The organism is Modestobacter sp. SYSU DS0657, from assembly GCF_054050925.1.
In genome coordinates this window covers 56,065-112,074 of record NZ_JBJHAG010000010.1, presented here as the reverse complement: position 1 = coordinate 112,074, position 56,010 = coordinate 56,065, and the positions used below count along the sequence as shown (strand labels likewise).

The following is a 56,010-nucleotide window of genomic DNA, read 5'->3' as shown; positions in this document are numbered from 1 at the left end:
CAGCGCCGCCTCCGCGAGCGCCGAGGTGATGCCTGCGTAGTGGCCGGCGGCGAGGAACCCGGCCCGGTCGGCCACCATCTCCGCCGAGTCGCCGGAGTGGGGCGACCCGCCGGCGGGCAGCAGGGTGACGTGCCCCTGCCGGGCCCGGTCGAACGCGTGGCCCCGCCCGCAGCGCAACCCGGCCGGCTCCTCCCGCAACGGGTCGCCGCAGACCGGGCAGGCCAGCAGCGCCACCGCCGCAGGCGGGAGCGGCGGCGGCGTCACGCCGGGGTCCGCGGCGGGGTCCGCGGCGGGATCCGCGGCGGGATCCGGTGGAGCACCACGTCGGTGAGCCGCCCGGCCTCGGCGACCCCGGTCAGGTAGGTGGCGTGCGGCTGCCGGCGGCGGTCGGTGGGGGAACCGGGGTTCAGCAGCCGCAGCCCGGTGTCGGCGGTGGTGTCCCAGGGGATGTGGCTGTGCCCGAAGACGAGCACGTCGGCGTCCGGGAAGCGCTTGGCGCAGCGGCGCTCCCGCCCCTTCGCGTCGCCGGTCTCGTGGACGACGGCGAACCGGACGCCGTCGAGCTCGATCCACGCCTCCTCCGGCAGCCGCTCGCGCAGCACGCCGTGGTCGTTGTTGCCGACCACCCCGACCAGCAGCCGCGAGCGCTGCTCCAGCTCGTCGAGCAGGGCGACGTCCACCCAGTCGCCGGCGTGGAACACCACGTCGGCCGCCTCGATCGCCGTCCAGAGGGAATGCGGCAGGTCACGCGCACGCTTCGGGACGTGCGTGTCAGAGATGAACACCACGGAAACCGCCACGACTGCATCGTCGCAGCCCGCTACCTTCCCTCCGGCCGACGCATCGGCCGACCGGCACGAACGATTGAGGACGACGACGTGAGCGACCCCTCCCCCACCTCCGCGGACGTGGGGATCACCCCGCACTCCGAGCCCTACCCGAAGCGGTGGCTCGCCCTCGCGGTCGTCGCGGTGACCGTGCTGATGGTCATCCTCGACGCGACGATCGTGAACATCGCGCTGCCCGCGGTCTCCACCGACCTGGACATCAGCCCGGCGTCGCAGCAGTGGATCGTCACCGCCTACACGCTGACCTTCGGCGGCTTCCTGCTGCTGGGCGGCCGGATCGCCGACTTCTGGGGCCGCAAGCGCACCTACCTGGTCGGCGCCGCCGGTTTCGCCGTCGCCTCCGCCCTGGGCGGCTTCGCGCCCAACGAGGAGCTGCTGTTCGCCGCCCGCGCCCTGCAGGGTGCCTTCGGCGCCCTGCTCGCACCGGCCTCGCTGGCGCTGATCACGGTGCTGTTCACCGACGCCAAGGAGCGCGCCAAGGCCTTCGCCGTCTACGGCGCGATCGCCGGTGGAGGCTCGGCCGTCGGGCTGCTGCTCGGCGGGGTGCTCACCGAGTACGCCGACTGGCGCTGGTGCTTCTGGGTGAACGTGCCGGTGGCGATCATCGCCATCGTCGCGGCGATCCCGGTGGTCCCGGAGAGCAAGGCCCCCGGTGAGACCAGCTACGACATCCCGGGCGCCGTGCTGATCACCCTGGGCCTGGCCTCCTTCGTGTACGGCTTCACCCGGGTGGCCGAGGCCGCGCAGACCAACGCCGACGCCGGCAGCACCGAGAGCGGCTGGACCAACGGGCCGGCGCTGACCTTCATCGCCGTCGGCGTGGTGCTCGTCGCGGCGTTCGTCGTCCTGGAGCTGCGGGTGCGCAACCCGCTGCTGCCCATGCGGCTGGTGCTGGACCGGAACCGGGGCGGCGCCTTCCTCACCTCCACCCTGGTCGGCGCCGGGCTCATCGGTGCCTTCTTCTTCCTGAGCCTGTACTTCCAGCAGGTGCTGGACTACACGCCGGTCGCGGCGGGCTTCGCCTCGCTGCCGACGACGCTGGGCGTGCTGATCTCCGCGGGCGCCGCCAGCGGGCTGGTGCCGAAGGTGGGTCCCAAGCCCCTCATGGTCGCCGGCGGGCTGCTGGCCGCGGCCGGGCTGTTCACCATGTCCTTCCTGGACGTGGACACCTCGTTCTGGGCGCTGGCCTTCCCCGGCCAGCTGCTGCTGGGCCTGGGCCTGGGCTTCACCTTCGTGCCGCTGTCCAACCTGGCGCTGATCGGCGCCGGGGAGCACGACGCCGGGGCGGCCAGCGCGTTGCTGAACGCCACGCAGCAGGTGGGCGCCTCGATCGGCACGGCGCTGCTGGCGACGCTGTCGGTGGGTGCGATCACCGCGGCGGTCACCGACGCGGTCACCGCCGGGCAGGACCCGACCGACCCGGCCGTCGGCCTGGCCGCGCAGGTGGAGGGCTACACCACGGCCTTCACCTGGGCCTCGGTGCTGCTGGTCATCGGTGCGCTGGTCTCCGCGGTGCTGATCAAGGCCACCAAGGAGGACCTGCCCACCGGGCCGGAAGCGATCGTCCACGCCGGCTGACCCCAACGGACCGAATGCGGCGCCCGCCTCCCACCGGGAGGCGGGCGCCGCCGTCATTCGTGGACGGGCGCCTCGTGGTCGGCGTGCCCGGCCGCCTCCAGCTGGAAGGTGCAGTGCTCGAGGTCGAAGTGGTCGCCGAGGCAGGCGCACAGGGCGTCGAGCACCCGCCCGCCGTGCCCCTCGGCCAGCACGTCGTCGGTGACGACGACGTGGGCGGAGAGCACCGGGAGGCCGGAGGTGATCGTCCAGGCGTGCAGGTCATGGACATCCAGCACGCCGGGCACGCCCAGCACGTGGGTGCGGACCTCGTCGAGGTCGACCCCCCGCGGGGCCGCCTCGAGCAGCACGTCCAGCGCCTCCCGCAGCAGCGACCAGGCACGCGGCAGCACGAGCGCGCCGACGGCGAAGGAGGCGACGACGTCCGCGCCGGTCCAGCCGGTGGTCCAGATGACGACGCCGGCGACGATGACCGCGACCGACCCGAGGGCGTCGCCCAGCACCTCCAGGTAGGCGCCGCGGGTGTTCAGCGACTCCCCCTGACCGCGGCGCAGCAGGGCGAGCGAGCCGAGGTTGGCCGCCAGCCCGACCAGCGCGACGCCGAGCATCCAGCCCGAGTGGATCTCCGGGGGGTTGCCGATCCGACGCACCGCCTCGACGACGACGTAGCCACCGACGAGCAGCAGCAGCAGGCCGTTGCCGACCGCGGCCAGCACCTCGAGCCGCTGCAGCCCGAAGGTGCGCCGGCCACGGGCCGGCCGCTGCGCCAGGGTGACGGCCGCGAGCGCCATGCCGATGCCGAGCGCGTCGGTGGCCATGTGGGCGGCGTCAGCCAGCAGGGCCAGCGAGCCGGAGATCAGGGCACCGACGACCTCGACGACGAAGACGCTGCCGGTGAGCGCCAGCACCAGCACCAGCCGGCCGCGGTGCGCCGCCGACACGGTGCCCGACGTGTGCCCGTGGGCGTGCCCATGGCTGTGCCCGTGCCCCATCAACGCCCTCCCGGCCGATCGAACTGCTCACATGCACCATCCCGCATGTAAGGCATTCGCGCCAGCACCGGAGGACCCTGCCGAGTGGCCAGAGAGCGAGGAGCCGCTGCTCAGATGTCGACGCCGTGGCCCCGCAGCCAGGGCAGCGGGTCGATCTTCTCCCCGTCCAGCCCCCCGCGGTGCACCTCGAAGTGCAGGTGCGGCCCGGTCGACTGGCCGGTGTTGCCGAGCAGAGCGATGGTGTCGCCGGCCCGGACGGTCTGCCCCTCGGCGACCAGGATCTCCTGCATGTGCCCGTAGACGGTGACGTCGCCGTCGGGGTGCTGGATGTAGACCGCCATGCCGTAGCCGCTGGCCGGCCCGGCCTGCAGCACCACGCCGTCCATGACGGCGTACTCGGGGGTGCCGAGCGGCGCGGCGAAGTCGACCCCGGCGTGCAGGGTGCCCCACCGGTAGCCGAAGCCACTGGTCAGCCGCGCACCCTGCACGGGCAGCACGGTCTTGGGGCGGGCCGCCTCGGCTGCGGCGGCTGCGGCGGCTGCGGCGGCCTCCGCGGCGACCCGGTCCGCCTCGGCCTGCGCCCGGGCGGCGGCGACCTGGGCGTCCTCGCGCTCGGCGCGGGTGGCGACCATGTCCCGCAGCCGGGAGGTGGCGGCCTCGCCGCTCAGCGTGGGGCGGTCGGAGGCCTCCAGCCCGAGCTCCTCCGCCACGCTCACCGGCTCGGCGACCGCGGCGGCCTGGGCGGCCGGGCCGGCCGCCGCGGTGAGGCCGAGACCGGCGGCGCCGACCAGCGCTGCGGCCAGGTACGGCGAGGGGCGGCGGGCCAGCTCCGGCAGGCGTCGGGGCCGCCGACCGGCGGCGACGGCGGCAGGCACGACCGAGGCGACCTCGTGCGCCGCCGGCTGCGATCCGGGCCGACCGGCCACCGCGTCGGCGAACTGCTCCGCGGCCCGGTCGTCGACGATCCCCGCGGTCACCGGCAGCGGCCAGGCGCCGGACCCGGCCGCACCGGCCTCCACCGGCGACGGCCGGCGGACGGACGACACCGGGAGCGGCCAGCCGGCGGCCAGCGAGGCCGCGGAGATCTCCAGCCCGGAGCCCAGGGCCACCAGCTCGAGGGAGGCCGGGACGGGAGTTGCGGCATCGGTGCGGACGAGCCGGAGGACGGGCGCCTCCGGGAGCGCCTCGGGGCTCGCGGTCGTCGGGCCGGCGGCGGAGCTGCCGGCGGTGCCGATGCGGCTGCGGCGCATCGTCCCGTCGTCGTCGAGCCGGGCGAGGTCGTGCGGGTCCAAAGCACCAGTCTTCCGTCGGGGGCAGGGCAGCGCCCCGCCCGACGGGAGAACCGACTGGCGAGGCGCGGCGCCCATGTAAACACGTCGTGACCGGTTCGTGATGTGCGCAGCGGGGTAGGCACACGCGGTCAAGTGGTCAGCGTCACAACAAAGCCTGCCAAATGTGCACCCTCTGTGACGTCAGGACTGCTGGCGGGTCATGAGTCGAACGCGCCGTCACGGGTAGGTGCGAGGGACATCACGGCCCTCGACCGGGTCCCGACGCGTTCGCGGCCGGTCCAGCGGCCCCCCGAGCCCGAGGAGTGCACGCATGCGCGCAGTGACCTGGCACGGCCGGGACGACGTCCGGGTGGACACCGTCCCCGACCCGACCATCACCGAGCCCACCGACGTCATCGTGGAGATCACCTCCAGCGGGATCTGCGGTTCGGACCTCCACCTGATCGAGGTCATGGCCCCGTTCATGACCGTCGGCGACGTCCTGGGCCATGAGCCGATGGGGGTCGTGCGCGAGGTCGGTCCCGGGGTCACCGAGCTGAAGGCCGGTGACCGGGTCGTCGTCCCGTTCAACATCTCCTGCGGCACCTGCTGGATGTGCTCCCAGGGCCTGCAGAGCCAGTGCGAGACCACGCAGAACCGCGAGAAGGGCTTCGGCGCCTCGCTGTTCGGCTACACCAAGCTCTACGGCCAGGTACCCGGCGGGCAGGCCGAGTACCTGCGGGTGCCCTTCGGCAACACGCTGCCGATCAAGGTTCCCGAGGGCCCGGCCGACGACCGGTTCGTCTACCTCTCCGACGTGCTGCCCACCGCCTGGCAGGCAGTGCAGTACGCCGGCGTGGCGCCCGGTGGGTCGGTGCTGGTCCTCGGACTCGGCCCGATCGGCGACATGGCGACCCGGATCGCCAAGCACCTGGGCGCCGCCGCGGTCTACGCCGTCGACTCGGTGCCCGAGCGGCTGGCCCGGGCCCGGGCCAACGGCATCGACGTGCTGGACTCCACCGCCCAGGCCGACGTCGTCGCCTGGGTGCGGGACAAGACCGACGGCCGCGGCCCGGATGCCGTCATCGACGCCGTCGGCATGGAGGCGCACGGCTCGCCGGGCGCGAAGCTCGCGCAGAAGGCCAGCGCCCTGGTGCCCGACGCGATCATGGAGAAGGTCATGCAGGTGGCCGGCGCGGACCGGCTGGCTGCGCTGAACACCGCGATCGAGGCGGTCCGCCGCGGCGGCACCATCTCCATCTCCGGCGTCTACGGCGGGGCCACCGACCCGCTGCCGCTGATGCGCATCTTCGACAAGCAGCTCCAGCTGCGCATGGGGCAGGCCAACGTGTGGCGCTGGGTGCCTGACATCCTGCCGCTGCTGACCGACGCGGACCCGCTGGGCGTGGACACCTTCGCCACCCACCACGTGCCGCTGGAGCAGGCGCCGCAGGCCTACGAGACCTTCCGCCAGAAGCAGGACGGCGCGGTCAAGGTGCTGCTCACCCCCTGATCCCTGAGCGCACACCCGGGGCCGGTGCCCGGCGGCTGCCGCGCACCGGCCCCGGCCGCGTCAGGTGACGTGACGAGGTTCACGGACACCGCGGGTCGGGATCGGGCGGCCGATGCCGTTGGGTCGAGGAGGACGACGTCGTCCCTCCCCTCCCCCGCACCGCCCCCGAGGAGTTCGCCCGTGCCCCGCGCCCTGCTCGCGCTCGCCATCGGCGCCTTCGGCATCGGCACCACCGAGTTCGTGCTGATGGGGATGCTCCCCCAGGTCGCCGCGGGGCTCGACGTCTCGGTCTCCGCCGTCGGGCTGCTGATCTCCGCCTACGCCATCGGCGTGGTGATCGGCGCCCCCACGCTCACCGCGCTGGGAGTGCGTTTCACCCCGCGGCAGACCCTGCTGGGCCTGATGGTCCTGTTCACCGTGGGGAACGCGCTCTCCGCGCTCGCGCCCGACTACCCGACCCTCGTGGCGGCCCGCGTCTTCACCGCACTGGCGCACGGCTCGTTCTTCGGGGTCGGCGCGGTGGCCGCGCGACGGCTGGTGCCCGCGCACCGCGCTTCCCAGGCCATCTCGCTGATGATCGTCGGCCTCACCCTGGCCAACGTCGTCGGGGTCCCGCTCGGGACCCTCCTCGCCCAGCAGCTGAGCTGGCGGCTGGTCTTCGGGGTGGTCGCCGGGCTCGGCGTCATCACCATCGCCGGGCTGCTCGCCTGGATGCCGCCCGTCTCCGGGGAGCGCGCAGACCTGCGCAGCGAGCTGGTCGCGTTCCGCCGCCCGGCGGTCTGGCTGGTGCTCGGGGTGACCACGATCGGCTGCGCCGCCATGTTCGCCGTCTACAGCTACATCAGCCCGATCCTCACCGAGCTCGCCGGCCTGCCCGAGAGCTGGGTGACCCCCGTGCTCGCCGTCTTCGGGGTCGGCGCCACCGTCGGCACCCTGATCGGCGGCCGGCTCGGCGACCGTTGGGGCATGGCGTTCGTCACCGGGGTGCTCGCCACGGCAGCCGCGCTCCTGGTGGCCTTCGCGTTCCTGGCCCGCGTCCCGGTGGCCGCGATCGTGCTGGTGGTGCTGTTCGGCACCGCCACGTTCTCCCTGGGCCCGGTGCTGCAGAACCGGGTGATCGAGGTGGCCCGGGTGCCCGGGGGCGGCAGCCTCGTCTCGGCGGCCAACCAGGCGGCGTTCAACGCGGCCAACGCGCTGGGCGCCGCCTTCGGGGCGGCCGTGCTCTCGGCCGGACTGGGCTACACGGCGCCGATGTGGGTGGGCGTCGGGCTCGCGCTGGCCGGCGCGGTCATGGCCCTCGTCGCGGTCGTCGTAGACGGCGCCCGGCCCGGCTCGGGCGGCGCTGCCGAGGAGCCGACCGAGGGGGCGAGGGAACCGGCCCTGGGAGGCTGACGTTCACGGCCGCGGTCACCGGGTAGGCGGCGGACATGACCATCCCCACGGCGGAGAAGTCCGGCCAGTTCCCCCTCGGCGACCGCACGGTGCACCGCATCGGCTACGGCGCCATGCAGCTCTCCGGCCCGCACGTCATGGGCCCGCCGGCCGACCGGGAGGGCGCCGTCGCCGTCCTCCGCCGCGCCGTCGAGCTCGGCGTCGACCACATCGACACCAGCGACTACTACGGCCCGCACGTCACGAACGAGATCATTCGCGAGGCGCTGCACCCCTACCCGGAGCACCTCACCATCGTCACCAAGGTGGGCGCCCGCCGGACGCCGGAGGGCGAGTGGCCCGAGGCGCTGTCCCGCGACGAACTGCGCCAGGCCGTGCACGACAACCTCGACCACCTCGGTGTCGAGGCGATGGACGTGGTGAACCTGCGGATGCCCGGGTTCGCCGAGCCGGTGCAGCGCTCCCTCGCCGAGCCCATGGAGGCTCTCGCCGAGCTGCAGCAGGAGGGCCTGGTCAAGCACATCGGGGTGAGCAACGTGACCCCGCAGATGTTCGCCGAGGCCCAGGGCATCGCCCCGGTCGTCTGCGTGCAGAACCACTACAACCTGGTGCACCGCGCCGACGACCCGATGATCGACGCGCTGGCCCGCGAGGGCATCGCCTACGTGCCCTTCTTCCCGCTGGGTGGCTTCAGCCCCATCCAGTCCGCGGCGCTGGAGACGGTGGCCCGGCGGCTCGAGGCCACCCCGATGGAGGTCGCGCTCGCCTGGCTGCTGGCCCGCTCCCCCAACCTGCTGCTCATCCCGGGCACCAAGTCGGTGGCCCACCTGGAGGAGAACCTGCGGTCGGGGATGCGGGTGCTCGGGCCGGTCGAGCTGCAGGAGCTGGACCGCATCGGCGGCTCCGGCGAGCCCGACGTCGACCTCTGACCACTGCCGCACCTCGACCGCCCGGAACCGGGTGGTCGAGGAACGGGGTCGTGCGCCCCACTCCCTTGACCACCCCCGGCACGCCCGGGAGGCTCCGGCACCATGACGACGCCCGTCGCCCCGGCCGCGCCGGCGGCCCCGCGCGCGAACACGGCGCGCGGGCGGCTGGACCACGCGACCGGGCACCTGGAGCCGCCGCTGGCCGTGGTCGACCTCGACGCCCTGGACGCCAACGCCGCCGACCTCGTGCGCCGGGCGGGCGACCGGCCGATCCGGGTGGCCAGCAAGTCGGTGCGCTGCCGGGCCCTGCTGCGCCGGGTGCTCGACCGGCCCGGGTTCGCCGGGGTGATGGCCTACACGCTGGCCGAGGCGCTGTGGCTGGCCGGCGGCAACGACCCGGTGAGCACCGACGTGCTGGTCGGCTACCCCACGGTCGACCGGGCTGCGCTGCGCCGGCTGGGCGCCGACGAGCAGCTGGCCGACCGGGTCACGCTGATGGTCGACTCGGTGGCGCACCTGGACCTGCTGGACGCCGCCGTGCCCCCGGCGAGCCGTCCGGTCGTGCGGGTCTGCCTGGACCTGGACGCCTCGTGGCGGGTCGGGCCGGCGCACGTCGGGGTGCGCCGCTCACCCGTGCACGCCCCCGCCGAGGCCGCGGCGCTGGCCCGCGCCGTCGTCGCCCGCCCCGGGGTGCGGCTGGTCGGGGTGATGGCCTACGAGGCCCAGATCGCCGGGCTCGGCGACGCCCCGGTCGGGCACCCGGTGCGCGGGCTGGCGGTCCGCGGCATGCAGCGGGCCTCGGTGCGCGAGCTCGCCCTGCGGCGGGCCGCGGCGGTCGCCGCGGTGCGGGAGGTCGCCGACCTGCAGTTCGTCAACGGCGGGGGCACCGGCAGCCTGGAGCGCACCGCCGCCGAGGAGTCGGTCACCGAGCTGGCCGCCGGATCGGGGCTGTACTCCCCCGCCCTGTTCGACGGCTACCGGTCCTTCCGCGGCCGTCCGGCGGCGCTGTTCGCGCTGCCGGTCACCCGCCGGCCGGCAGCCGACGTGGTCACCGTGGCCGGCGGTGGGTGGATCGCCTCCGGCCCACCCGGGCGCGACCGGTCACCGACGCCGGTCCACCCGGCCGGGCTGCGCCTGCTGGCGGCCGAGGGGGCCGGCGAGGTGCAGACCCCGCTGCGCGGCCCGGGGACGGCGGAGCTGGAGATCGGTGACCGCGTGTGGTTCCGGCACGCGAAGGCCGGTGAGCTGTGCGAGCGGGTCGACGAGCTGCACCTGCTGAGCGGCGACTCGGTGACCGCCGTCGTCCCGACCTACCGCGGCCAGGGCCGCGCCTTCGGCTGAGCGACCCCGGGTCAGCGGGCGCGCTGGACCCGGGCCTCGTCGAACACCGGCTCACCGGCCTCGTACACCCGCCCGTCGGCACCGAAGACGACGAACCGGTCGAAGGTGCGGGCGAACCAGCGGTCGTGGGTGACCGCCAGCACCGTGCCGTCGAACGCGGCCAGCGCCGCCTCCAGCGACTCGGCGGAGAGCACGTCGAGGTTGTCGGTGGGCTCGTCGAGCAGCAGCAGCGTGGCGCCGGACAGCTCCAGCAGCAGCACCTGGAACCGGGCCTGCTGCCCACCGGACAGCGACCGGAACAGCTGGTCGCCCTGCCCGGCCAGCCCGTAGCGGCGCAGCGTCGCCATCGCGCGGCCGCGGTCGACCCCCGGGCGGCCGGGCTCGCCGTGCCACAGCAGGTCGACCAGCGTGCGGTCCAGCCACTCGGGATGGGCGTGGGTCTGGGCGAAGAAGCCGGGCACGACGCGCGCCCCGAGCCGCCAGTGCCCGGTGTGCGCGACGTCCTGGCCGGCGAGCAGCCGCAGGAAGTGCGACTTGCCCGCCCCGTTGGACCCCAGCACCGCGACCCGGTCGCCGTAGTCGACCTCCAGGTCGAAGGGGCGCATCAGCCCGCTCAGCTCCAGCTGTTCGGCGACCAGCACCCGCACGCCGGTGCGGCCCCCGCGCAGCCGCATCGTCACCGACTGGTCCGGCGGGCGCTCCGGCGGCGGGCCGGCGGCCTCGTACTTGGCCAGCCGGGTCTGCATGGCGTGGTACCGGGCGGCCATGTCCGGGGAGTTCTTCGCCTGCTGCTGCAGGGTGCGCACCAGCTCGACCAGCCGCTCGTGCTCCTCGTCCCAGCGCTTGCGCAGCTCCGCCATCCGGTCGTGCCGGGCGCTGCGGGCGGCGGGGTAGCCGGCCCAGTCGCCGCCGTGCACCCACGCCGTCCCGCCCTCGACGGTGACCACCCGGTCGGCGACCCGGGAGAGCAGCTCGCGGTCGTGGCTGACGAACAGCACCGTCTTGCGCGTCTCGCGCAGCCGCTCCTCGAGCCAGCGCTTGCCGGGCACGTCCAGGTAGTTGTCCGGCTCGTCGAGCAGCAGCACCTGGTCCGGTCCGCGGAGCAGGCACTCCAGCGCCAACCGCTTCTGCTCACCGCCGGAGAGGCTGGTGAGCTCGCGGTACTTGCACCCCTCGTACGGAACGCCGAGCGCCGCCACGGTCACGGTGTCCCAGGTGACCTCGACGTCGTAGCCGCCGACGTCGCCCCACTGCGCCAGCGCGTTCGCGTACGCCATCTGGGTGGGCTCGTCGTCGCGCTCCATCATCGCCAGCTCGGTGGCCTCGACCGCGTCCCACGCCTGCCGGACGGCGGGCGGCGCGAGGTCGACGAGGAACCGCTGCACGGTCGTGTCGTCGCGGACCGAGCCGATGAACTGGCGCATGATGCCGAGCCCGCCCACCAGCGCGACCGAGCCGGCCTCCGGGGTCAGGTCGCCGCTGATGATCCGCAGCAACGTGGTCTTGCCGGCGCCGTTCTCCCCGACCAGCGCCGCGCAGGCACCCTCGCCGACCCGGAAGGAGACGTCGTCGAGCAGCACCCGCCCGTCGGGGAGGGTGTGCCGGATCCCGGTGACGTCGACGTAGCCCACGCCGGCCATCGTGCCCGGCCGGGCAAGCCGGTTCAGCCGGTGGCCTGCAGCCGCTGCCGGGCCAGCCGTTCGACCAGCTCGGGCAGCGCGCCGACCGGCGCGCCGCTGAGCTCCGTGCGGGCGCCGCGCACGATGGCCGTCACCGTCGCCGGCGGGCGGCCGGCGAACTCACGGACCAGCCGGTCGACGGCCTGGCCGACGGCGTCGTCAGCGGGCGGGGTGGTGGGCGGGGTGGGAGCGGACACCGGCGGTCCTCCGCGGGTGGTCGGTTGCGCCGCCGCGGGGCGGGCGACGCGCGTACCGCTCCACAGTGGACCGGTCGACCGCCGACACGCCAGGGCCCAACGTCCCGCGCGCGGAGGGGTGGGCAGCGGCGCCGCCGCGGAGGACGATCGCGGTGTCGGGTTCCCCGCCTGCGGAGGTGGACCATGCCCTTCCGGGACCGCACCGAGGCCGGCCGCCGGCTGGCTCCCCAGCTCACCCACCTGGCCGCCGAGGACGTCGTCGTCCTGGGCCTGCCGCGCGGCGGGCTGGTCGTGGCCGCCGAGGTCGCTGCCGCGCTGCGCGCCCCGCTGGACGTCGTCGTCGTCCGCCGCATCCCGGTGCCGGGCGCCGCCGAGGTCGCGATGGGCGCGGTCGCCGAGGGCGGCGCGGTGGTCCGGGACGAGCGGGTCGTCGAGCGGGCCGGGGTGTCCGCCGAGCAGTTCCGCGCCGCGCTGGACCGCGCACAGGCGGAGCTGACCCGGCGGGTGCAGCGCGTCCGGGGGCTGCGCCCCCGGCTGCCCCTCGCGGGGCGCACCGCGGTGGTGGTCGACGACGGGATCGCCACCGGCGCGACCGCCCGGGCGGCGTGCGCGGCCGTGCGGGGGTGCGGCGCGGCCCGGGTGGTGCTGGCCGTCCCGGTCTGCGCGCCGGGAGCGGCCGACCGGCTGCGGACGGCGGTCGACGAGCTGGTCAGCGTGGAGACGCCGGACGCGTTCCGGGCGGTGGGCGGCGCCTACCAGCGCTTCGGGCAGGTGACCGACGACGAGGTGGTCGACCTGCTCCGCCGCGCGGTGGCCGACCGGGTCGGTGCCGCGTCCCGGGGGCGCGGCTGAGCCCGGAGGGCTGAGGGCTCGGCTCCGCTCGTCAGAAGACGCCGCTGAACAGCACCGCACCGGCAGCCAGCAGCATCGCCGCCACGATGATCCCGGCGATCAGCCGCTGCCGACGGCGCCCGTCGGGGTCGAGGTTGCCCATCCCCATCATGAGGGCACGGTACGTCGTCAGCCGACGGGGACGGAGCCTCTCCGGTCGCGGAGGAACTCCCCCGCGGTCACGGGTGGGTAGCGGGTGGGCCCCGCCGCCGCGGTCGGCAGCCGCTCGACCACGGCGAGCGGATCGGCGTCCTGGCGCAGCGCGAGGGAGAGCAGCTCCTCGGCCGGGGCCTCGACCGGGGGCGGCAGCACCCGGTGCGGCGCCGAACGCCATCGGTCCCCGGTCCAGCGGGCCAGCAGGTCACCGGCGTTGACGGTGAGCGCCCCCGGCACGGAGGGGGCGTCGATCCACTCGCCCTCCGTGGTGCGGACCTGCAGGCCACCCAGCCCGGCCTGGTGGTCGGTCAGGGCCAGGACGCCGTCGTCGGTGTGCGCACCCACCCGCAGCTGCCCCGGCGCCACCGACCCGACCGCTTCCCGGGCCGGGTGCCAGGTGAGGTCGGCGGACCAGGCGTCCGCCGGGCAGCGGGCCACGAAGAAGTCCTCGCCCAGGTCCAGTGCCAGGGCCAGCACCCGCAGCAGCTCCGCGGCGACCGCGGCGCAACGGTCGGCGAAGGCGGTCGCCGCCGGGCGCAGGCTCGGGGTGTCCGTCGGCCAGGCACCGGGCTGGGCCCGCGGCGGGGGCTCCGGCCCGAAGCAGAACTGCTCCTTGAGGTCCGGCGGCGGCGCAGCGGGACCGGCGGGCGGGCCGGGCGGCACCCAGCCCCGCCCGCCCGGGAAGCAGGCGAGCGCGGCCTTGGCGGCCGGCGGCTGGGCGAAGAACGACCGCCCCTCCTCGCGCAGGCAGTGGGTGAGGGCGGAGCTGACCGGGTGGCCGGTGAGCAGCACGAAGCCGACCTCGCACAGCGCCCGGTCGACGTCGGTGGCCACCTGCCGGCGGGCGGCGGCGTCCCCGCGGTACCAGGGGGCCAGGTCGACCAGCGGCACGACCGTCATCGCACGTCCTCTCCAGCTCGGGTCGACGGCGACGCTAGGGCCGGTCCGTTGCCTCCGGATGACGTCGGCGTGACGGTGCGTCAGGGTGGGTGGGTGCCCGTCGCACCCGCGATCCGCCTGGTCCCCCTCGAGCCCGAGCTGCTGGCCGCGGTGCTGCCGTGGTTCGACCACCCCGAGGTGCAGCGCCGGCTGGGCGGCCGCACCTGGCCGGAGCGGGAGTTCGCCCTGCGCACCGCGGCGCGGGACGAGGAGTTCCGCGGACGGCGGGTGCTCCGGGCGCACAGCTGCGTGGCGGTGGACGAGGACGGGAGCCCGGTCGCCCAGGTCGGCGGCGACGTCTACGACCGGTGGACGACGTGGGACCCCGAGGCCGAGCGGGTGACCGAGGAGCACCCGGGACGGGCGGCGAGCGCGGCGTACGTCGTCGACCCCGGCCGCTGGGGGCGCGGATACGGCCGGGCGGTGCTGCGGGCCTACACCGCCGCGGCGGACCTGGCCGACGTCGAGCAGTTCGTGCTGGGCATCGAGCCGGACCACACCGCCAGCCTCGCGGTGGCCCGGGCCGCCGGCTTCGCGCCGCTCAGCGACGAGCCGGACGCCGAGGACATGCTCTACCTGCACCTGCGGCGCTGACCCCCGTCAGTCAGGGCCTTCTGCCATGGTGCGCCCGTGACCACCGAGCTCGCGCTGCTGCGGCTGGCCGCCCAGCGGCTGATCGGCCCGCCCGCGCAGACCCCGACGGACGCCGTCCGGGAGCTGACCTGCGTGCAGGGCCAGGACCTGCCCGGTGCCCTGCGGTCGGTGGCGCTGCGCTCGGCTCCCGGCACGCAGGCCGCGGTCACCGCCGCACTCGACGCCGGGAGCGTCGTCCGTTCGTGGCCGATGCGCGGCACCCTGCACCTCACCGCGGCCGAGGACCTCCCCTGGCTGCTCGACCTGCTCGGCCCCCGGGTGCTCGCCGGCGCGGCCTCCCGCCGCGCCGCCCTGGGCATCACCGACGCCGAGACCGAGCGAGCGCGCGACCTCGCCGTCGCCGCGCTCGGCGGGGGGCGCAGGTCCTCCCGGGCCGATCTGCTCGCCGCGATCGCGGCCGGCGGCGTCCCCACGACCGGACAGCGCGGGTACCACCTGCTCTGGTACCTGTCCCAGACCGGAACGCTCGTGCTCGGCCCGACCGCCGACGGCGACCAGCAGTTCGTGCTGCTCGACGAGTGGGTGCCTGCACCACGGCGGCTGGATCGCGATGCGGCGCTGGGCGAGCTGGCGCTGCGGTACTTCCGCGGCCACGGGCCGGCCACCGTCAAGGACCTGGTGCGCTGGGCCGGCTGCACGGTGGCCGACGTCAAGGCCGGCCTGGCGACCGCGCGGCCGCAGCTGGCGTCACTGACCGTCGACGGCGTCGAGCACCTGATGGACCCGCACACGCCCGAGCGGCTCGCGGCGGCCCGGGCCGAGGCCGACGGGGTGCTGCTGCTGCCGGGCTTCGACGAGCTGGTGCTGGGCTACGCCGACCGCAGCTGCACCGTGCCGGCCGAGCACGCGCAGCGCATCGTGCCGGGCAGCAACGGGGTGTTCCGGCCCACCGTCGTGCACGGCGGGCAGGTGGTCGCCGTGTGGCGCACCGGCCGGACGAAGGACCGGCCGCTGGAGCTGGAGCCGTTCGGCGAGCTGCCCGCGGAGGTGGTCGCCGCGGTCGAGGCGCGCCACGCCGCGCTGCCCTGAGCGCTCGGCGCGCGGACCGGGCGGTCCGGGGGTTGGCTCGGGGCCATGGAGCACACGCGTCTGGGCACCACCGGCCTGCAGGTCTCCCGGATCTGCCTGGGGATGATGAGCTTCGGCGACCCCGCCCGCGGCGGTCATCCGTGGAGCCTGCCCGAGGAGCAGAGCCGGGAGCTCATCAAGCAGGCGGTCGAGGCCGGCATCACCTTCTTCGACACCGCCAACGTCTACTCGGCCGGCTCCAGCGAGGAGATCACCGGCCGGGCGATCCGCGACTTCGCCGACCGGGACGACGTCGTCCTGGCCACCAAGGTGCACGGCCGGATGCGGCCGGGCCCCAACGGCGCCGGGCTGTCCCGCACGGCGATCCTCCGCGAGCTCGATGCCTCGCTGCGCCGGCTGGGCACCGACCACATCGACCTGTACCAGATCCACCGCTGGGACCCCGCGACGCCGATCGAGGAGACCCTCGAGGCGCTGGACGCGTGTGTCCGCTCGGGCAAGGTGCGCTACCTGGGCGCCTCCAGCATGTGGGCCTGGCAGTTCAGCAAGGCGCTGCACCGGGCCGGCGAGCACGGCTGGCACCGGTTCGTCTCCATGCAGGACCACTACAACCTGCTCAACCGCGAGGAGGAGCGGGAGATGCTCCCGCTGTGCGCCGACGAGGGCATCGGGGTCATCCCGTGGAGCCCGCTGGCCCGCGGCCGGCTCACCCGCGACTGGGACGAGCAGACCACCCGGTCGGAGACCGACGAGTTCGGCAGCAAGCTCTACAACGACACCGACCGGGTGATCGTCGAGCGGGTCGCGGAGGTCGCCGAGGCCCGCGGCGTCCCCCGGGCGCAGGTCGCGCTGGCCTGGGTGCTGAGCAAGCCGGTGGTCACCGCGCCGATCGTCGGGGTCACCAAGGAGCACCACCTCCGCGACGCCGTCGCCGCGGTCGAGCTGCGGCTGACCGAGGAGGAGGTCGCCCGGCTGGAGGAGCCCTACACCCCGCACTCGGTGGTCGGTTTCGCCTGAGCCGGCGGGGGTGGGCCCGGGGGCCGGGCCCACCCCGTTCAGGCCTGCTGCTGGGCGACCTCGGTCAGGTCGTCGAGCACCAGGCCGGCGCCCAGCGGGCCGATGGCCAGGAACCAGCGGTCGTCGTCGACCGGCACCGCGTCGCCCCGCTGGACCGCGCCGAGCGACTGCCACAGCCCACCGGAGGTGAGCTCGGTCAGCTCCCCCGCCCCGCCCTCGCCGTACGCGGAGTAGAAGAGCAGGTCGCCGTCCGCCTGGCTGATCTCCTCCGGGCCCACCTCCACGAACGTCTCGTCGGTGCGCTGGATCCACGGGCGGGCGAAGCCGGCGTCGGCCAGCACGGTCCCGATGAACGAGCCCTCGCCGTACAGCCGGGCCGAGCCGGTCCCGACGAACCGCACGATGCTCACCTCGAGCGCCGCCGGGTCGCCGAAGAGCGCGCCCACCTCGGTCGCCCGGTCCCGGTACTCGGCGAGCAGCTGCTCGCCCTCCTCCTGCCGGCCGAGCGCCTCGGCGTAGACGGGGAGGTTCTGCTTCCACGTCTCCCCGACGCCCTCCCCCATGACCGTGGGGGCGATCGCCTGCAGCTGCTCGTACAGCTCGGTGTGCCGCGCGGTGTTGGACAGGATCAGGTCCGGGTCCAGCGCGGCGATCGCCTCCAGGTTCGGCTCGGCGATCGTGCCCACCTCCGCGATCTCGTCGGGATCTGCGCCGGCCTCGGCCAGGTAGCCGGGCAGCTCGGTGCTCGCGTCGGTGCGGACGGCCCCGACCGGCGTGACGCCCAGGGACAGCGCGGTGTCCAGCTCCCCGGTGTCCAGCACCACGACCCGCTCGGGCACGCCGCTGATCTCCGCCTCGCCGAGGGCGTGGCCGACCGTGCGCACCTCCTCCGCCGCGCCGGAGGGGGCGTCCTCCGCCCCGCTCCCGGTGTTCCCGCAGCCGCTGATCGCCAGCGCGGTCACCAGCCCCACCAGCCCGGCTCCTGCTCGGCCCGCTCGCCGTCCGCGCACCCGTCCCGTCCTCTCGTCGTCGCCGCCTCGGTGGCGGCGAGTTAGGTTAGCCTGACCGAACTCGGGCGTCCCCCGGGGGACGCCCCGTCCGACGGCGGCGCGGACGGCGGGAGACGATGGCGACCGTGTCCGGCTCCTCCTCCCCGATCCGCCGGCTCGCCCCGCACCTGCTCGGCCCGCCGCTGCCGGCGGTCACCTCGCTGTGGGCCACCCACCGGCGCCGGGCACTGTCGGCCGCCTTCTGCGTGACCGCGCCCCTGGTCCTCTTCGTGCTGCTGGACCGGCCGGACCTCGGCTCCGCGGCCGCGCTCGGCGGCTTCACCGCCGTCTACGGCCACGCGCTGCCCTACCGGCGGCGGGCAGCGGTCTCCGCGGGGGTCGGCGTCGCGCTCACCGCCACCGTGGGCGCCAGCAGCCTGGCCGGTCCGCGCCCGCTGCTGCTCGCGGTCGTGCTGGGCGTCCTGGTGGCCGCCGCCACCGCCGCGACCGCGGTCTGGCGGATCGGCCCACCCGGCCCGTTGATGATCGCGCTCGCCGGCGGCAGCGCCAGCACGCTCGGCGACTCACCGACGGCGGTGGCCGAGCACGTCGCCGCGGCCGCCGGGGGCGCCGCGCTGGCGTGGGTCGTCGTGATGCTGCCCTGGCTGTGGGACCCGGCCGGACCCGAGCGCCAGTCGCTGCGCGCTGCCGACACCGCGGTGAGCGCCGTCGAGCGGGAGGGGCTGGGGACGACCCGGCCGGGCTCGGTCGCCCGCGCGGTGCGGGTCGCCGTCGCCGCGGTGGCCGGCGGCAGCCGACGGCGACCGTCGCTGCGCCGGGAGCTGGAGCAGGTCGAGGAACGGTTCTTCCGGGTCCTGCCGCCGAGCGTCCCACCGCCGGACGACGGACCTCCGCCCGCCGGCCCGACGACCCCGCCGCCGCGCCGTACCGCGCCGGCCTGGGCCCCCACCGCCGCCCGGATCGGGCTGGGGGCCACCACCGCCGGGGCGATCGCCGCGCTGGCCGGGCTGCCCAGCGCCTACTGGGCGGTGAGCACCGCCGTCGCCGTGCTGCTCGGCACCGACGCCCGGCACACCCGCGCCCGCGCGCTGCACCGGGTGACCGGGACGCTGGCCGGCGTCGGGCTGGCCGCGCTGCTGTTCTGGCTGGAGCTCCCCGTCGCGACCACCGTGGTCGTGGTGGGGCTGCTCATGCTGGCCGTCGAACTGCTGATCGCCAGCCAGTACGTGCTCTCGGTCGCCTGCATCACGCCGCTGGCCCTGCTGCTGGTGCACCTGGGCAACCCGGCCAGCAGCGGCACCGAGCTGATCACCGTGCGGCTGGCCGAGACGCTGGTCGGGATCACCGTCGCCCTCGCCGCCGGCCTGCTCCTGTTCCCGCACACCGGCAGCCGCCGGCTGCCGGGCGCGGTGACGGCGAGCCAGCAGCACGCCGTCGCGGCCGCGGCCGCACCGCCGGGCACCTGCGCGGACCACGCCCTGCAGGAGGCGCTGCTGGCCCAGGAGGAGGTGACGACGGCGGCGCGCGCCGAGCTGTTCGCCGCGCCCGGCGCCGACGTGTGGCGCCGCCGGGCCCGCCAGGTCGGCGACCTGGGCTGGGCGCTGCTCGGCGCCCGGGCGCGCGGCGAGCACGAGCTGGCCGATCAGGTCGCCGCACGGATCCGCACGGAGCTCGGCGGCGACCCGGAGACCGGGTCGGCCGGCTGAGCTCAGCCGGCCGGGCTCGACCGGCCGACCCGCCGGGCGGACAGCTCCCACCCGACGACCACCCGCCACCCGGCGCGGTGCAGCCGGCGGGCCGCCGCGGCCCCGATCCCGTCGCTGGCCCCGGTGACGACGGCGACCGGTCGCTGGTCCGCTGGCGGGGCGCTCAGTGCGCCCGCTCGACCACGAAGACCGGGATCTCCCGGTCGGTCCGGGTCTGGTACTCCGCGTAGTCGGGGAAGGCGGCGACCGCGCGCTCCCACCACACCGCCCGCTCCTCGCCGGTCAGCTCGCGGGCGACGCCGTCCCACACCTGGTCGCCGTCCTGCACCGTCACCTGGTCGGGGTGGGCCTTGAGGTTGAAGTACCAGGTGGGGTGCTCCGGGGCCCCGCCCTTGGAGGCGACCATGGCGTAGGCACCGTCGTGCTCCACGCGCATCAGCGGGTTCTTCCGGACCTTGCCGCTCTTCGCCCCGCGGGTGGTGAAGACCACCACCGGCTCGGTGCGGCCGGGCAGGGTGTTGCCCTCCCGCCCGCCGGTGCGCTCGTAGAGCTCCACCTGGTCGCGCACCCACTTCTCCGGGCTGGGCTCGTACTCACCTTCCAACGGCATGCCCCGACCCTAGGGCGGCAGCCGCACCCTCGCTCGGGACGTGCGGCGGGGCAGGTGCCAGCACGCTCCCCGGGGCCGACGGCAGCGATCCCAGCAGCAGAGGACGAGGAGACCGGACGGCGATGCGGCACCGGGAGAGCGGCGGTCTGGCACCTCGGCGGTGCAGCGCCGGCGCTGGTCCACCGCCGGGTTCGCGACCGGCGACCCGGCGCGTTGCGACACCTTCGCCGTCGACGACCTCGGCTGAGGGAAGCGGCGCCCGGGCCGCGAGGTTGCTGCGGCCATGACGAACCTCGGACTCATCGGCGCCGGGAACATCGGCACCGCCCTCGCCCAGGCCGCGCTCGACGCCGGCTACGACGTCGTGCTCAGCAACTCCCGCGGTCCGGAGACCCTGACCCACCTGGTGGCCGCGCTGGAACAGCGGCCGGGCCGGCGCGGCAGCGTCCGGGCCGGCACCGCGGCCGAAGCGGCGGCCGCAGCCGACCTCGCGGTGGTCACCATCCCGCTGAAGAACGTCGGCCAGGTGCCCGTCGAGCCGTTGGCCGGGAAGGTGGTGATCGACACCAACAACTACTACCCGCAGCGCGACGGGCAGATCGCCGAGCTGGACGACGAGTCGACGACGACGGCGGAGCTGCTCCAGGCCCACCTGCCGACCTCACGCGTGGTCAAGGCGTTCAACCACATCGGCGCCCGGGACATCGTCGAGCAGGGGCAGGCCGCCGGCACCCCGCACCGGCGGGCGCTGGCCGTGGCCGGGGACGACGCCGGCGCCAAGGAGAAGGTCGCGCAGCTCATCGCCGACCTCGGCTTCGACGTCGTCGACCTCGGCCCGCTCGCCGAGGGGTGGCGGATCCAGCGCGACACCCCGGGGTACGGGCCGCGGTTGGACGCCGAGCAGCTGCGCGCCGCCACGGCAGCGGCGAAGCGCTACCGCGACATGTGAGCCGCCCCCTCCGGGGTGGCGCCCACCCCGGAGGGGCACCGGTCAGCCGGCGACCTGCTCCTCGGCCTCGATCTGGGCGTTCCAGTCGCGCTTCTCGGCCTGCCAGCGGTCCTCCGTGCGGCCCACGCGCCAGTAGCCGGAGATCGAGGTGAACTCCGGGTCCAGCCCGCGCTCGGCGCGCAGGTGCCGGCGCAGCTCCCGCACCAGGCCCGCCTCGCCGTGCACGAACACGTGTCCCCGGCCGGCCGGCAGCTGCACGGCGCGGACGGCGTCGACCAGCGCCCGCCCGGGCTCGGCGGAGCCGCGGTGCACCCAGACCAGCTCCACGCCGGCCGGCGTCGGCACGTCGTCCTGCTCCTCCTCGGGGCCGGCGACCTCCAGGAACACCAGCGCCGGGGCGCCGGCGGTGACCCGGGGCAGGGAGGCGGCGATCGCCGGGAGGGCGCTCTCGTCACCCACGAGCAGGTGCCAGTCGGCGTCCGGCCGGGGCGTGTACGCCCCGCCGGGGCCGAGCAGCTGGATCCGGTCGCCGGGCCGGGCCGATGCCGCCCACGGGCCGGCCAGGCCCTCGTCGCCGTGGTGCACGAAGTCGATGGTGAGCTCGCCGGACGCGGGGTCCCAGGCACGCACCGTGTACGTGCGGGTGACCGGCCACTGGTCGCGGGGCAGCTCCGCGCGGATCTGCTCGGGGTCGAAGGGCACGGCGTAGGGCGCACCGGGCGGCGGGAACAGCAGCTTCACGTAGTGGTCGCTGAACTCCCCGACGGGGAAGCCGGCCAGCCCGTCACCGCCGAGCACGACGCGGATCATGTGCGGCGTCAGCCGCGAGGTGCGGACCACCTCCGCGACCCGGGGCACCCGCGGCCGCCGCGGCCGGGGCTCCACCGTCTGCTGTGCCGCTCCGGTCATCCCATCTCCTCCGATCAGGCAAGGGCAGGCTCCCCTTACCGACGGGAGGCTACGCCGAGCGCCCCCACGCCCCGATGGGCGGTGCGCGGAAAGTCGATCTCACCGGTTTACGCCGTAGACGATCTCGGGTACCCGCGAGTCCAACGGAACGGCGTCCACCGAGACCACGGTGGGCCCACCCGCGCGACACCGACCTGGGCGCCCCCGGGCGCCCCTGCGCCGTTCCGCGACCAGGCACGAGCAGCCCGGCCGACGTCGGCCGTCGGTGGCGCGTGCCCGGTTGCGGACCCGGCCGAACGACCAGCTCCACCCACCACGAGCCCCACGCACGACGAGGAGGAACGATGACGCACTCCATCGACACCCCGACACAGTCGCCTTCGAGCGGGGCGACCAACCGCACGGGCACCCCGTCGACCAAGGACGCCACCAAGGACGAGGCCAAGAACGTCGGCCACAGCGCTGCCGAGGCCGGTAGCCAGGTCGCCTCCACCGCGGCCGACCAGGCCAAGGAGGTCACCCAGGAGGCCGGCCGTCAGGCGCAGGACCTCGTGGCCCAGGGCCGCCAGCAGCTCACCGAGCAGGCCCGCAGCGGGCAGCAGAAGGCCGGTCAGGGCCTCGGCGAGATCGCGACGCAGCTGCGCAACATGGCCGAGGGCAGCGGCGAGACCCCCACCGGCCCGGCCGCCGACCTGGTCCGCCAGGCCGGCGACAAGGTCGAGCAGCTGGCGAGCTGGGTGCAGGACCGGGAGCCCGGTGACCTGCTGCAGGACGTCCGGTCCTTCGCCCGCCGCAAGCCGGGCGCCTTCCTGCTCGGTGCGGCCCTCGCCGGCGTCGTCGCCGGGCGGCTGACCACGGGCGCGGTGGCCGCGCACAAGGACCAGAACGGCTCCGGCCAGCCCAGCGGCGGCTCCGACCGTCCCGCCACGGGTGGCAACTACGTCGCCGGCACCCCGGCGACCGGCTACGCCACCACCGAGACCGCGGGGTACGCGACCACCGGCACCACCGGATCGGTTCCGCCCCCGCCGTACGGCACCCTGCCGCCGGAGGGCACCACCGCCGCCCCCACCGCCGGCGCCGGCTGGGACGACCCGTCCCGCACCCCCGGTGAGGGCCGGCTGTGACCGCCCCCGGCACCCAGGGCTACGGGCAGGCAGGAACCGGCTACGCGACCGGTGGGGCCACCGGCTACACCGCGACCGAGCACTCGGGCAACACCGCCCAGCCGATGACCGACGCGGGGCACCCGGACGTCGAGCAGACGTCGGTCGGTCAGCTGCTGAGCGAGGTCAGCCGGGATCTGTCCACGCTGATGCGCCAGGAGCTCGAGCTGGCCAAGGCGGAGCTGCGCCAGGAGGCGAACGAGGCCACCGGCGTGGTGAAGGGGCAGGCGACCCGCGCCACCGACGCCGCCAAGGGTGAGGCGACGAAGGCCGCCAAGGGCGCCGGGATGCTCGGCGGCGCCGGCTTCGCCGGGTACATGGTGGCGCTGTTCCTCAGCCTCGCGCTGATGTGGGCGCTGGCCAGCGTCATCCCCACCGGCTGGGCCGCGCTGATCGTGGCGGTCGTGTGGGGGATCGTCGCCGCCGTCCTCGCTGCCATGGGCCGCAAGAAGCTGAAGGCCGTCGACCCGAAGCAGGTCTCGCAGCAGATCGACTTCTCGCAGCTCAAGAAGGTCGACCCGAAGCCCGAGCAGACCGTGGACACGCTCAAGCAGGTGCCCGACGCGCTCAAGCCCCACTGACCTCTTCCCGGCTAGTTAGACAGGAGACCCCCTCATGACCAGCAGTGACCCGGACGTGATCCGGCGCCAGATCGAGGACACCCGCGCCAACCTGAGCTACGACGTCGACGCGCTGAACGAGAAGGTCAGCCCGACCCGGGTGATGGACCGGCGCGTCGGCCGGGCGAAGAGCACGATGTCCGGCCTGAAGGACAAGGTGTTCGGCACCGCTCACGACGCCCGCGACCAGGTGAGCAACCGCGCCTCGCACGCCCAGGGCAGCGCCCAGGGCGCCGCGCACAACGCCGCGGGCAGCGCGCAGGACGCCGCGCACAGCGCCATGGAGACGGTGCAGCACGCGCCGGAGACCATCCAGCGCCAGGCCCAGGGCAACCCCTTCGCCGCCGGGCTGATCGCCTTCGGCGTCGGCTGGCTCGCCTCCTCCCTGCTGCCCACCAGCGAGAAGGAGAAGCAGCTCGCCTCCCAGGCCGAGTCGGCGATCAAGGAGCACTCCGAGCCGCTCAAGGAGCAGGCCAAGGAGCAGGCTCGGAACGTGGCCCAGGAGATCGGCGACAACCTGAAGCCGGCCGCCATGAGCGCTGCCGGGTCGGTCCTGTCGACCGCCGCGGAGGGCGCCAAGAACGTCAAGGACGAGGGCCAGCACGCCGCCCAGGACGTCAAGGGCCAGGCCCAGGAGTCCCGCGAGAAGGTCCAGGAGAAGTCCTCCTCCTGATCGACCGCAACACCCCGTCGGGCCCCGGTGCAGCCGCACCGGGGCCCGACGTGCGTCCGCAGCCGGCCTGTCCACCTCATCTCCACGGGTGAGGGACCGGGTGGCGCCCCTCCAGCAGTGCCGCCGATCTGACGTTCCCGAGGCGACGGACTCCGTCCCGGCCGGGGACGGGCCCTGCCCGCAGAGGAGCGCTGGCCGTGGACCGCGACACCGTGGATGCAGCCGCACGCGTGCTGGTGGCCGACGACGAGGCGGACATCCGCCTGCTCGTCTCCCTCGCGGTGCGCAAGGCCGGCTGCACCCTGCTCGGCTCCCTCGCCGACGGCGCCCAGGCGCTGGCCGCCACCCGGGCCGAGCGACCGGATCTCGTCGTGCTCGACGTGTCGATGCCCGAGCTCACCGGACTGGAGGTCTGCGCCGAGCTGCGCGCCGACCCGGCCACCGCGGGCACGAAGGTGCTGCTGCTGTCCGCCGGCGCGTCGCCCGACGACGTCGCCCGCGGGCTCGCTGCCGGCGCCGACGCCTACCTACCCAAGCCGTTCACCGTCGCCGGCCTGGTCGCCGAGGTCCGCCGGCTCTGCTCGCCGGGGACCCCCGCGTGACCACCCTGACAAGGCCGGCCGCGGCCGGCACCACGCCCGGTGCCGCTCCCCCGGCCGCCCGGCTCGCCCCCGCGGCCCTGGCCGCCACCGCCGTCGTGGCCGTGGCCGTGCTCCTCACCCGGCCGGGCGCACCGGTGCTGCTCAGCGCCGCCGGGCTGACGGCCGTCCTCGCCGTGGGCGAGCTCGCCCGGCGTCTGCGCGGGCAGCTCGCCGCGTCCGCGGCGCTGGAGGGGCAGCGGCGGGAACTGGTGACCCTGGGGCAGTCGACCGCTGAGGAGCTCGAGGTCGCCACCCGGATGATGCGGGCCCGGGCACAGACCATGACCAGCGTCATCGACGCCGTCACGGAGCAGTCGATCATCGGCACCGACCCCGACGGCGTCATCCGGGTGTGGAACCCGGGGGCCGAGCGGCTGCTCGGCCTCCCGCGCGCAGACGTGGTCCGGCAGCGCAGCATCACCGAGTTCCACGACCCGGAGGAGCTCCAACCCAGTGCCGACGCCGACCCGGCGGCGCGTTTCGCCGCGCTCGTCCAGGTGGCGCGGGAGCAGGGCAGCGACGTCCGGGACTGGACCTACCTGACCGCCGACGGCCGGCGGCTCACCGTCGCCGTCGCGATCACCCCACGCACCGACGACGACGGCGAGCAGGCCGGCTGGAACTTCGTCGCCACGGACATGACCGAGGCGCGGGCCAGCGAACGGCTCAAGGACCAGTTCGTCAGCCTGATCTCCCACGAGCTGCGCACCCCGCTGAGCTCCATCCTCGGCTACCTGGAGCTGGTCCTCGACGACCCCGACCAGCCGCTGACCGACGAGCAGCGCCAGTACCTGGGCACCGTCGAGCGCAACGCCCAGCGCCTGCTGCGGCTCGTCGGTGACCTGCTGTTCACCGCCCAGGTGGACGCCGGGAAGTTCACCCTGCAACCCGAGGACGTCGACCTCGCCGCCGTGGTGCGCGCCGCCGAGGAGACCGCACGGGTCACCGCGGCCGCACGCGGCATCGCCCTGGCCGTGGACGTGCCCGCCGACGGCCTGGTCGTGCGCGGGGATGCGCTCCGGCTGGGCCAGGCCTGCGACAACCTGGTCTCCAACGCGGTGAAGTTCACGCCCGCCGGCGGCTCGGTCACCCTGCGCCTGCGCTCGGCCTGGCAGGACGACACCGGCGCGGAGACCGACCCGGGTGCGGCCGGCGCCCGTCCCGTCGCCCTGCTGTCGGTGAGCGACACCGGCGTCGGCATCCCGACCGGTGAGCAGGGGCGGTTGTTCACCAGCTTCTTCCGCGCCTCGACCGCTCGGCGCAACGCCGTCCCCGGGGTCGGTCTCGGGCTCACCATCACCAAGGCGATCACCACCGCGCACGGCGGCACGCTCGACGTGACCAGCGCCGAGGGGCGCGGCACCACCTTCACCCTCACCCTGCCGCTGAGCTGCTGAAGGACCCCGTCCCCCTCCCCCTCGCAAGCTCGGGACGAGCCTCCTGACGGATCCACGGGGAACCTGCGGTTCCTTGCGCTTTTCTTGCGGATCGCTCGCGGGACCCCTGCGGAAGGGCCTCCAGAGTCGTGTCTGTCGCCGGGAGCCCCCGCCGACACCGGCACCAGACAGGGAGACCCGCCATGAGCGCCACCGCCACCGCCTCCGCCTCCGCCACCCGCGGCCGCACCGCCCGCAAGATCCTCGGCTCGCTCGGCGTCGTGGGCGCCGCCGCGGCCGTCGCCGGCCTCGGCACCTTCGGCACCTTCACCGACAGCACCACTCCGCTGAACGCGTCGGTCAGCACGGGCACGCTCTCCATCGACCTGAACCGCGCCGGCACCACCACCCTGCCGATGAGCGCGGCCGGCTTCGTGCCCGGCGACTCGCTCAGCCGCGCGGTCGACCTGAGCAACACCGGCGACCTGGCCTTCTCGGGCCTGGTGCTGCAGTCGACCGCAACGACCAGCAGCATCCTGGACAGCGACCCGACCAACGGGCTGCAGATGACTGTCAGCTCCTGCCCGGTCGCGTGGACCGAGTCGATCTCCGGCAGCACCGCGACCTACTCCTGCGCCAGCCCGCGGTCGCTCTACTCCGGCCGGGCCGTGGCGGGCGCACCCATCGCGATCAACAACCTGAAGAGCCTCGCCGTCGGCGGCACCGACCACCTCGTGGTCACCCTGTCGCTCCCCGGCGCCGCCGGCAACGAGTTCCAGGGCAAGACCTCCACCCTGGCGCTGAGCTTCACCGGCACGCAGGCCAACGGCACCGCGCGCTGACCCGGCGCTCCCCCACCCCCTGACACCTTCCCGGAGGAACCGCCATGACCACCGCCCTGCTCGCACCCCCCGCACCCACCGCGGACGCACACCCGCGTCCGGCGCAGCAGCTGACCCAGGCCCCCCGCCCGTCGGGGGCCGGGAAGCGGGCCCTGGCCCGGGCGTCGCGCTGGACGGTGCGGCTGGTGGTCGCGCTCGCCGTTCTGCTCTTCGCGGTCCTGGCGATCGGCCCGCACGCCTTCGGGTACCGCACGATGACGATGCTGACCGGGAGCATGTCGCCGGTCATCGACCCGGGTGACGTCACGATCGTGACGCCGCTGCCGGTCGACGAGGTCGAGCCCGGGATGATCATCGCCTACCACATCCCGATCGACGACCACCGTCTCGTCACCCACCGGGTCCTCTCGGTGGAGCACGGCGAGAACGGCGCGGTCACCGTCGAGACCAAGGGCGACGCCAACGACGCGGTCGACCCGTGGCGGGCCACGCTCCAGGGCGACACCGCCTGGCAGGTCCAGGCAGTGGTGCCCGAGCTCGGTCACGTGATCGAGGCGCTGCGCACCCCGGTCGTGAGCCAGGCCCTGGTCTACGGCGCTCCCGCGCTGCTGGCGGGCTGGCTGCTGCTCACCATCTGGCGCCCCGCCGACACTCCGACCACCCGTACCGACGACGAGGACGAGGAGGACGGCCAGTGACCCGCCTGCGGCGCGCCCTCGTCCTGCTCGCGCTGACCCTGGCCGGCGTGCTGGGCTTGACCACCATCGCCTCGGCCGCGTTCAGCGGCTCCACCGCTCCCCAGACGGTGACGGTGGGCACGACGACCGTGCAGCCGGTCACCGGCCTCAGCACTGCCGGCAGCTACTGCACCCCCGACGGGCGGCTGGAGGTGCGCCTGAGCTGGAACAAGAGCACCACGCCGCGCGTCACCAGCTACCGCATCAAGGCCACCACCCTCTTCGGGCTGGTCAACGTCACCGCCGGGACCGTCAATGCCGGCCAGACCGGGTTCGCCGCGAACATGGGCGACACGAACTGGGGCGGCTACTCCTTCACCGTCACGACCACCACCGACTACGGCTGGACGGCCGAGTCCGCCCGGACAGGGACCCTCCGATGCTGACCGCTCTGGTGATCGACCCCTCCGCCGCCGGCCGCCGGCAGGTCACCGGCCTGCTGGAGCTCACCGGCTGGCAGGTCCACGAGGCCGGGGACGCCGAGGACGCCCGCTGGCTCGCCGGCGCCGTCGCCCCCGACCTGGTGGTCACCGCCGCCGAGGTGCCCGGCGCCGCGGACGGGCCGGCGCTGCTCGCCGAGCTGCGCGCCGCCGGCAGCACCGCCCGGTTCCTGGTCGTCGCCGAGCAGCCCACCGTGGAGCTGCGGGCGGCCGCCGTCGCGGCCGGTGCCCTCGCCTGCCTGGCCGCCCCGGTCGACGCCCGCCCGCTGCTGGACCTCGTCCGCCGCCGCACCTCGCCGGCCGTCGGCACCGCACCGGTCGCCCGGGAGATGGTCGACGTCGAGGACCTGCACGAGGCCGACCTGGACGCCGAGCTCACCGAGCGGCTGCACCTCATGTACGACGACGCGCTGGCCGGCCGGCTGTCCGCGATCAGCACGGGCATCAGCGTGGGCGACCCGCACGCGGTCGCCGCCGCCGCGCACACCCTGGCCGGCACCTCCGGTCAGCTGGGCCACCCCGAGGTCGCCGACGTCTGCCGGGCCATCGCCGCGGACGCCCGGCGCGGGATCATGGCGCACGGCCGGCTGGCGGAGCTGACCGACCTGACCGACGCCCCCCGCCGGGCCGCCGCCCGCCGCGGCCGGCTGGCTTGGATCGCCGACGCGGTCAGCCTGCAGGGCGCCGGCCTGGCGCTCGCCGCCGACGCCGCCGCCGGCCGGCTCGCCGCACGCCGCGCCGGATCGGCCGCCTGACGGCTCGCTGCAGGTCAGGCGACGAGGCGGTAGCCGACTCCGCGGACGGTCTTGATCTCCGGCGAGTTCAGCCCCGCAGCGGTGAGCTTGCGGCGGAGGTTGGACATGTGCGCCTCGACCAGCCGGAGGTTGCCCTCCCAGTCGGTCTGCCAGACCTCGCGCAGCAGCGTCTCGCGCTGCAGCACCCGGCCGGGCCGGGAGACCAGCGCGGCCAGCAGGTCGAACTCGGTGCGGGTCAGGTCGACCGGGGCGCCGTCGACCCGCACCTCGCGGCTGTCCGGGTCGACCTCCAGCTCGGCCAGCCGCTGCACGGAGTCCTCGAGGGCCGGCCGTGGCTCGGGCACCGCCACGGTCCGCGGGCGCCGGAGCATGGTCTGCACCCGGGCGACGAGCTCGCGCGGGGAGAACGGCTTGGACATGTACCCGTCCGCGCCGACGGCCAGCCCGATGAGCAGGTCGACCTCCTCCGCGCGGGCGGTCAGCATCAGCACGTAGCAGTCGGTCTCGGCGCGCAGCTGCCGGCAGACCTCCGTGCCGTCGGCGTCCGGCAGCCCGAGGTCCAGCACGACGACGTCGGGGACCTCCCGGCGCACCTCGGCCAGGCACTCGGCACCCGTCGTCGCCTCGCGGACGTCCATGCCCGCCCGGCGCAGGACGGTGACGACGAGCTCGCGGATCTCCTGGGTGTCCTCGACGACGAGGACCGACTGACCCGACACGACCTCTCCTCCACAGACGGCGACTGCCCCGGACGCACGGGGCGTCCGGGGCAGTCATCGACATCCGGGGCGGTGCTCTCCAGTGGGCCGGGGGGGCACCCGCCCCGAACGGGTGAACGGCTCAGATCACCTGCTCGGTCGGCAGGATGGTGATCTCGGTCAGGTTGACGTGCCTGGGCACCGATGCCATGAAGGCGACGGTCTCCGCGACGTCGGCGGAGGTCAGCACGTCGATCTGGGCGATCAGGTCGGCCATCAGCTTGCTGGCGTCCGGGTCGGTCACGTGATCGGGCAGCTCGGTGTCGACCATGCCCGGCTCGATCGTGGCCACCCGCACGCCCTTGCGCCCCAGCTCGGTGCGCAGCAGGCGGCTGAGCTGGGTGACGTAGGCCTTGGTGCCGGAGTAGACCTGGAACTTCTCCAGCACCCGGACCGCGGCGATCGACGAGGTGGTGATCAGGTCGGCAGGCCGCCCCTGCGCGGCGACCTGCTCCAGGTCACGGACGAAGGCCTGGATGGTGTTCATGACGCCGGTGACGTTGAGCCCGATCTGGGTGTCCCAGTCCTCGACCTGCAGGTCGGTGATCGAGGAGATCAGCTGCACCCCGGCGTTGGCGAAGACCAGGTCGACCGCGCCCCACTCAGCGGCGATCCGCTCGGCCGCGGCGGCCAGCGCCGCCCGGTCGGTGACGTCGGTCGGCAGCGCGAGCGCGGTGCCGCCGGCGGCGCGGATGGCATCCTCGAGCGCGTCGAGCCGGTCGCCGCGGCGGGCGAGCAGCGCCACCTTCGCGCCGAGTCCGGCGAGCCGCTCGGCGGTGGCGGCGCCGATGCCGCTGGACGCACCGGTCACGACGGCGACGCGGCCGGCCAGCGGGGAGCCGGCGATGAGCTGGGTCCTGGTGTCAGTGGTGGTGTCGTTCATGAACACCACCCTGTTCGGGTCCGACGAGTCTGTCGTGGCCGTGTCACTCCCCTGTCACGCGGCCTCACTAGCCTGCACGCCGTGCCGTCCACCGAGCTCGGTGAGTTCCTGATCGCCCGCCGCGCCGCCACGCCGCCGGCGCCGGACACGCCGCAGGGGATGCGCCCGCGCCGGGTGCCCGGCCTGCGCCGGGACGAGGTCGCCGCCCAGGCCGGGGTGAGCGTCGACTACTACCGGCGGCTGGAGCAGGGCCGGGAGAAACACCCCTCCCGCCCCGTGCTCGCCGCCCTGGCCCGCACCTTCGGGCTGACCCTGGACGAGGAGCAGCACCTGTACTCCCTGGCCGGGGTGGCGTGGCGGCTCGGCCCGGACGACGTCCGCCGCCCGGTCGACCCTGCGCTGCTGGAGCTGATGGCGTCGTGGCGGGAGTCCGGCGCGTTCGTGCTGGACCCGGTGCTGGACATCCTGGCGATGAACGCCCGCGCCGTGGAGCTCTTCGCGCCCTTCAGCGACACCACGAACCTGGTGGAGATGGTGATGCTCGACCCGGTGGGGCGCACGTTCTTCGTCGACTGGGAGACCGCCGCCCGCTCGTCGGTGGCCAACCTGCGGGCCAGTGCCGACTTCGCCGCGACGCCGCGACGCTTCGAGGAGCTGGTGCGGCGGCTGACCAGGGGGAGCCCGGCGTTCGCAGAGCTGTGGGCCAGGCACGAGGTGAGGGTGAAGACCTACGCCACCAAGGACCTGATGCACCCCGCGCTGGGGCCGCTCACGGTCGGCTTCCACGCCTTCCAGGTGCCCAGCGCACCCGGGCACCAGCTCGTCGTCTACCAGGAGCTGCCGGCCACCCATGCGGGCGGCCAGCTCGACGACCAGCCCACCGAGCGGACCGCCCGAAGCTGACCGGCAGACGGCTGCAGCCCGGACCCGGCGGTGGCCGGGCCCGGGCTGCAGCCGGGCGGTGTCGCGGGTCGGTGCGGTCAGACCCGCGCGGCGAGCACGTGGTCCCGGGACTCCCGCACCTCGCGCCGGAGCGCGTCGAGGTCCACGTCGAGGACCTGGCCGTCCCACTTGCGCACCCGGCCGGCGATGAAGACGGCGTGCACGTTGCGCGGGTCGGCACCCAGGACCACCGTGCCCACCGGGTCGTTGAGCGGCATGGTGTTGAGGTCCTCGGCACCGATGACCAGCAGGTCGGCCTGCTTGCCCGGGGTGATGGACCCGGTCGTCTCCCCCAGCCCGTTGGTCCGGGCGCCCTGCAGCGTCGCCAGGTCCAGCACGTCCGCCGTGCCGACCCGCACCGGCTCCCGGTCGGTGCCGTGGACGGAGTTGACCGCACGCATCCGCTGGATGGCGAGCAGCGCGCGCATCTGGGTGAACATGTCGCTGGCCAGCGCGACCTCGACGTCGATGCTCAGGCCGGGGCGGATCCCCACGGCCAGCGCCTCGTCGATGGCCGGGATGGCGGTCTCCAGGCCGATCTGCGCCTCGGAGGTCGGGGCGAGCGCCACGGTCGTCCCGCTGTCGGCCATGGCCCGCCACGCGTCACCGGTCAGCCCGGTGCAGTGGATGAGGGTCACCCGCGGCGACAGCAGCCCGGCCCGCTCCCACTCCAGGATGGCGGCGGAGGACGTCGTGCCGAACACGGCGTCGACGCTCACCCCGACGCCCAGCTCCTCCGCCACCCGGGCGAGCCGCGCGCCGTAGGCGAGATCGGGGCCGGCGATCTCGTCGGTTGCCAGGGCGGCCAGCCGCAGGGTCAGCAGTCCGTCGCCGGAGCTGAAGTACCGCTCCTTCAGCCGGGTCAGGTCCGCCGGCCACTGGTGGTCCCAGTTCCCGAAGTGCGGCCGCATGGAGGCGTGCACGCCGCGGATGCCCGTGTCGGCCAGCGCCTGCACCGCGCTGTCGGAGTGCTGCGCGCTGCGCGCGTTGTGCGCGAAGTCGAGCATGCAGGTGATGCCGCAGTCGATCGCGGTGAGCGCAGCGAGCTTCGTGCCGGTGTAGACGTCTTCGGGCCGGTAGGCGGGGGCGATCCCGGCCAGTGTCGTCGTCACGTACTCCCCGAGGTCGTTGACGTCGGGCATGACCCGGCGGAGCTGCGCCTCCCAGGCGTGCCGGTGGGTGTCCACGAAGCCCGGGCAGAGGATGCGGCCGGCGACGCCGACGACCAGCGCCCCGGCCGCCGCCGGCGTGCTGCCCAGGTCGGGGCCCACCGCCTCGATCCGGTCGCCGTGCAGGAGCACGTCGCCGCGGGGCAGCACCCCCAGGGCCGGGTCCATCGTGACGACGGTGCCGCCGGTCAGCAGGACGCGGCGATCGGGGTCTGCGGAACGACGGCGCAGCTGGTCGAGGAGGGCGCCGCTCGAGGAGGGGTGGGTGCTCACGGTGCTCCCTCGGTCGATGTGGTCGGTGCGGCGGGCAGCGGTGCTCATCGGCGGGTCATCCGATAGCCGGCGTGGTGCAGGACGCCGTCGCGGACCTCCCCGAACGCCCAGAAGCCCAGGTCGTCGAGGTAGTCGATGCGGTCGCCGTCCACCCAGTACCGCCCCTGGAAGGCGTGCGGGCGGCCACCGCGCGTCTCGTCGTACCGGCCGTCCACGGTCAGTTCCTGCTCCAGGAACCCCGTCTCGTCGACCCAGGTCCCGACGTGGGGGTGGATCCCGTTGCGACCGGCGGTCATCGGCTGCCCGCCGTCGCCGGGACGCTCGGCCTCCGCACCGAGGGGGAGCCCCCGGAAGCGCAGCACCCGCCCGGCCGACAGCAGCGTGTCGAGGTGCCCGGCCCGGTGCTCGACCGGTCCGTCCGGGGTGCCCGCCGGTTCCTGCAGCCGCACCACCGCGACGTCCGCGCGGACGCCGGGGGTCAACGAGGACCCGGCCCCGGGCGCGGTGAAGTCCACCCGCGCCGGCAGGACGACGGTCCCGGCACAGTCGACGACGAGCATGCCGTCGTCGCCGGCCGCGCTGAGCAGCCCCGGTCCCACGCCCACGATCACGTCCCCGCCGATCAGGACGTCGGCCCGTTCCCAGTCACCCAGGCGGGGGTCCATCGAGATCACCGCACCGCCGGCCAGCAGCAGGGGCCGGGCCTCCCCAGCCGCACGCCGGAGGATCTCCTCCCGCGTCCGCTCGTCCTCGGCCGGCAGGCCCGCGGCCGTCGTGTCGGTCGTGGCAGTCGCCATCGTCGTCTCCTCGGTCTCTGGACGTCCGCCGCCGATCACGTCCGGCACCCGAGGTGACCCCGTGGACGTGGTCCGGCAGCGGTGAGCGCGACCTCCGCGCTCCATCCCGAGCGTGCCGAGCCGGGGCCGCCGGAGGGAGGCCGCGTCACTCCCCCCATCCAGCGGCGCCGGACGCGTCAGACGAAGGCGCCCATCCCGGTGATCGAGCGGCCGACGATGAGGGTGTTCATCTCCCGCGTGCCCTCGTAGGAGTACAGCGCCTCGGCGTCGTTGAAGTACCGGACGACGTCGTGGTCGAGGACGATGCCGTTGCCGCCGAACAGCTCCCGGGCCATCGCGACGGTCTCCCGGCCGCGGCTGGTCACGTAGCTCTTGGCCAGCGCCGCCTGGTCGTCGCCGAGCGCGTCGACCTCCTGCAGCTGGGAGATCCGCACGGTCATGCCGAGGCTGGCGGTGACGTTGCCGAGCATCTTGGCCAGCAGGTCCTGGATCAGCTGGAAGCCGCCGATCGGCCGGCCGAACTGCTCCCGGCTCTTCGCGTAGGCGACCGCGGCCTCGTAGGCGCCGACCTGGCAGCCGACGCCGCTCCAGGCCACCCCGCCGCGGGTCACCTTCAGCACCTTGTTGACGTCGCGGAAGGAGTTGCCGCCCTCGAGCTTGTTCGCCGCGGGGATGCGGCACCCGGTGAACGTCAGGTCGGCGTTCTGCACCGTGCGGAGGGCGAACTTGTCCTCGATCTTCGTGGCGGTGAAACCGGGGGTGCCCTTCTCCACGACGAAGGTCTTCACCTGGTCGTCGGCGACGTCGCGGGCGAACACCACGACGACGTCGGCGAAGGTGCCGTTGCCGATCCAGCGCTTGGCACCGTCGAGCACCCACTCGTCGCCGTCCCGCCGGGCGGTGGTGCGCATGCCGCGGGCGACGTCGGACCCGCCTTCGGGCTCGGTCAGCGCGAAGGCGCCGATCGTCTCCATCCGCATCATCGACGGGATCCAGCGCTGCCGCTGCTCCGCCGAGCCGAGGATCATGATCGAGCCCATGGCCAGGCCGTTGTGCACGCCGAGGAAGGTGGCCATCGAGGCGTCGACGCGGGCCAGTTCCATCGCCTGGAAGCCGGTGAAGAGCCGGGAGGCGCGGGGGCGGCCCTCCCAGTCGTAGGAGCGCCCGACGATGTCGGCCTCGGCGAACTTCGGAATCAGGTCCATCGGGAACTCGGCGGCGGCCCAGGCCGCGTTCACCCGGGGCTTGATCTCCGACTCGAGGAACTCGCGGAGGGCCAGCAGCTCCTTCTGCTCCTCGTCGCTGAGCAGCGACTGGAAGGCGAAGAAATCGGCGGGCAGCAGCAGGTCGGTGGTCACGCGGGGCCTCTCTCGGGTCGGCGTCGACCCGACCGACGGTACTACTCGTCAGTAACAAGACGTGGGGTGGCGCCCTGACCGAGGGTGTCGGTGCGGTGCGCAGCTCCAGGCGCGTGCGGGCCCGGGTGGCGAGGCGGTCACGGGGCGACCGCGCCGAGCAGCGGTCCGTCCGGGTGTGCGACGGCGGCCGACAGGGCAGGGAGCAGGCACGTCCGCCGGGGAGCCCGGCGACCCACACCACAGGAGCTGACGACGATGAGCCGAGCCACCCTCCCCGGTCACCGGTCCCGCTGGCGCGCCGCCGCGGCCGGTCTCGCGATCGCGGCCGCCTCGTTCGGCACGGCCGCGTGCGGCGGCGTGCAGGGCGAGGATGGCGGGAGCAGCGTCGTCGAGGACGGCGGCGAGCAGGAGGACGGCGGCGAGCAGGAGGGCGGCGAGGACGGCGGCGAGGACGACTGAGCCGCCCTCGGCCGTCGGGCCGTCGACCGGTGGAGGGCCCTGCCTCGTGGCCGGCGAGGCCGCTGGCAGGGTAGGCGGCCGGGCCCGGCCCGGTGCGCCGTCGTCCCCAGGCGGTGTGCCCGTCCACCGGTGACGTGACCGGCGCCCACCGACGACACCGCTCCCCCACGCTGGGACACCCGATCGACCAGGAGGTCCCGTGCAGGCGACGACCGCCGACGACGTGCTGCGTCTACTGCTGGCCGGCGGTCGGCTGGCGGCCGAACCCGGGGTCCGGGTCGCCGACCTGGACCGGGTCGTCGTCCGGCTGACCAGCCGGGACCCCGGGGTGGACACCGACGGCCAGGCCCAGCGGGTGCTCAGCGACCTGCTCCCTCACCTGTGGGAGGCAGGCTGGCAGCCGGCGGACGTCGTGCACGTGGTGCGCCGCAGGGCCACCCAACGCGCCGCGCGGCTGGTGGCCACGGTGATCGCCGGGTCCGCCCCGCCCGGCGGCGGGGCCGCGCCGGCCGCCTGGTCGGCCCAGCTGGCCGCGCTGGACGCCCGCGGGGGCACCGTGCTGGAGTGGTGGCGCGCCGAGGGTGTCGCCGCGTCGGCGGCCTGGCGTGAGGTGCTTCGGGTGATCGGCGTGCTGCGCGCCCTCCCCCGCGTCGAGGAGCTGGTGCCGCCGCCGTCCCGGTGGTCGGCAGGGGCCGCTCCCGACCCGGCCGTCGTCACCGACGAGCGGGTGCTCGGCCGCATCCGCGGGCTGCTGGCCAAGGCGGAGTCCACCGAGTTCGCCGCGGAGGCCGAGGCGCTGACCGCCAAGGCCCAGGAGCTGATGGCCCGCTACGCCATCGACGCCGCGATGGGCGGTGCGACCCCCGGGCCCGGTGCGGGCGGGGTCACCGCTCGCCGGTTCCACCTCGACGACCCGCACGTGGAGGCGAAGGCGGCGGTGCTGCAGGGCGTGGCCGCGGCCAACGGCGTGCGGGTGGTGCTGATGCCGTCGTTCGGCATCGCCACGCTGGTCGGCTTCTCCGCCGACCTGGACCTGGTCGAGCTGCTGGTCACCTCGCTGCTGGTGCAGGCGGGCCGCGCGCTCGACCTCGAGTCACGCGAGGGCGGCGCCCGCACCCGCTCGACGGCGTGGCGACGGGGCTTCTGGCTGGCCTACGCCGCCCGCGTCGCCGAACGGCTCACCCAGGCGCGCGACGCGGCGCGCGCCGAGGCGCGGGCCACCTACGGCGGCGCGCTCGTGCCGTTGCTGGCCGACCGGGAGAGCGCGGTCGACCGCGCGGTCGAGGAGCTGTTCCCCCGTGTCCGGCGGCGTCAGGGGCCGATGGTCGACCCGGCCGGCTGGGACGCCGGGCGGCGGGCCGCCGACGAGGCCGACCTCGGCGGCGGCCGCAGCGCCCTGCCCAGCACGTGACGTGCTGGACCGGCCCCCTTCCAGGGCCCGCCCCGAGCGCGCGAGGGGTGGGGAGGAAGGGCGCCCTTCCTCAGATGAACACGTCGAAGGTGGAGCCCACCTCGGACATCAGCATCGCCTGCTGGGTCAGGTCGGTGGCGGTGCTGATCCACCCGGCCACGTAGAGCAGCTGCTCGGGCACCGCGTCGTCCAGCGACGCCACCCCCGCAGCCAGCGCCGCCTGTCCCACCGCGTTGCACGCCAACACCATCATCGTCATCGACCCCTTCCGTCCCAGGAGAGGTCGGCACTCGCGGCCCGAGCTTGAGCTCCGGCCGCCCGATCGGGCGGCCGGAGCCCCCGAAGGGGTCAGGCCAGACCGGTGAGCAGCATCCGCAGCAACGCGTCGTAGGTGGCGGCCGGGTCGGGCGTGAGCACCGCTCCGCCGAGCTCCAGGCTCACCGCCCCGTGCACCGAGCTCCAGATCAGCTGGGCGGCCTCGACCGGGTCCCCGTCGCGGAGCGCACCGCGCGCCATCGCGTACCGGACGTGCTCGACCAGCGCCTCGAAGGCCGCGGACGCGTGCGCGACCAGCTCGCCGGTTCCCTCGGTGGGCAACGGCCGACCACCGAACATCGCCCCGTAGTGCTGCGGCTGAGCCAGCGCGAACCGCCGGTAGTTGCGCCCGCTGGCCAGCAGCCGGGCGACGGGGTTGGGGTCGGTGTCCTCGGTGACCGCGTCGCGCAGTCCGTCGAAGCCGCGCACCAGCACTGCGGCGATCAGTCCGTCCTTGCTGCCGAAGCGGTTGTAGACGCCCATCGGCGCCACCCCCGCCTCGGTGGCGACGGCCCGCACGGTCACCGCGCCCAGCCCCTCCCGCACCAGCACTCGCTCGGCGGCGTCGACCAGCGCCTGCTCGACCGCTCGGCTGGGGGTCCGCCCCGCACCGGGCCTGACATCTGTCACGACCTCATCCTCCTGCACCGATCACGCTTGCCGGTGTGTGGAACGCCGTTCTGCGGTTCTGGAACACCGTCCTACAACCGGAGGCCGCGATGACCACTCCCCCGCCCGCACCTGCCACCCGCCGGTGGTGGGTGCTCGCCGTGCTCTGCCTGTCCGTGCTGCTGGTCAGCATCGACAACACGATCGTCAACGTCGCGCTGCCGACCCTCAGCCGGGAGCTGTCGGCGAGCACCCGCGACCTGCAGTGGGTGGTCGACGGCTACACGCTGCCCTTCGCCGCGCTGCTGCTGCTCGGCGGCGCGCTCGGTGACCGGTTCGGCCGGCGACGCGTGCTCCAGTCCGGGCTGGTCGCCTTCGCCCTCACCTCGGCGCTGGCCTCGCTCTCGACCAGCACCGACCAGCTCATCGCCGGCCGCGCCGCGATGGGCGTGGCCGCCGCCGCGATCTACCCGGCGACCCTGGCCCTGCTGGTCACCACGTTCACCGACCGGCGCGAGCGGGCCACCGCCCTGGGCATCTGGTCCGCGGTCACCGGCCTGTCGGTGGCGATCGGCCCGGTCACCGGCGGGCTGCTGCTCGAGCACTTCTCCTGGGGGTCGGTCTTCCTGGTCAACCTGCCGGTCGCGGCCGTCGCCCTGGTCGCCGGCCGGCTGCTGGTCCCCGAGTCCCGCGGGTCGCGGGCCCACCGCTTCGACCTGGCGGGGGCCGCAGCCTCGGTGGTCGGCATCGGCCTGCTGGTCTGGACGACGATCGAGGCACCCGGGCACGGCTGGGGCTCGGCGACCACCCTCGGCGGCTACGCGCTCGCGGCACTGGCGGTCGCCGGGTTCGTCGTCCGCGAGCTGCGCGCCCGGGAGCCGCTGCTGGACGTCCGGCTGTTCCGCGACCCGCGGGTGTCGGTCGGCAGCGGGGCGATCGCGCTGGCCTTCTTCAGCCTGTTCGGGTTCATCTTCATGATCACCCAGTACTTCCAGTCGGTGCGCGGCTACGGCACCCTGACCGCCGGTGTGGCCACCCTCCCCTTCGCCACCGTCATTGCCGTCACCGCGCCGCTGGCGATCGTGGCGATGCGGGCGGTCGGCACCAAGCTGGTGGTCGCCGCCGGGCTGCTGACCATGGCGGCCGGCTTCGCCCTCGCGGCCGGCACGAACCTGGAGTCCGACTACTGGGGCCGCATCGTGCTCTCGATGGTGCTCATGGCCGCCGGACTCGGCCTGGTCACCAGCCCGGCCACCGAGGCGGTGATGGGCGCGCTGCGCGGCGACCAGGCCGGCGCGGGATCGGCGGTCAACGACACGGTGCGCGAGGTGGGCGGCACCCTGGGCGTCGCGGTGGTCGGTTCGGTCATGAGCACCGTGTACGGCCCGGCGGTGGTCGACGGGCTCACCGCGGCGGGCGCCCCGGACCAGGCGGCCGGGACCGCGGCCGACTCGGTCTTCGCCGGGCTCGCGGTGGCCGAGCGGCTCCCCGGCCCGGCCGTGACCGCCGTCCAGCAGGCCTTCCTCGACGGCGTCACCGCGGGCTCCTGGGTGTGCGCCGCCGCGAGTGTCGTCGGCGCGGTCGTCGTCCTGGCCTTCCTGCCCGCCCAGCACCGGGTCGCCGAGCCGGAACCGGAGCTCGCCGCCACGTGACGTGCTGGAACGGCCCCTCTGCAGGGGCCCGCCGCGAGCTCGCGAGCGGTGGGGGGCAGAGGGGTCCTTCTTCAGGCGCGCGGGTCGAAGGGCTCCCGGCCGGGCGGCAGGTTGGACAGGTCGGGGGCGACCACCGTCGCCTCGGTGCTGTCCGGCAGCGCGAGGGTCGGAACGGCCGGCCCGAGCAGCAGGTCGCCGGTGCCACGCACCATCGTCTGACCGCGGAAGAACGCCGGGGCGACGAGGTTCCAGACGACCATCAGCACCAGGCCGAGCACCAGCGAGCCGACGCCGACGACGAAGACGCCGCCCACCCCGCCGATCACCGTGTAGCCGTAGTCGGGGTGGGCGTACTCGACGCAGGCGAGCACGAAGACCAGCAGCATGAACAGCCCGCCGAGCAGCGGCAGGACGAGGCGCATGAGCACGTCGCGCGCCGACCGCAGCGAGCGGCGGAACCCCCAGGCGGCGGCGAAGCCGGTCAGCCCGTAGTAGAAGGCGATGAGCATGCCGGTCGCGGTGATCGAGTCGATCAGCACGTTCTCGCTGACCAGGGTGAGCCCGACGTAGAAGGCGATCGAGACGACGCCCATCCAGACCGTCGACACCGTGGGCGTCAGGTACCGCGGGTGGATCCGGGCGAAGGACCGGGGCAGCGCGCCGTAGGCGGCCATGGACAGCGTTCCGCGGGCGGTGGGCAGGATCGTCGTCTGCGTGCAGGCGGCGGCCGAGCTGAGCACCGAGACGATCAGCAGCGCCTCGAACGCCCGGCCCGCGAGGTCGTCGCCGAACACCGTCGCGCCGAGGGCGGCGAAGACGTCCTCGGCGTTGGCCTCGTTGCCCAGCCCGATGCCCTCGGACCCGACGCCGGCGAAGGCGACGGTGGCCACCGAGACCACGACGTAGATGCCCACCAGCAGCACCGTGGAGATGATCGCCGCCCGTCCCGGGGAGCGGGTCGGGTCGGCGGTCTCCTCGTTCACCGCCAGCGCGGAGTCCCAGCCCCAGTAGATGAAGATCGCCAGCAGCGCGGCCTCGGTCAGCGCCGGCCAGCTCACCCCCGAGGGCCACAGCCACGACAGCGAGGGCGTCAGCGATCCCGCGGGGGCGCCGCCGCCGTAGACCTTGACCAGCGCGTAGCCGGCGAAGGCGACCAGGACGACGACCTCGACGGTCAGCAGCACCTTCTGGAGCCGCGCGGTCGGTTCGATCCCGCGGTAGCAGATCCAGGTCATCAGGGCGATCCAGCCGACCCCGGCCACCGTCGTCCACAACGTGCTGTCGGCCAGCCCGTCGAGCCCGACGAGGCGGTAGCCGTAGGAGCCGGCGATCTGGGCCAGGTTGGCCATCACGATGACGTCGGCGGCGATGATCCCCCAGCCGCCCATCCACCCGGTGCGCGGACCGAAGGCCCGCGCCGCCCAGGTGAAGGTCGTGCCGCAGTCGGGCTCCCGCTTGTTGAGCTCGGAGTAGGCGACCGCGATCAGCCACATCGGCACGAACGCCAGCAGCATGATCGCCGGCGCCTTGACCCCGACGGCGATGACGACGAAGCCCAGGGTGGCGGCGAGCGCGTAGGCCGGCGCGGTCGAGGAGACGCCCAGCACGATGGAGGACGCCAGGCCCAGCGCTCCGCGCTTGAGCCCCTTGTCCTTGGCCTGCCCGTCGACCGCCTGCCCCTCGGCCCGCGGCGGTGCGAGCTGCCCACCCGCCGGGGACGAGCTGCTCACGCCGGGGTCGCCATCGGTTGCATGCCACGGTTATCGCACAGCACCGCGCCCAGGAGGCACCCGGGTCGACGCGGACGGACGTGATCTGCGTCCAGGTGGTTGCGTCTGCCGGTCGCGCGTGACATAACTCGGTGTCAGGTGCTCAACAGCGAGCCGTAACTCTTCGGCGCGCGCCGGGGCATCGACGTGGATGGTGACTGTGATTGAGCCGACCGGAGTCGGCGGGGCGTCGGGCGCCGACCAGGAGGCCGCGCAGCTGCGCGCCCAGCTGGCGATCGCGGCGGCCGACATCGGCACGTTCGACTGGGACCTGACCAGCAAGCGGCTGGTCTGGGACGAGCGGCTGATCGAGCTGTTCGGGTACGGCGCCGCCACCTTCGAGCAGACGATCGAGGCGTTCAACGACCGGGTGCACCCCGACGACCTGCCCCGGGTGACCGAGGCGCTGCAGACGGCGGTCGCCGAGTGCGGTGAGTTCGACGCGGTCTACCGCATCGTCGTGCCGGGGGCGGGATCCCGCTGGGTCTCCGCCCGGGGCAAGGCGCTGCCCGGCGCCGACGGCGCTGCCGCCCGGCTCATCGGCGTGGCCTCCGACGTCACCGCCGCCCTCGACGGCGAGGCGCGGGTGACCCGGGTGCTGGAGGCGATGCCGGCCGGTTTCTACTCGCTGGACCCCGAGTGGCGGTTCACCCACGTCAACGCCGAGGCCGAGCGCCTGCTGCAGCACTCCCGCGAGGAACTGCTCGGCCGGGTCGTGTGGGAGGCCTTCCCCGCTGCGGTCAACAGCCTGTTCGAGAACCGGTTCCACGAGGCGGTGACCACGGGGAAGCCGATCGCGTTCGACGCGCACTACCCGGCGCCGCTCAACGGCTGGTACGAGCTGCGGGCCTGGCCGACCCCGGAGGGTCTGTCGGTCTACTTCCTGGAGGTCACCGAGCGCCGGGAGGCCCAGAACCGCGCCGAGCGCGCCGCCCGGCGGCTGGCCCTGCTCGCCCAGGTGAGCGCCGAGCTGACCGGCACCCTGGACGTGCAGGCGGCCACGGCGCGGCTGCCGCGGATCGTCGTCCCGGCGCTGGCGGACTTCTGCATCGTCACGGTGATCGACGACGACGGGCAGCCCCGCGACGTCGGCAGCTGGCACGTGAACCCGGCCAGTCGCGCCCTGCTGGAGCGCTACGCCGACGTCCGGCTGGACGCCATGCCGGTGACCGCGCCGGTGGCGCGGGCGCTGTACTCCGACGAGGCGGTGTCCTTCCGCGGTGAGGACGTGGCTCTGCTGCTGCCCGTCGGCCCTGCCCGGGAGCTGATCACGGTGCTCGCCCCGGGCAGCGAGGTCGCCCTGCCGCTGCGCGCCCGCGGTCGCACCCTCGGCCTGCTCACCCTGTTCTACGCCGACGGGCACGAGCCCACCGACGAGGACGTCTCCGTCGCCCAGGACGTCGCCGACCGGGCGGGGCTGGCGCTGGACAACGCACGGCTGTTCAGCCAGCAGCAGCAGATGGCCGAGGGCCTGCAGCGCAGCCTGCTCACCGACCCGCCCGAGCCCGACCACGCCGAGATCGTGGTGCGCTACCTCCCCGCCGCCGAGGCCGCCCGGGTCGGCGGCGACTGGTACGACGCGTTCCTGCAGCCCAACGGGTCGACGATGCTGGTCATCGGCGACGTCGTCGGCCACGACACCGCGGCCGCCGCCGCGATGAGCCAGGTGCGCAGCCTGCTGCGTGGCATCGCCGTCTACAGCGACGCGCCCCCGGCCGAGGTGCTGCGCGGGCTGGACGCGGCGATGGCGGTGCTGCAGCTGGACACCATCGCCACCGCCGCCGTCGCCCGGTTCGAGCAGACCGACGACGAGCGCGCACGCGGGGTGACCCGGATGATCTGGGCCAACGCCGGGCACCTGCCGCCGCTGGCGCTCCACCCCGACGGCAGCGTGGCGGTGCTCGCCGACTGGAAGGCCGACCTGCTGCTGGGCGTCGACCCCCGGGCGGTGCGCACCGACTCGGTCGTCACCCTGGACCGGGGCGCGACCGTGCTGCTCTACACCGACGGGCTCATCGAGCGCCGCGACGCCGACCTGGACACCGGCCTGGACCGGCTGCGCACCGCGCTCGCCGAGCTCGCCGGCCGGCCGCTGCAGGAGCTGTGCGACGAGCTGATCGAGCGGCTGGTCGAGGGCAAGCCGGACGACGACGTCGCGCTGGTCGCCGTCCGGCTGCACCCGCAGGACCGGCCGCGGCCCTCCGAGGCGGGCCCCAACCGGGTGCCCGAGGGGTTGCCGGACGATCCCGCGACGCCGATCAGCGGCTGACGCCCCGGCCCGGCGTGTGCTCGTGCTGCTCGATGGAGTGCGGAACGGCGAAGGTCGCCGGCGGCGGCAGCACGAGCGGCACCTCCGACTCCTCCTGGGCCGCCGACCGCCGGGCCAGCACCGCCACCCCGACGACCAGCGCGACCACGCCGAACACCTGGCCGGCGGTGGCGAGCAGGCCCGGCTGCAGGCGCTCGTCGTAGACCAGGGTGGCCAGGCCGACGGCGACCAGCGGCTCGAGCACGGCCATGGCCGGGAGCATCTCGATCAAGGCACCGGACTGGTACGCCCACTGGGCGAAGACGATCGACGCGGCGCCGCTGGCCAGCAACACGTACGTGGTCCAGGAGGTCAGCAGCTCGGCGGGCGGGTGCGCGACGACGTCCTTGAGCAGCAGCCCGGTCATGCCGAAGCCGAACCCGGCGGCGATGCCGAGGGCGAGCGCCTTGTGCGGCGACGACGGGCGCAGCGCCCACAGGGCGGCGAGCACCATGATCGCCGCACCGGCGCCGAGGCAGGCGAGCAGCGGGGGCGGGTCGGCGAACCGCGATCCGTGGTCGGGCCTCGCGGACACGACGAAGACGGCGAGCGCGAGCACCACCAGCGCCGCGGCGACCCACTGCCCGCGGTCGGGCAGGGTGCGGCCGGGGTGCCGCCGGTCGATCAGCGCACCGAGGGCCAGGGAGAGCACGAGCCCGCCGGACAGCAGCGGCTGGACGATGACGACCGGGCCGAACGTCAGCGCGGCGGCGTGCAGCAGGAAGCCGACCAGGGCGGCGAGCTGACCGAGGAGCCAGCCGCGGTGCCGGACCAGCCGACCGACCAGCCGGAGCACGGCACCGTCGGGCAGCGACTCCCCCGCAGACGTCGCGCACCGGTGCTGCACCACGGTGGAGGTGGCGAAGGCACACGCCGACAGCAGCGCCAGGACGATGGCCGCGGTCACGTCGGCGAGTCCACCACACGATCGCCGACCTGGCCGAGTGGCGGCCGGGAGCCGCGGCCCAGCAGGCACTTCCGTCACGCCCTCGGACCGTTACGGTGGGCCGGGTGTGCGACGGGGCGGGCAGGACGACCGGCGTGGTCCGGTCACCCCGGGGCAACCCCGGGGGTCGTGTCGTTGCTCAGCATCTCGTCACCCGCCCGGCCGTGCGCTCCGCGCACCTGCTGACGCCTCGATCAGGGGCTGGCTGGCCGCCCCGTCGCACACCCCGCCGGTGACGGTGCCGACCGGGCGGCGGGCGGCGAGCACCGCCTCCGGCGTCGCCGTGGCGCTGCTGGGCGGCCGCTGGCGGCGGCGGGAGATGGTCCGGCGGACGGCGGTCGCGCTCGGGTTGCCCCGGGCGCCGCGGTGGGTGGGCACGCTGGTCGGTGAGGTGCTGGCCGCCTACCGCGACGCCCCGGTGGACCGGCCGCGGGAGCTCGCGGCGTTCGTCCGGACGACGGAGGGCTGGCGGCGCGGCTGGACGGTGGTGCCCCAGCCCCGGGTGGTGCGCTGGCAGCCGACGACCACCGACGTCGCGTTCCGCCGGTACGGGGTGACGGAGCTGCCGGACCTGGCGGCGCTGGCCCGGCTGCTGGACCTGGACGCCGGCGAGCTGGCCTGGTTCGCCGATGCGCACCGGCTGGAGCGCACGGTGCGGGAGCCGCTGCGGCACTACCGGTGGACCGCGCTCTCCTCACCGGACCGGACCCGGCTGGTGGCCGCGCCGAAGCCGCGACTGAAGGAGGCGCAGCGCCGGCTGCTGCGGCACGTGGTGGGCCCGCTGCCGGTGCACGGGGCGGCACACGGGTGCGTGCCGGGGCGGTCGGTGCGGACGGCGGTGGCGCCGCACGCGGGAGCGGCCGTGGTGCTGCAGCTGGACCTGGAGGCGTTCTTCCCGAGCATTCCGGCGGAGCGGGTGCATGCGCTGCTGCGCACGGTCGGCGGGCTGCCCGAGCCGGTGGCGCACGCGGTGACGGGGCTGGTGACGACGGTCGTGCCGCGGTCGGTGTGGGCGGCGGTGCCCGTGCCGGCCGATGTCGACCGGCACTTCCGGGTCGGCCGGCGGCTGGCCGTGCCGCACCTGCCGCAGGGGGCGCCGACCTCGCCGGCGCTGGCGAACCTGGTCGCGTTCCGGCTGGACCGGCGGCTGGCGGGGCTGGCCGCGTCGTTCGGCGCCGAGTACACCCGGTACGTCGACGACCTGACGTTCAGCGGCGACCGCGGCCTGGACCGAGGCCGGTTCGAGGCGCTGGCCGGGGAGGTCGTGGCCGAGGAGGGCTTCCGGCTGAACGCGGCCAAGACCCGGTCGACGGCAGCGGCGGGGCGGCAGTCGGTGCTGGGTGCGGTGGTGAACGTGCACCCGACGCTGCCGCGGCCCGAGCGGGACGCGCTGCGGGCACTGCTGCACAACTGCGCGGTGCGCGGCTGGCGGTCGCAGGTCCGCGACCGCGACCCGGCGACGTTCCGCGACCACGTGCTGGGCCGGGTGGCGTGGGCGGCGTCGATCGACCCGGCGTTCGGCGCGCGAGCGCGCCGGCTGGCCGACCGCATCGACTGGAGCACGTGAGGCGGTTCACCGGGTCGCACCCGCTGGTCCGGCGGGGCAGGCCCCCGGTCACCGCCATCGCGGTGGCAGGGTGGAGTCGGTGGTGGCGGAACTGACAGGCAGTGCGTTCGGCGGGCGACTGGGGCGGGCGGCGTGCGCTCCGATCGCCGGGCGGGGCGAGGACGGGCAGTGACCCGGGACGAGCGGCGTCGGCTGCCCGGGCACCTCGACCCCCGCGCGGGTCGGGCGCCGTCCCGGGGCGGCGGGTCAGCCGGCGGCAGGTCGTGGAACTCGGCGCGGGCCACGGTGGTGGCCCGCTCGATCGCCGCGGTGCTCAGCGCGCTGGTGCTGGCCGGCAGCGGCTGGGGCTGGTACCTGGTGCGCGTCGCGGAGGCGAGCGTGAGCCGCACCGACGCGATCCCGGCCACCGGCAACGTCGACGTCAACGGCGACGAGCACGCCGGTGCCGAGATGAACCTGCTGCTGGTCGGGATGGACTCCCGCAAGGGCCTGACCCCCGAGCAGCAGGCCGAGTTCAGCACCGGCGACCCGGACGGGGTGCTCAACACCGACTCGATGATGCTGGTCCACGTGCCCGCCGACGGATCGGCTGCCTCGTTCGTCTCGCTGCCCCGGGACACCTACGTGTCCATCCCGGGCTACGGCCAGGGGCGGCTCAACTCCGCCTACGCCCGCGGCTACAACGCCGCGCCGGGCGGAGAGGCCGAGAAGGACGCCGCCGGGGCGCAGCTGCTCATCCAGACGGTCAGCCAGTTCACCGGCCTGGAGATCGACCACTTCGCCGAGATCAACCTGCTGGGCTTCATCAACCTGAGCTCGATCGTCGGCGGGGTGGAGGTGAACCTGTGCCAGGCCACCAGCGACCCGCTGTCCGGCGCGGACTTCCCGGCCGGCGTCCAGTCGATCAGCGGGGCGGACGCGCTGAAGTTCGTCCGCCAGCGCCACGGGCTGCCGCGGTCCGACCTCGACCGGGTCGTCCGCCAGCAGGTCTACATCGCCGGCATGCTGCGCAACATCCTCTCCTCCGACCTGCTGTTCAACCCGGGCAAGCAGAAGGCGATCGTGGAGCAGGTGGGCAGCAGCGTCACCTTCGACCAGGGGCTGGACGTCTTTGACCTGGCCGCCCAGATGCAGAACGTGCAGCTGGGGAACATCACCTTCCAGACCATCCCCGGGCTGGACGACGCCCGGATCGACGGCGCCGACGTGCTCGAGCCGCCGAGCCAGGAGGTGCTCAACGAGTTCTTCGCCTCGCTGAACGCCGCACCGGCGGAGGAGCCGCCGTCGCCGGCGCCGACGAGCGCCGCCCCGTCGGTGTCGCCGTCGTCGGTGACCGTCAGCGTCCTCAACGGCTCCGGCGTCTCCGGTGCGGCCGCGACCACCGCGGAGGCGCTGGTCGGCGCCGGCTTCGGGGCGGACAACGGCGGCAACGCCGATGCCACGGCGACGACGACGGTCAGCCACCGCGCGGGGGACGAGGCTGCGGCTGCGCTCGTCGCCGCCCAGCTGCCCGGCGTGGCGGTGGCCGTCGACGACAGCCTGCCCGCGGGCACCCTCCGCCTGGTCATCGGCACCGACTTCAACGGCATCGGCGAGGCGGTCACCGCCCCCGCACCGGCGGCCGCGCCCGGCGGCTACGCCACCACCGAGCGGACGGCAGCCGACTCGAGCTGCATCAACTGACCGGGTCCACCTCGGGGGCGCGGCACACTCTGCGGGTGATCGACGAGAGGACCCCCGCGTGAGCTACCGACCGTTCCGAGGCGCACGGTGGCTGATCCCGCTCCTGTTCGCCGTCTTCGGCGTCGTCGCGGTGGGGCTGATCATCGCCACCGCGCAGGGCCAGGGGCCGCCGCTGCTCTTCCTGCTGCTGTGGCTGGGCGCCCTGGGCTGGAACGCCTGGTGGTTCCTGGTCCGGACCTGCGTGGAGCTGGAGGTCACCGGCGCCCAGCTGCACTGGGCGACACCGCTGCGCGCAGGCGCCGTCCCCCTGCTGGACGTCGCGCGCATCCGGCGCAGCCGGCTCTCCGACACGCTCGCCGTGATCGAGCTCCGGACGGGGCGGCCGCTGATGGTGCCGGTCCGGTACGGCTTCGCCGCCGTCGAGCGCGAGATCGTCGCCGGCTCACCCGGGGTGGAGGTAGAGGAGTCCTAGCGCCGCTCAGGCGAACCGGTCGGGCCGGAACGCGGCCAGCAGCGGGCTCGGCTCCCCATCGGTGATCTCGCCGGCGAGCAGCTCGCCCGCGATCAGTGCGAGCGTCGCGCCGCTGTGCGTGAACGCGACGTGCAGCCCGGCCACCCCGGGCACCGCACCGAGCACGGGATGGCCGTCGCCGGGGATCGGCTTGCGGCCCACGCCGATCGCCTCCGCGGTCAACGCGGGGTGGCCGGCGAGCAGCCGGGACGCCTCGGTGAGCAGGCCCTGGACGGTGGAGTCGCGGACCTCGAAGCTGCCGTCGTCCCGCCGGACCACCTCCTCCTCCGACCAGGCGGCGTCCATCACCAGCGACCCGCCGGGCGCGGGGCGGAGGGCCACCCGCGGGGTGTTGAGCACGGCGCGGAGGGCGTGGCCGACCGGCGGGGTGCGCACCAGCAGGGCGTTCGAGGTCGCGTCCGGGACCACCACACCCAGCTCGGCGAGCGCCGCGGGCACCTCCGCCCCGGTGGCGAGCAGGACCGCGTCGGCCGGGACGACGTCGCCGGCGCCGGTGCGCACGCCGGTGACGCGGCCGCCCTCGACCACGGCCTGGCAGCGGCCGGCGGAGGTGCGCACCCGTCCCCCGGCGGCGACCAGCTCGCGGGCCAGGTGGGCGATGAGCGAGGGCAGGTCGACCCAGCCCTCGCCGGGGTTGAGCACGACGCCGTCGTCGGGCAGCGCGGCGACGTCCAGACCCGGGGTGCGGTCGGTGACCTCGTCCGGCGTCAGCCACTCGCCCGGGTAGCCGATCTCCCGGTGGTGCGCGTAGGACTCCCGGACGCCGTCGCCCCAGCGGATGCCACCGTCGAAGCGCACCCACGGGACATCGAGAGCGCGGTAGCGCGCCAGCCCGGCCATCCGCAACCGGTGGTACTCGGCGGGGAACGCGCCGGCGGAGTTCAGCCAGGACAGCGACCGCCCCGACGCACCGCCGGCCAGCTCGCCGTCCGTCACCAGCGTGACCCGGGCACCCCGGTCGGCCAGGTGCGCCGCGGCCGACACCCCCAGCGCTCCCCCACCGACGACGACCACCTGCATCTGCGGACCCATGTGGCCAGGCTCCCATCCACGCCCGGCATGTCCGGCGGGTGTGGTTGGTTGCTCTCACCACCTGCCAGGCGCGGCGGGCCACCCGGGGACGAGGAGCAGCGTGACGACGACGACGGCGACGGCGGGGGTCGGCTTCCGCTCCGAGCGGGGGCCGGTGCTGATCGGCGTCATGCTCGCGACGGCGCTGGTGGCGATCGACTCGACGATCATCGCCACCGCCGTCCCCTCGATCGTGGACGACGTCGGCGGCTTCGCCGAGTTCCCCTGGCTGTTCTCCATCTACCTGCTGGCCCAGGCAGTCACCGTGCCGGTCTACGGCAAGCTGGCCGACCTGTTCGGCCGCAAGCCGGTGATGCTGGTCGGCATCGGGCTGTTCCTGCTCGGCTCGGTGCTCTGCGGGTTCGCCTGGAGCATGGGCTCGCTGATCGCCTTCCGTGCCCTGCAGGGGCTGGGGGCCGGGGCGGTCCAGCCGATGGCGATGACGATCGTCGGCGACCTGTACTCGCTGGCCGAGCGGGCGAGGGTGCAGGGCTACATCGCCAGCGTGTGGGCGATCAGCTCGGTGGTCGGCCCGACGCTGGGCGGGGTCTTCTCCGAGTACGTCAGCTGGCGGTGGATCTTCTTCGTCAACGTCCCGTTCTGCCTGCTCGCGGCGGTGATGATCGGGCGCCGGCTCACCGAGACGGTCACCCGCAGCCGGCCGCGGATCGACTACGCCGGGGCGGGCGTGCTCACCGTGGGCCTCACCCTGCTGGTGCTCGGGCTGCTGGAGGGCGGGCAGGCGTGGGCCTGGGCGTCGCCGCAGAGCATCGCCGTCCTCGCCGCCGGCGTCGTCCTGCTCGCCGTGTTCGTGCTCATCGAGCGCCGAGCCGCCGACCCCGTCGTCCCGCTGGCGCTGTTCCGGCACCGACTGATCCTGACCACGAGCCTGGTGTCCGCCGCCGTCGGCGCGGTGCTGCTCGGGCTGACCACCTACGTGCCCACCTACGTGCAGGAGGCGCTGGGCACCGGCCCGCTGGTGGCCGGGTTCGCGCTCGCCGCGCTGACCATCGGGTGGCCGATCTCCGCTTCCCAGTCCGGGCGGCTGTACCTGCGGATCGGCATCCGGGCCACCGCGCTGCTCGGGTCGGTCGTCGTGGTCGCCGGCGCCGCCCTGCTGCTGCTCCTGGACGCCTCCTCCAGCGTCGTCCAGGTGGGCGCGACGTGCTTCGTGATCGGGCTGGGCATGGGGCTCACCGCGGCGCCGACGCTGATCGCGGCGCAGTCGGCGGTCGGCTGGCAGCAGCGCGGCGTGGTCACCGGCACCAACATGTTCTTCCGCTCCATGGGCAGCGCGCTCGGCGTCGCCGCCTTCGGCGCCGTGGTGAACGGGACGCTGGGCTCGGCGTCGCTGGAGTCGGCGGCCGTCGGCGCGGAGGCGCTCACCGGCGCGGTGCACTCCGTGTTCATCGCGACGGCGGGCGTGGCGGTGCTGCTGCTGATCGCCGTCGCGCTCATGCCCCGGGAGGAGCGCTCCACCGAGCCCACCCCGGCCGAGCCGGCGCCGGCGGGGCCCACCGCCGCCGCGTGACGGTCAGGCCGGCGCGCTGCTGAGCCCGGCCACCCCGAGGGTGCGGATCAGGTCGAACCGGGACGCGTCCTCGGTGCCCGGCTCGGCGGTGTAGGTGACGATGCGCAGGTCCGTGCAGTTCGCGGTGAGGATGTCGCAGTCGAGCGTCACCGGCCCCACGGCCGGGTGGGCGAAGGTCTTGCTCTTCGACCGGTGCTCCACGACCGTGCCCTCGGCCCACATCCGCGCGAACCGGTCGTTGCCGTGCAGCTCGGCCAGCAGCGCCCGCACCGACACGTCGTCGGGGTACCGAATCGCCGCAGTGCGCAGGTCGGAGACGAGGGCGCGCTCGTGCCGTTCCTCCTCGGCGGGGGCCCACACGACTTGCGGGGTCCGGCCGGCGAACTGCGCGGCGATCAGGTTCTCCCCCGGCTGGACGCGACCGAGCAACGCCTCCGCGGCGGCGTTGAGCGTGAGCAGCGTCCAGTGCGCGGTCCAGACGCTGACGGCGACGTCCGGCAGGCGGGCGATCAGCCGCTGCACGCTGCCGGGGATGTGCGTCGGCACGGCGCTCGCGGCCGGCGCGGGCAGGCCGGCGGCGAGGTACAGCTGGTCGCGCTCGCAGTCGCCGACCTGCAGTACCCGGGCGAGCGAGCCGACGACCTGCGCCGAGGGCCGCTCGGCCCGGCCCTGCTCCAGCCGGACGAGGTAGTCGACCGACAGGCCGGCCAGCAGGGCGACCTCCTCCCGGCGGAGGCCCGCGGTGCGGCGCTGCCCGGCCGGGAAGCCGACGGCGGCCGGTTGCAGGCGCTCCCGCCACGCGCGCAGCAGCGTGGCCAGTTCCCCGCGGTCGGTCATGCACCCATGATCGACCCCGCGGCGGCGAGATGGGTGGTACTGCCGTTCCCACGGTCGAACGTGACCATCCGGCGTGGCCCGGACGGGGGCACCGTCGGTCGCATGACGACGACAGTGATCACCGGCGGGAACAAGAGCCTGGGCTACGAGACGGCCCGGCGGCTGAAGGAGCACGGGCACCGGGTGGTGATCGGCGCCCGCGACCCGGAACGCGGGCGCCGAGCGGCCGAGGAGCTCGGCGTGGACTGGGTGCAGCTGGACGTGACCTCCGACGAGTCGGTGGCGGCCGCGGCGGCCGCGGTGCGGGAGCGCTTCGGCGGGCTGGACGTGCTGGTCAACAACGCGGGCATCCCGGGGCCGATCGGCGCGGTGGAGGACTACACCGGACCGGATCTGCTGGCGGTGCTCGACACGAACACGGTGGGTACCGTCCGGACCACGCACGCGTTCCTGCCGCTGCTGCGGGAGTCGGCGGCGCCGGTGATCGTGAACGTGTCCAGCGGGCTGGGCTCGTTCGCCGCGCGGTCCGACGAGTCCAGGATCGAACACTCGGTGCCCTCGGTCGGGTACTCGGCGAGCAAGGCGGCGGTCAACATGCTCACCGCCGTGTACGCCCAGTTCCTCCCGGAGCTGCGGATCAACACCGTGGACCCGGGCTACACGGCCACCGACTTCAACGGCCACGCCGGCCCGCAGACCGTCACCGAGGGCACCGACGCGATCGTCGCGATGGCGACGATCGGGGCCGACGGCCCGACCGGCACCTTCACCGACCGGCACGGCGCCGTCGGCTGGTGACCAGCCCGGCCGCGGCGCCCCTCGCGGGCGCCACGGCCGGGCCGCTCGTCAGTGCGGCCGGGTGGTCTCGGTGTCGACCTGGATCAGCCGCGGGGTCTGCGTCGGCTCGGCGAGCAGCGCGCGCAGGTGCTCGCCGTCGGCGGCCTGGACGCCGGCCACGCCGTAGCCCTCGGCGATCTTGGTGAAGTCCATGCCGGGGATGGTGGTGCCGGGGGCGTCGGGGGTGCCGAGCACGTCGGCGAACCACTGCAGCGCGCCGTAGGTGCCGTTGCGGAGCAACACGAAGGTGACCGGCAGCTGGTGCTGCGCCGCGGTCCAGAGCGCGGTGATGCCGTAGTTGGCCGAGCCGTCGCCGATGACGCCGACGACGGGCCGGTCGGCGTCGGCGAGGGCGACGCCGACGGCGGCGGGCAGGCCGAAGCCGAGCCCGCCGGAGGCCGGCCAGAACCAGGAGGCGCCGCGACGCAGGTCGATCTGCCGCCACCAGGCGCTGCTGGTCGAGGTCGACTCGACGACGTAGCGGGTGTCGGCGGGCTGGGTGTCGCGGAGCGCGGCGAACACCTGCTCGGGGTGCAGCACGTCGTCGGACTTCGGCTGCGCCGGCTCGGCGGGGGGCGTGTACTCGCGGGTCTGCTCGGGCGGCTCGGGCAGCGCCTTGAGCAGCGCGCGGATCACCGCGCCGGGGTCGGTGACCAGGGCGCGGCCCATCGGTGCGCGGGAGGCGGCCTCGGCGTCGTCGGTGACCTGCACCAGGCGGGTGCCCGCGGGCAGCAGGTCGCCGGGGACGTGCTGGTGGTAGCGGAACACCGGAGCGCCGAGCACGAGCACGAGGTCGTGGCCGGCGAACGCCTCCGAGATGGGCGCGATGCCGGCGGGCAGGACGCCGCGGAAGAGCGGGTGCCGGTTCGGGAAGGGCATCCGGAAGGTGCTGGGCGCGGCCCAGGTGTCGGCGCCCATCCGCTCGGCGAGCGCGGTGGCCTCGTCGAAGAGGCCGTCGGTGTCGAGGTCGCCGCCGAGGACGAGCGCGGGGTTGCGGGCAGCCTGCACCTCGGCGACCAGCCGGTCGAGCTGGGCGGGGTCGGGGTACGCGGAGCGCTCGACGTCGCGGTCGAGCACCGCGGCGGCGTTCGGGTCGGCCTCGACGGTCCAGTCGTCGTACGGGATGGAGAGGTAGCTGGGCCGGCGGCGCAGCTGGGCCTCGAAGACGGCCTGGGCCAGCGAGCGCGGAACGTCGGCGGCGGTGGCGGGCTCGGCGGCCCAGCCGACCAGCGGCCGCATCAGCTGCGCGGCGTCGACGTTGGAGAGCATCGCCTCCAGGCCGATGGCCGAGCGCACCTGCTGACCGGCGGTGAGCACCAGCGGCGTCCGGGAGTAGACGGCGTTGGTGAGGGCGCCCATGGCGTTGCCGGAGCCGGAGGCGGCGTGCAGGTTGACCAGCGCGGGGCGGCCGGTGGCCTGGGCGTAGCCGTCGGCCATGCTGATGACGGCGCCCTCGTGCAGGCCGAGCACGTAGCGGAACTCGCCGGGCAGCTCGGCGAGGAACGGCAGCTCGTTGGAGCCCGGGTTGCCGAAGATCGTCGTCAGGCCCTGCCGGCGCAGGAACTCGTGGGCCACGGTGCGGATCAGCACTGATCCCCCTCGCTGGTCGGTGTGGTCGCGCTCACGGTAGGCGCTGACCCTGACAGCGATCCAATAGATGCGTCGCGGATGGCTGGATAGACACTGTCGATGTGGCGGACTTCGACCTGAACCTCGTGCGGGTGTTCGTGCTGCTGTACGAGACGCGCAGCGTGACGGCGACGGCCGAGGCGGTGCACGTGACCCAGCCGACGGTGAGCTACAGCCTCGGGAAGCTGCGCCGGCGGTTCGACGACGAGCTGTTCCGGCGCGGGCGGGGCGGGCTGGAGCCGACGGTGGTGGCCGACCGGCTGTACGAGCCGCTGCGGCAGGCGCTGGCCGGGATTTCGGCGGCGGTGGACCCGTCGTCGGCGTTCGACCCGGCGTTCTCCCAGGCCCGCTTCACCATCGCGTTGTCCGACCTGGGCGAGGCTGCGCTGCTGCCCCGGCTGGTGGGTCCGCTGCGGGCGGAGGCGCCGGGGGTGTCACTGACGGTGCGGCCACTGGACCTGGCGGCGTCGCCGGCGGAGCTCGCGCGGGGGCAGCTGGACGCGTTCGTGGCGACGCCCATCCTGTCGTCCCCGCAGCTGCGGCGGATCCCGCTGTTCGCGGAGGGCTACCTGGCGATGGTGGGCTCGGCGCACCCTCGGCTGGCCGGCAGCGCCGTCACCGTCGAGGAGCTGCGGGCGGAGCGGCACGTGCTGGTCGACAGCGCGACCGGGCACGTGGGGCCGAAGCTGGCGCTGGAGACGCTGGACCTGCTCGACCACGTCGCCCTGCAGGTGTCGAAGTTCTCCGTGCTGCCCTACCTGGTGGCGGAGTCGGACCTGGTGGCGATCGTGCCGTCGTACGTGGGGCGGGCGTTCACCGACCATCACCCGGTGCGGCTGCTCTCGCTGCCGATCCCGCTGGAACCGCTGGAGATCGCGCTGTACGCCCGGCCCGAGGCGTCCCGGACGCCGGCGCAGCGCTGGCTGGTCGACGTCCTGCACCGCCACCTCGCCGCGCCGACGCCTCCCGCTGCCGTCAGGCCGTCTGGAAGGACCGCCGGGAGAGGCCGACGCCGTAGCCGTCCAGGCGGGTGACCACCGGTGCGGTGGGGTCGGTGGCCGCGCCGAGGGTGACGAACAGCGGGGTGAAGTGCTCCACGGTCGGATGGGCGTAGGGCATGCCGGGTGCCGCGGTGCGGAAGCGGGCGAGCTCGTCGACCGCGCCGCGGGCCAGCGCGTCGGCGGCCCACGCGTCGAAGTCCGCCGACCACCCGGGCACCCGGTTCTCCACGAGCATCTCCCGGGTCAGGAAGGGCAGGCCGTGGGTCATGTGGCCCGAGCCGACGACCAGCACGCCCTGCTCGCGCAGTGGTCGCAGCCGGGCGCCCAGCGACAGCAGCTCGTCAGGGTCCTCGGTGGGCAGCGACAGCTGCAGCACCGGGACGTCGGCGGTCGGGTACATGATCTTCAGCGGCACCCAGGCGCCGTGGTCCAGCCCGCGTCGGGTGTGCTGGTGCACCTGCGTGGTGTCCGGCGTCAGCCCGACCACTTGCCGCGCGAGCTCGCCGGCGTCGGGAGTGTCGTAGCGGAACCCGTGGTACATCGGGTCGAAGCCGCCGAAGTCGTAGACCAGCTCGTCGGGCCGGTCGGCGCTGACCGACAGCGGCGCGGACTCCCAGTGGGCGGACACCACCAGGATCGCTCGCGGCTTGGGCAGGGCACGAGCCCAGTCGTGCAGCGGGTCGAGCCACGCGGGGCTCTGGAAGGGCATGGGCCCGCCGCCGTGGGACAGGTAGAAGCTGGGCAGCGGCCCGTCCTCCGGCGTCCAGGGCCGGTGCGGCGACTCCACCTCCAGCGCGGCGACCCGGCGCAGGTGGG

56 protein-coding genes (2 of these 56 cut by a window edge) are annotated in these 56,010 nt (G+C 74.8%); 32 read left to right on the top strand and 24 right to left on the bottom strand.

Going from position 1 to position 56,010, the window contains the following annotated elements; genetic code table 11:
• Both ACI79A_RS08885 and ACI79A_RS08880 read right to left on the bottom strand, forming a co-directional pair.
• Window positions 1-234: the start of a putative RNA methyltransferase gene (locus ACI79A_RS08885; RefSeq protein WP_457082175.1), read on the bottom strand. 627 nt of this gene lie to the left of the window's left edge; 234 of the gene's 861 nt are visible here — the first part of the coding sequence; its start codon is at window positions 232-234; the stop codon falls past the left edge of the window.
• 26 nt (window positions 235-260) lie between these two features.
• Window positions 261-800: a metallophosphoesterase family protein gene (locus tag ACI79A_RS08880; RefSeq protein WP_457082126.1), complete on the bottom strand. Its 540-nt coding sequence runs from the start codon at window positions 798-800 to the stop codon at window positions 261-263.
• Between the two features lie 78 nt (window positions 801-878).
• On the opposite strand from ACI79A_RS08880, the gene ACI79A_RS08875 reads away from it, so the two are divergent.
• Window positions 879-2,426 (top strand): MFS transporter, encoded by a 1,548-nt coding sequence (locus ACI79A_RS08875; protein WP_457082124.1) that lies wholly within the window; start codon window positions 879-881, stop codon window positions 2,424-2,426.
• Window positions 2,427-2,479: 53 nt separating this feature from the next.
• On the opposite strand, the gene ACI79A_RS08870 is transcribed toward ACI79A_RS08875, so the two are convergent.
• Window positions 2,480-3,415 (bottom strand): cation diffusion facilitator family transporter, encoded by a 936-nt coding sequence (locus ACI79A_RS08870; RefSeq protein ID WP_457082122.1) that lies wholly within the window; start codon window positions 3,413-3,415, stop codon window positions 2,480-2,482.
• 110 nt (window positions 3,416-3,525) lie between these two features.
• Entirely contained in the window at window positions 3,526-4,707 is a 1,182-nt protein-coding gene (locus tag ACI79A_RS08865; protein WP_457082120.1) for a M23 family metallopeptidase, read from the bottom strand.
• A gap of 310 nt (window positions 4,708-5,017) precedes the next feature.
• Here ACI79A_RS08865 and ACI79A_RS08860 point away from each other — a divergent pair, with 310 nt between their 5' ends.
• The 4 genes from ACI79A_RS08860 to ACI79A_RS08845 all read left to right on the top strand — a co-directional run bounded on the left by ACI79A_RS08860 (window position 5,018) and on the right by ACI79A_RS08845 (window position 9,861).
• Window positions 5,018-6,199 carry a zinc-dependent alcohol dehydrogenase gene (locus ACI79A_RS08860; protein ID WP_457082118.1) on the top strand — a complete coding sequence of 394 codons (1,182 nt, stop codon included), beginning with the start codon at window positions 5,018-5,020 and terminating at the stop codon, window positions 6,197-6,199.
• Between the two features lie 180 nt (window positions 6,200-6,379).
• Window positions 6,380-7,591, top strand: coding sequence for an MFS transporter (locus ACI79A_RS08855; RefSeq protein ID WP_457082115.1), 1,212 nt, complete (start codon window positions 6,380-6,382; stop codon window positions 7,589-7,591).
• Between the two features lie 35 nt (window positions 7,592-7,626).
• The gene (locus ACI79A_RS08850) at window positions 7,627-8,520 is read left to right on the top strand and encodes an oxidoreductase (RefSeq protein ID WP_457082113.1); all 894 of its coding nucleotides are present in this window, start codon (window positions 7,627-7,629) and stop codon (window positions 8,518-8,520) included.
• A 102-nt stretch (window positions 8,521-8,622) separates the two neighbouring features.
• The gene (locus tag ACI79A_RS08845; protein ID WP_457082111.1) at window positions 8,623-9,861 is read left to right on the top strand and encodes an amino acid deaminase/aldolase; all 1,239 of its coding nucleotides are present in this window, start codon (window positions 8,623-8,625) and stop codon (window positions 9,859-9,861) included.
• An 11-nt stretch (window positions 9,862-9,872) separates the two neighbouring features.
• Here the strand turns inward: ACI79A_RS08845 and ACI79A_RS08840 are convergent, their stop codons facing one another.
• Both ACI79A_RS08840 and ACI79A_RS08835 read right to left on the bottom strand, forming a co-directional pair.
• A complete protein-coding gene (locus ACI79A_RS08840) occupies window positions 9,873-11,501 on the bottom strand; it encodes an ABC-F family ATP-binding cassette domain-containing protein (RefSeq protein WP_457082109.1) in 1,629 nt (542 codons plus the stop codon).
• 23 nt (window positions 11,502-11,524) lie between these two features.
• A complete protein-coding gene (locus ACI79A_RS08835; RefSeq protein ID WP_457082106.1) occupies window positions 11,525-11,737 on the bottom strand; it encodes a three-helix bundle dimerization domain-containing protein in 213 nt (70 codons plus the stop codon).
• Between the two features lie 183 nt (window positions 11,738-11,920).
• On the opposite strand from ACI79A_RS08835, the gene ACI79A_RS08830 reads away from it, so the two are divergent.
• Entirely contained in the window at window positions 11,921-12,589 is a 669-nt protein-coding gene (locus tag ACI79A_RS08830) for a phosphoribosyltransferase (protein WP_457082104.1), read from the top strand.
• A gap of 168 nt (window positions 12,590-12,757) precedes the next feature.
• On the opposite strand, the gene ACI79A_RS08825 is transcribed toward ACI79A_RS08830, so the two are convergent.
• A complete protein-coding gene (locus ACI79A_RS08825; protein WP_457082102.1) occupies window positions 12,758-13,684 on the bottom strand; it encodes an isopenicillin N synthase family dioxygenase in 927 nt (308 codons plus the stop codon).
• Window positions 13,685-13,777: 93 nt separating this feature from the next.
• Here ACI79A_RS08825 and ACI79A_RS08820 point away from each other — a divergent pair, with 93 nt between their 5' ends.
• From ACI79A_RS08820 to ACI79A_RS08810, 3 genes are read left to right on the top strand one after another with little or no spacing between them, the layout of a single operon-like run.
• Window positions 13,778-14,317, top strand: a complete 540-nt coding sequence (locus ACI79A_RS08820; RefSeq protein ID WP_457082100.1) for a GNAT family N-acetyltransferase — start codon at window positions 13,778-13,780, stop codon at window positions 14,315-14,317.
• A gap of 36 nt (window positions 14,318-14,353) precedes the next feature.
• Complete coding sequence (locus ACI79A_RS08815) at window positions 14,354-15,406, top strand: winged helix DNA-binding domain-containing protein (protein ID WP_457082097.1); 1,053 nt, start codon at window positions 14,354-14,356, stop codon at window positions 15,404-15,406.
• A 45-nt stretch (window positions 15,407-15,451) separates the two neighbouring features.
• On the top strand, window positions 15,452-16,423 hold the full coding sequence (locus ACI79A_RS08810) for an aldo/keto reductase (protein ID WP_457082095.1): 972 nt from the start codon (window positions 15,452-15,454) through the stop codon (window positions 16,421-16,423).
• Window positions 16,424-16,461: 38 nt separating this feature from the next.
• On the opposite strand, the gene ACI79A_RS08805 is transcribed toward ACI79A_RS08810, so the two are convergent.
• Entirely contained in the window at window positions 16,462-17,394 is a 933-nt protein-coding gene (locus ACI79A_RS08805) for an ABC transporter substrate-binding protein (protein WP_457082093.1), read from the bottom strand.
• 164 nt (window positions 17,395-17,558) lie between these two features.
• Here ACI79A_RS08805 and ACI79A_RS08800 point away from each other — a divergent pair, with 164 nt between their 5' ends.
• On the top strand, window positions 17,559-19,139 hold the full coding sequence (locus ACI79A_RS08800) for an FUSC family protein (RefSeq protein ID WP_457082091.1): 1,581 nt from the start codon (window positions 17,559-17,561) through the stop codon (window positions 19,137-19,139).
• 2 nt (window positions 19,140-19,141) lie between these two features.
• On the opposite strand, the gene ACI79A_RS08795 is transcribed toward ACI79A_RS08800, so the two are convergent.
• Together ACI79A_RS08795 and ACI79A_RS08790 are read right to left on the bottom strand one after the other, a co-directional pair.
• Window positions 19,142-19,399 carry an SDR family NAD(P)-dependent oxidoreductase gene (locus tag ACI79A_RS08795; RefSeq protein WP_457082090.1) on the bottom strand — a complete coding sequence of 86 codons (258 nt, stop codon included), beginning with the start codon at window positions 19,397-19,399 and terminating at the stop codon, window positions 19,142-19,144.
• Window positions 19,303-19,749: a nitroreductase family deazaflavin-dependent oxidoreductase gene (locus tag ACI79A_RS08790; RefSeq protein WP_457082088.1), complete on the bottom strand. Its 447-nt coding sequence runs from the start codon at window positions 19,747-19,749 to the stop codon at window positions 19,303-19,305. The genes ACI79A_RS08795 and ACI79A_RS08790 overlap by 97 nt, the downstream gene beginning before the upstream one ends.
• Window positions 19,750-19,789: 40 nt before the next feature.
• Between ACI79A_RS08790 and ACI79A_RS08785 the strand changes: the two genes are divergently transcribed.
• Complete coding sequence (locus tag ACI79A_RS08785; RefSeq protein ID WP_457082086.1) at window positions 19,790-19,996, top strand: neutral zinc metallopeptidase; 207 nt, start codon at window positions 19,790-19,792, stop codon at window positions 19,994-19,996.
• 36 nt (window positions 19,997-20,032) lie between these two features.
• Window positions 20,033-20,698, top strand: a complete 666-nt coding sequence (locus ACI79A_RS08780) for an NADPH-dependent F420 reductase (protein WP_457082084.1) — start codon at window positions 20,033-20,035, stop codon at window positions 20,696-20,698.
• Window positions 20,699-20,740: 42 nt separating this feature from the next.
• On the opposite strand, the gene ACI79A_RS08775 is transcribed toward ACI79A_RS08780, so the two are convergent.
• Window positions 20,741-21,607, bottom strand: a complete 867-nt coding sequence (locus tag ACI79A_RS08775) for a siderophore-interacting protein (protein WP_457082081.1) — start codon at window positions 21,605-21,607, stop codon at window positions 20,741-20,743.
• 344 nt (window positions 21,608-21,951) lie between these two features.
• On the opposite strand from ACI79A_RS08775, the gene ACI79A_RS08770 reads away from it, so the two are divergent.
• The 9 genes from ACI79A_RS08770 (at window position 21,952) to ACI79A_RS08730 (ending at window position 28,857) form a co-directional block, all read left to right on the top strand.
• Window positions 21,952-22,734, top strand: a complete 783-nt coding sequence (locus ACI79A_RS08770; RefSeq protein ID WP_457082079.1) for a hypothetical protein — start codon at window positions 21,952-21,954, stop codon at window positions 22,732-22,734.
• Window positions 22,731-23,354, top strand: a complete 624-nt coding sequence (locus ACI79A_RS08765; RefSeq protein WP_457082077.1) for a phage holin family protein — start codon at window positions 22,731-22,733, stop codon at window positions 23,352-23,354. The genes ACI79A_RS08770 and ACI79A_RS08765 overlap by 4 nt, the downstream gene beginning before the upstream one ends.
• A 34-nt stretch (window positions 23,355-23,388) precedes the next feature.
• Entirely contained in the window at window positions 23,389-24,066 is a 678-nt protein-coding gene (locus ACI79A_RS08760) for a DUF3618 domain-containing protein (RefSeq protein WP_457082075.1), read from the top strand.
• A gap of 197 nt (window positions 24,067-24,263) precedes the next feature.
• Window positions 24,264-24,668, top strand: a complete 405-nt coding sequence (locus ACI79A_RS08755; protein ID WP_457082073.1) for a response regulator — start codon at window positions 24,264-24,266, stop codon at window positions 24,666-24,668.
• Window positions 24,665-26,104 (top strand): sensor histidine kinase, encoded by a 1,440-nt coding sequence (locus ACI79A_RS08750; protein WP_457082071.1) that lies wholly within the window; start codon window positions 24,665-24,667, stop codon window positions 26,102-26,104. The genes ACI79A_RS08755 and ACI79A_RS08750 overlap by 4 nt, the downstream gene beginning before the upstream one ends.
• Window positions 26,105-26,286: 182 nt before the next feature.
• A complete protein-coding gene (locus tag ACI79A_RS08745) occupies window positions 26,287-26,925 on the top strand; it encodes a TasA family protein (RefSeq protein WP_457082069.1) in 639 nt (212 codons plus the stop codon).
• Window positions 26,926-26,969: 44 nt separating this feature from the next.
• The gene (locus ACI79A_RS08740; protein ID WP_457082067.1) at window positions 26,970-27,623 is read left to right on the top strand and encodes a signal peptidase I; all 654 of its coding nucleotides are present in this window, start codon (window positions 26,970-26,972) and stop codon (window positions 27,621-27,623) included.
• Window positions 27,620-28,048, top strand: coding sequence for a hypothetical protein (locus tag ACI79A_RS08735; RefSeq protein ID WP_457082065.1), 429 nt, complete (start codon window positions 27,620-27,622; stop codon window positions 28,046-28,048). The genes ACI79A_RS08740 and ACI79A_RS08735 overlap by 4 nt, the downstream gene beginning before the upstream one ends.
• Window positions 28,042-28,857 (top strand): response regulator, encoded by an 816-nt coding sequence (locus ACI79A_RS08730; protein ID WP_457082063.1) that lies wholly within the window; start codon window positions 28,042-28,044, stop codon window positions 28,855-28,857. Before ACI79A_RS08735 ends, ACI79A_RS08730 begins: the two co-directional genes overlap by 7 nt.
• Before the next feature lie 14 nt (window positions 28,858-28,871).
• Here the strand turns inward: ACI79A_RS08730 and ACI79A_RS08725 are convergent, their stop codons facing one another.
• Both ACI79A_RS08725 and ACI79A_RS08720 read right to left on the bottom strand, forming a co-directional pair.
• Window positions 28,872-29,576, bottom strand: coding sequence for a response regulator (locus tag ACI79A_RS08725; RefSeq protein ID WP_457082061.1), 705 nt, complete (start codon window positions 29,574-29,576; stop codon window positions 28,872-28,874).
• A 121-nt stretch (window positions 29,577-29,697) separates the two neighbouring features.
• Entirely contained in the window at window positions 29,698-30,498 is an 801-nt protein-coding gene (locus ACI79A_RS08720) for an SDR family oxidoreductase (RefSeq protein WP_457082059.1), read from the bottom strand.
• Between the two features lie 81 nt (window positions 30,499-30,579).
• Here ACI79A_RS08720 and ACI79A_RS08715 point away from each other — a divergent pair, with 81 nt between their 5' ends.
• Window positions 30,580-31,401, top strand: a complete 822-nt coding sequence (locus ACI79A_RS08715) for a helix-turn-helix domain-containing protein (protein ID WP_457082057.1) — start codon at window positions 30,580-30,582, stop codon at window positions 31,399-31,401.
• Between the two features lie 77 nt (window positions 31,402-31,478).
• Here the strand turns inward: ACI79A_RS08715 and ACI79A_RS08710 are convergent, their stop codons facing one another.
• From ACI79A_RS08710 to ACI79A_RS08700, 3 genes are all read right to left on the bottom strand, one after another.
• Window positions 31,479-32,930 carry an amidohydrolase family protein gene (locus ACI79A_RS08710; RefSeq protein WP_457082056.1) on the bottom strand — a complete coding sequence of 484 codons (1,452 nt, stop codon included), beginning with the start codon at window positions 32,928-32,930 and terminating at the stop codon, window positions 31,479-31,481.
• Window positions 32,927-33,679: an Atu4866 domain-containing protein gene (locus ACI79A_RS08705; protein ID WP_457082054.1), complete on the bottom strand. Its 753-nt coding sequence runs from the start codon at window positions 33,677-33,679 to the stop codon at window positions 32,927-32,929. Before ACI79A_RS08705 ends, ACI79A_RS08710 begins: the two co-directional genes overlap by 4 nt.
• Before the next feature lie 176 nt (window positions 33,680-33,855).
• Entirely contained in the window at window positions 33,856-35,037 is a 1,182-nt protein-coding gene (locus ACI79A_RS08700; protein WP_457082052.1) for an acyl-CoA dehydrogenase family protein, read from the bottom strand.
• A 255-nt stretch (window positions 35,038-35,292) separates the two neighbouring features.
• On the opposite strand from ACI79A_RS08700, the gene ACI79A_RS08695 reads away from it, so the two are divergent.
• Entirely contained in the window at window positions 35,293-35,496 is a 204-nt protein-coding gene (locus ACI79A_RS08695; protein ID WP_457082050.1) for a hypothetical protein, read from the top strand.
• A 199-nt stretch (window positions 35,497-35,695) separates the two neighbouring features.
• Window positions 35,696-36,907 (top strand): DUF2786 domain-containing protein, encoded by a 1,212-nt coding sequence (locus ACI79A_RS08690; RefSeq protein ID WP_457082048.1) that lies wholly within the window; start codon window positions 35,696-35,698, stop codon window positions 36,905-36,907.
• Between the two features lie 70 nt (window positions 36,908-36,977).
• Here ACI79A_RS08690 and ACI79A_RS08685 read toward each other — a convergent pair whose 3' ends face one another.
• Window positions 36,978-37,166: a hypothetical protein gene (locus ACI79A_RS08685; RefSeq protein ID WP_457082046.1), complete on the bottom strand. Its 189-nt coding sequence runs from the start codon at window positions 37,164-37,166 to the stop codon at window positions 36,978-36,980.
• An 89-nt stretch (window positions 37,167-37,255) separates the two neighbouring features.
• Window positions 37,256-37,852, bottom strand: coding sequence for a TetR/AcrR family transcriptional regulator (locus ACI79A_RS08680; protein ID WP_457082044.1), 597 nt, complete (start codon window positions 37,850-37,852; stop codon window positions 37,256-37,258).
• Window positions 37,853-37,941: 89 nt separating this feature from the next.
• Here ACI79A_RS08680 and ACI79A_RS08675 point away from each other — a divergent pair, with 89 nt between their 5' ends.
• On the top strand, window positions 37,942-39,483 hold the full coding sequence (locus tag ACI79A_RS08675) for a DHA2 family efflux MFS transporter permease subunit (protein ID WP_457082042.1): 1,542 nt from the start codon (window positions 37,942-37,944) through the stop codon (window positions 39,481-39,483).
• 71 nt (window positions 39,484-39,554) lie between these two features.
• On the opposite strand, the gene ACI79A_RS08670 is transcribed toward ACI79A_RS08675, so the two are convergent.
• Window positions 39,555-41,213: an APC family permease gene (locus ACI79A_RS08670; protein WP_457082040.1), complete on the bottom strand. Its 1,659-nt coding sequence runs from the start codon at window positions 41,211-41,213 to the stop codon at window positions 39,555-39,557.
• A gap of 199 nt (window positions 41,214-41,412) precedes the next feature.
• Between ACI79A_RS08670 and ACI79A_RS08665 the strand changes: the two genes are divergently transcribed.
• Entirely contained in the window at window positions 41,413-43,521 is a 2,109-nt protein-coding gene (locus tag ACI79A_RS08665; protein WP_457082038.1) for a SpoIIE family protein phosphatase, read from the top strand.
• Here ACI79A_RS08665 and ACI79A_RS08660 read toward each other — a convergent pair.
• On the bottom strand, window positions 43,511-44,467 hold the full coding sequence (locus ACI79A_RS08660; protein ID WP_457082035.1) for a DMT family transporter: 957 nt from the start codon (window positions 44,465-44,467) through the stop codon (window positions 43,511-43,513). The genes ACI79A_RS08665 and ACI79A_RS08660 overlap by 11 nt on opposite strands.
• A gap of 271 nt (window positions 44,468-44,738) precedes the next feature.
• On the opposite strand from ACI79A_RS08660, the gene ACI79A_RS08655 reads away from it, so the two are divergent.
• From ACI79A_RS08655 to ACI79A_RS08645, 3 genes are all read left to right on the top strand, one after another.
• The gene (locus ACI79A_RS08655; RefSeq protein WP_457082033.1) at window positions 44,739-46,073 is read left to right on the top strand and encodes a reverse transcriptase family protein; all 1,335 of its coding nucleotides are present in this window, start codon (window positions 44,739-44,741) and stop codon (window positions 46,071-46,073) included.
• A gap of 168 nt (window positions 46,074-46,241) precedes the next feature.
• Window positions 46,242-47,756, top strand: coding sequence for an LCP family protein (locus tag ACI79A_RS08650; protein ID WP_457082031.1), 1,515 nt, complete (start codon window positions 46,242-46,244; stop codon window positions 47,754-47,756).
• A 58-nt stretch (window positions 47,757-47,814) separates the two neighbouring features.
• The gene (locus ACI79A_RS08645) at window positions 47,815-48,228 is read left to right on the top strand and encodes a hypothetical protein (RefSeq protein ID WP_457082029.1); all 414 of its coding nucleotides are present in this window, start codon (window positions 47,815-47,817) and stop codon (window positions 48,226-48,228) included.
• 6 nt (window positions 48,229-48,234) lie between these two features.
• Here the strand turns inward: ACI79A_RS08645 and ACI79A_RS08640 are convergent, their stop codons facing one another.
• Window positions 48,235-49,320 carry an NAD(P)/FAD-dependent oxidoreductase gene (locus tag ACI79A_RS08640; RefSeq protein WP_457082027.1) on the bottom strand — a complete coding sequence of 362 codons (1,086 nt, stop codon included), beginning with the start codon at window positions 49,318-49,320 and terminating at the stop codon, window positions 48,235-48,237.
• A gap of 100 nt (window positions 49,321-49,420) precedes the next feature.
• On the opposite strand from ACI79A_RS08640, the gene ACI79A_RS08635 reads away from it, so the two are divergent.
• Window positions 49,421-50,890: an MDR family MFS transporter gene (locus ACI79A_RS08635; protein WP_457082025.1), complete on the top strand. Its 1,470-nt coding sequence runs from the start codon at window positions 49,421-49,423 to the stop codon at window positions 50,888-50,890.
• 3 nt (window positions 50,891-50,893) lie between these two features.
• Here the strand turns inward: ACI79A_RS08635 and ACI79A_RS08630 are convergent, their stop codons facing one another.
• Complete coding sequence (locus tag ACI79A_RS08630) at window positions 50,894-51,727, bottom strand: helix-turn-helix transcriptional regulator (protein ID WP_457082022.1); 834 nt, start codon at window positions 51,725-51,727, stop codon at window positions 50,894-50,896.
• Between the two features lie 102 nt (window positions 51,728-51,829).
• Here ACI79A_RS08630 and ACI79A_RS08625 point away from each other — a divergent pair, with 102 nt between their 5' ends.
• Complete coding sequence (locus tag ACI79A_RS08625) at window positions 51,830-52,525, top strand: SDR family NAD(P)-dependent oxidoreductase (protein ID WP_457082020.1); 696 nt, start codon at window positions 51,830-51,832, stop codon at window positions 52,523-52,525.
• 48 nt (window positions 52,526-52,573) lie between these two features.
• Here the strand turns inward: ACI79A_RS08625 and mdlC are convergent, their stop codons facing one another.
• Window positions 52,574-54,154, bottom strand: coding sequence for a benzoylformate decarboxylase (gene mdlC / locus ACI79A_RS08620; protein ID WP_457082018.1), 1,581 nt, complete (start codon window positions 54,152-54,154; stop codon window positions 52,574-52,576).
• A 101-nt stretch (window positions 54,155-54,255) separates the two neighbouring features.
• Between mdlC and ACI79A_RS08615 the strand changes: the two genes are divergently transcribed.
• Window positions 54,256-55,227: a LysR family transcriptional regulator gene (locus ACI79A_RS08615; protein WP_457082015.1), complete on the top strand. Its 972-nt coding sequence runs from the start codon at window positions 54,256-54,258 to the stop codon at window positions 55,225-55,227.
• Here the strand turns inward: ACI79A_RS08615 and ACI79A_RS08610 are convergent.
• Window positions 55,169-56,010: the 3' portion of a dioxygenase family protein gene (locus ACI79A_RS08610; RefSeq protein ID WP_457082013.1), read on the bottom strand. Its footprint extends 64 nt past the window's final position; only the last 842 of its 906 coding nucleotides appear in the window; its start codon lies beyond the right edge, outside the window — the gene reads right to left on this strand; its stop codon occupies window positions 55,169-55,171. The two genes, ACI79A_RS08615 and ACI79A_RS08610, sit on opposite strands and share 59 nt — an antisense overlap.

Bases quoted from the DNA above. Each gene is read 5' to 3' on its own strand.
- ACI79A_RS08870 (WP_457082122.1), bottom strand. From the start codon at position 3,415: ATGGGGCACGGGCACAGCCATGGGCACGCCCACGGGCACACGTCGGGC.
- ACI79A_RS08860 (WP_457082118.1), top strand. From the start codon at position 5,018: ATGCGCGCAGTGACCTGGCACGGCCGGGACGACGTCCGGGTGGACACC.
- ACI79A_RS08850 (WP_457082113.1), top strand. From the start codon at position 7,627: ATGACCATCCCCACGGCGGAGAAGTCCGGCCAGTTCCCCCTCGGCGAC.
- ACI79A_RS08845 (WP_457082111.1), top strand. From the start codon at position 8,623: ATGACGACGCCCGTCGCCCCGGCCGCGCCGGCGGCCCCGCGCGCGAAC.
- ACI79A_RS08840 (WP_457082109.1), bottom strand. From the start codon at position 11,501: ATGGCCGGCGTGGGCTACGTCGACGTCACCGGGATCCGGCACACCCTC.
- ACI79A_RS08830 (WP_457082104.1), top strand. From the start codon at position 11,921: ATGCCCTTCCGGGACCGCACCGAGGCCGGCCGCCGGCTGGCTCCCCAG.
- ACI79A_RS08825 (WP_457082102.1), bottom strand. From the start codon at position 13,684: ATGACGGTCGTGCCGCTGGTCGACCTGGCCCCCTGGTACCGCGGGGAC.
- ACI79A_RS08810 (WP_457082095.1), top strand. From the start codon at position 15,452: ATGGAGCACACGCGTCTGGGCACCACCGGCCTGCAGGTCTCCCGGATC.
- ACI79A_RS08790 (WP_457082088.1), bottom strand. From the start codon at position 19,749: ATGCCGTTGGAAGGTGAGTACGAGCCCAGCCCGGAGAAGTGGGTGCGC.
- ACI79A_RS08780 (WP_457082084.1), top strand. From the start codon at position 20,033: ATGACGAACCTCGGACTCATCGGCGCCGGGAACATCGGCACCGCCCTC.
- ACI79A_RS08775 (WP_457082081.1), bottom strand. From the start codon at position 21,607: ATGACCGGAGCGGCACAGCAGACGGTGGAGCCCCGGCCGCGGCGGCCG.
- ACI79A_RS08770 (WP_457082079.1), top strand. From the start codon at position 21,952: ATGACGCACTCCATCGACACCCCGACACAGTCGCCTTCGAGCGGGGCG.
- ACI79A_RS08760 (WP_457082075.1), top strand. From the start codon at position 23,389: ATGACCAGCAGTGACCCGGACGTGATCCGGCGCCAGATCGAGGACACC.
- ACI79A_RS08745 (WP_457082069.1), top strand. From the start codon at position 26,287: ATGAGCGCCACCGCCACCGCCTCCGCCTCCGCCACCCGCGGCCGCACC.
- ACI79A_RS08740 (WP_457082067.1), top strand. From the start codon at position 26,970: ATGACCACCGCCCTGCTCGCACCCCCCGCACCCACCGCGGACGCACAC.
- ACI79A_RS08730 (WP_457082063.1), top strand. From the start codon at position 28,042: ATGCTGACCGCTCTGGTGATCGACCCCTCCGCCGCCGGCCGCCGGCAG.
- ACI79A_RS08720 (WP_457082059.1), bottom strand. From the start codon at position 30,498: ATGAACGACACCACCACTGACACCAGGACCCAGCTCATCGCCGGCTCC.
- ACI79A_RS08710 (WP_457082056.1), bottom strand. From the start codon at position 32,930: ATGAGCACCGCTGCCCGCCGCACCGACCACATCGACCGAGGGAGCACC.
- ACI79A_RS08705 (WP_457082054.1), bottom strand. From the start codon at position 33,679: ATGGCGACTGCCACGACCGACACGACGGCCGCGGGCCTGCCGGCCGAG.
- ACI79A_RS08695 (WP_457082050.1), top strand. From the start codon at position 35,293: ATGAGCCGAGCCACCCTCCCCGGTCACCGGTCCCGCTGGCGCGCCGCC.
- ACI79A_RS08685 (WP_457082046.1), bottom strand. From the start codon at position 37,166: ATGACGATGATGGTGTTGGCGTGCAACGCGGTGGGACAGGCGGCGCTG.
- ACI79A_RS08675 (WP_457082042.1), top strand. From the start codon at position 37,942: ATGACCACTCCCCCGCCCGCACCTGCCACCCGCCGGTGGTGGGTGCTC.
- ACI79A_RS08640 (WP_457082027.1), bottom strand. From the start codon at position 49,320: ATGGGTCCGCAGATGCAGGTGGTCGTCGTCGGTGGGGGAGCGCTGGGG.
- ACI79A_RS08630 (WP_457082022.1), bottom strand. From the start codon at position 51,727: ATGACCGACCGCGGGGAACTGGCCACGCTGCTGCGCGCGTGGCGGGAG.
- ACI79A_RS08625 (WP_457082020.1), top strand. From the start codon at position 51,830: ATGACGACGACAGTGATCACCGGCGGGAACAAGAGCCTGGGCTACGAG.